Genomic DNA, 57,671 nt, shown 5'->3' on the forward strand with positions numbered 1-57,671 from the left:
GTCGGCAGTGTTGCCGTTGGTCTCAGCACAGCACTTCTCGTAAACAACCGTTTCAAAGGTCGTACCGCCGCCCGCCTCGGCATGGCACTGCCCTGGGCAGTACCGGAAATCATCGCTGTGGTGATCTTTGCCTGGATGTTTGATACCTCTTTTGGCCTGTTTGGCTGGCTGGCGATACAGCTCGGTTTCACCGACCAGATGATCCCGTGGGTCAGCAGTTCGACGGCGGCTTTCTGGGCGGTCGCCATTACCATGGTCTGGAAAGGGTTCCCTTTCGTATCGATCATGTGCCTTGCCGGCCTGCAGTCGATCCCGGCGGATTATTATGCCGCAGCCAAGGTCGATGGTGCCGGTGTCTGGCAGCGTTTCCGCTGGATCACCATGCCACTTCTGATGCCGGTTCTCGGCGTCACGCTGGTGCTGACACTGCTGTGGGTGTTCCGCGACTTCTCGATCATCAAGGTCCTGACCGGTGGCGGGCCACTGCGCTCCACCCAGACCCTGTCGATCATGACCTACGATCAGGCTTTCCAGTACCACAACTTCGGTCGTGCCGCCGCTGTCGGCGTACTGACACTGGTCATCTGCATTATTGCCAGCCTGCTGATGTTGGGCCGGCGTTCGAAATCAATCTACTGAGGAGGCTTTGATGAGACGTACATTCACACAGAGTCTCGCGCTTTACGCCACGGTCGCGTTTACCCTGATCATGATCCTGTTTCCGGTGTACTGGTTGCTGGTAACCGCGCTGTCGACGACCGATGAACTTTACCGCCTGCCGCCAACCTTCTGGCCTGACGATCCGCAATGGGACATCTTTGCCCGCGTCTGGGCCGCAAAACCCATTCTAATGTGGCTCTGGAACTCGATGCTTGCCGCCGTAGGCTCGGTGGCGCTGTCGATGCTTGTTTCTGTCAGCGCCGGTTACGCATTGTCACGCTATTCCATGCGGGGTGGCGCGACCATGGGGATGTTCGTCCTCACCGCCAAGATGTTGCCGGCCACACTGTTGGTCATTCCGCTGTTTTCGATCTTCTCCAGCTTTGGCCTGATCGGCAGTCTTTGGACGCTTGTGCTGGCGCATTCGACGATGATCATTCCCTTCGCCACATGGATGCTGAAGGGGTATTTCGACACCATTCCGAAGGAGCTGGAACAGGCTGCCATGGTTGATGGTTGTTCGCCCATTGGCGCCATGATCCGTGTGGTCCTGCCCATCGCGACGCCGGGCCTCGCCGCAACCGCTCTTTATGCCTTCGTGCTCAGCTGGGCGGACTATGCCTATGCACGGACCTTCCTCGTCAACTCACCCGACAATTGGACGGCCAATCTCGGCATCACCACGATGCAGGGTGAATATGTCACCTACTGGAACGACATTTCCGCCGCATCGGTGTTCATCGCGCTGCCAATCATCGCAATTTACCTCTTTCTTGAACGTTATTTGGTCGGCGGTCTTACCGCTGGCGCGGAGAAATAAGCATGGCCAATATTTCCATTCGCAATGTCAGCAAGTCCTATGGTGCGCTCAACGTCTTGCGGCCCTTCTCTCTGGAGATCGAAGACGGCGAGTTCGTGGTGCTGGTCGGACCATCCGGCTGCGGCAAATCAACGATGCTGAAAATCCTGGCTGGTCTCGAGCCTGCCTCCGAAGGCGAGATTTTCATCGGTGACCGCGAGGTAACGGATCTTGCGCCCGGCGATCGCGACATCGCCATGGTGTTTCAGAATTACGCGCTTTATCCGCATCTGACCGTACGCCAGAATATCGGTTTCGGCCTTAAGATGCGCGGCACTGACAAAACAGAAATCGATCGACGTGTTGATGATGCAGCGCGTATCCTTGAAGTGACGCCCTATCTCGACCGCAAACCAAAGGAACTCTCCGGCGGCCAGCGCCAGCGCGTCGCACTTGGCCGTGCAATCGTGCGTCAGCCACAGGCGTTTTTGATGGACGAGCCTTTGTCCAATCTTGATGCCAAGCTACGTGTCCATATGCGCGCCGAAATCGGTGCCCTGCACAAACGCATCGGTGTGACCACCGTTTACGTGACCCACGACCAGGTCGAGGCCATGACCATGGCTGACCGTGTTGTGATCATGCAGGGCGGTATCATCCAGCAGATCGCCGCACCCGACGAGCTGTTCAATAACCCCGCCAATCTTTTTGTGGCAGGCTTCATTGGTTCGCCGGGCATGAACTTTCTCAATGCGGAATTGCGCGATGGCACGGTGACGGTGTTTGGTCAGCAGGTGGCCTTGCCACGCGCCACCAGCCATCAGGGCGCGGTCGTGATTGGCCTGAGACCGGAGCACCTCGTGCTTGGTGATGCGCCGGTGACCTTCTCTGTCCGCCCAACATTGATTGAAAGCCTCGGTTCGGAAAAATACGTCTACTTCAACGTTGAAGGCGCTCGCATCGCAGACGGTGAAGAAGGAAAATCGAAGGGCCTGATTGCCCGCGTTTCCCATACCGGAAATCTGCCACGGGACGAAGACATCAGGCTCGGTTTTGACCCTGCCCAGCTTTATCTGTTCAATGCCAAGACCGGTGAACGTCTATGATTCTGGTCACCGGCTCCGCAGGGCGGGTTGGCCGCGCTGTCACTGCTGCATTGAGGGCAAAAGGCCGACCAGTCCGCGGTTTTGACGTCAAGCCTTCAGGGACGGATGGCGATGTCGTTGGTTCGCTTGAAGATGCTGGCAGTCTGGCGCGGGCAGTTGAAGGCGTAACGGATATCCTGCATCTCGGCGCTTTCATGTCCTGGGCAGCCGCTGACCGCGACCGCATGTTTGCAGCCAACGTCGAGGGCACACGGCGGTTGCTGGATGCGGCTGCGGCCGCAGGTGTGCGTCGTTTTGTCTTTGCGTCCTCAGGCGAAGTCTATCCTGAAAATCGGCCAGAGTTTCTGCCGGTTAGCGAGGAGCATCCGCTTCGTCCAAACTCTCCTTACGGTCTGACCAAGCTGCTTGGGGAAGAACTGGTACAGTTCCACCAGCGCACTGGCACAATGGAAACCGTGATCCTGCGATTTTCGCACACGCAGGACGCCAGCGAATTGCTGGATGAAGACAGCTTCTTTTCCGGCCCGCGTTTTTTCCTGAGACCACGTATCCGCCAGCAAGAGAACTTTGGAAACCTTGCTATCACCGATCTTCTGCGCTCCAGAGACATCGGCGAGCCCGCACATGTTCTGGCGCGCAATGAAAACGGCCGTGCATTCCGCATGCACATAACCGAAACCCGCGACATGGTGACGGGTATTCTCCTGGCTCTCGATCATCCCGACGCGGAAGGTCAGATATTCAACCTCGGATCGGACGAACCGGAAGATTTTGCCGAACTTATCCCCGAAATGGCAGCTTTGACCGGCCTACCAATCGTACCAGTCGATTTTCCCGGCGCAGGCGTTTATTACCACACGTCGAATGCGCGTATCAGGAACAGTCTGGGGTTTAGGGCGGAATGGACGATGAAGCGAATGCTGGAAGAGGCAATAGCCGCCAGGCGGCAACGTCTCGCCGGGGAGAACGAGCCTTGGGGGAAGAGGCAATGAAGCCTGAAACACCGGGTGGCACAGCCGCGCTCGCCAAAGGGCTGACCTTGCTTGACATGGTCGCAGATGCGCCAGAACCATTGCGTTTTGCCGAATTGCTGCGGGCCTCTGGCCTGCCCAAGCCAACCTTTGCCCGCATTCTGCGCACGCTCATTGCCTACGGGCTGGTTCGTCAGGACGAGGCGCGTGGCACTTACGTGCTGGGCCAGCGTTTTCTCGAAATGTCGCATAAAGTGTGGGAGAGTTTCGATCTCGTCTCGGCCGCAACGCCGGAACTGGAACGGCTGGCGGCCGAGCTTGGTGAGACGGTGGCACTGTGTCGTCTCGACGGTGTGATGGCGCAATATCTGGTTGAACGTTCACCCAACGGCCTTTCCGTGCGCGTTGAAGTGGGCCGCCGTGTTCCGCTCCATTGCACGGCACCCGGCAAGGCGCTTCTCGCCTTTCAGGACCCTGCAGTCGGACGGTCGCTGATCGAACGTCTGACGCTGGACGCGCAAACGCCACAAACCATTACCACACTCGATGCGCTGCAGGCCGACCTGACACTGACGCGGGCTCGCGGTTATTCTATTTCCTATGAAGAGCATTTGCGCAGCGTAAATTCGGTGGCTGCTCCTGTGATGGGGCGCGACAATACGCCGATCGGCGTACTGGTGGCGCTTGGCCCATCCTCACGTCTCGATGCATCCAACATCCATCCAGCTGGCCGTGAACTGATTGCAGCAGCCCGGCGCATTACCGGTGCCGCGGGTGCCGTCGCCATCAGTTCACGTCCGCGTCCTCGCACAGCTGTCGGGCGCCACATGGCGGACCTCAGTTGCGTTTTGCCTTGGGGCGCACAACTTGGTGAAAGCCCGGTCTGGCACGAAGACGAAAGGGCCCTCTACTGGGTGGATATTCTGCACCCAGCGGTCCATCGCTTTGACCCGGCAACCGGCCGCAACGACACTGCGGAAACCGGCAAGTTGGTCAGTGCTGTCATTCCAGTTTCGCAAGGCCGTCTGCTGGTTGCCTCGCAAGATGGCATTGAATGGCTGGATTTTGCCTCCGGTCGCTTGACACCTTTCGTCAGCCCGGAAGCGGGCATGGCCGATAACCGCCTCAACGATGCCAAATGTGGACCTGACGGTGCAGTCTGGGTTGGCTCGATGCGCATCGACGCCTCCAAACCAACAGGCGCGCTGTACCGCATCAATGCTTCTGGTACCTCCGAACGCAAGGAGGGCGGCATTATCGTATCCAATGGCCTTGGCTGGAGCCCGGATGCTCGAACCTTCTATTTTGTCGATACCGTGCCGGGGCTCATCCACGCATATCATTGCGATCCAGTGACCGGCACTCTGTCGGGACGACGCGAATTTGCGCGCATTCCGGTCGCCGACGGTCGACCGGACGGGCTCGCGGTCGATGCTGAAGGCGGTGTCTGGTGCGCAATCTGGGATGGCTGGTGCGTGCATCGCTATCTACCCAATGGCAAGCTGGACCAAGTGATCGATCTGCCGGTGCCAAGACCAACCAGTATCGCCTTTGGCGGTCCAGACCTCTCGACACTTTTCATCACCAGCGCCCGCACACGTTTGCCAGCTTCGGCGCTGGCAGATGCACCACTGTCAGGTGGCCTGTTCTCCTGCCGCCCCGGCGTTGCCGGTGCGCGCATACCGCTATTCGAAGGTTCTGTGTCCGAAGGATAAATGATGCGTCTTGAAACAGTTTTTGGCCTGAAGGGCCGCACAGCACTGGTGACGGGCTCCAGTCGCGGCATCGGTGCCGCCATTGCCGAAGGTTTGGCGGGGGCTGGCGCGCACATCATTCTGCACGGCACAAAAGCCGGAGGCGCAGCAGTTGTTCAGCAACGCATTACCGATGCAGGCGGCACAGCGCAGGAACTGGCAAGCGATCTCTCAAGCCCCAATGCTGGCCGAGACCTGATTAAACGGGCTGAAGCCATCGCACCGATCGATATTCTCATCATCAATGCCAGCGCCCAGATCAACGCGACCCTGTCTGATCTGAAACCCGCTGATCTTGCGTTCCAACTGGCGGTGAATCTCGGTTCGACGGTGGATATGCTGCAGACCGCGCTGCCGCTGATGGCCGCCCGCAAATGGGGCCGGGTGGTTTCGATCGGATCGATCAACCAGCTTCGCCCGAAAGGCGTCGTTACCGCCTATGCTGCCACCAAGGCGGCACAGCACAATCTTATCCAGAGCCAGGCACGGGATTTTGCCTGCGACAATGTCCTGCTCAATACGCTGGCACCTGGCCTGATCGATACCGACCGCAACGCACATAGGAAAGATGAGGATCCCGAGGGCTGGGCAGATTATGTCCGCACCCTGAACTGGATGGGCAGAGCAGGGCAACCGGAAGAGATGGTCGGAGCGGCGATTTTCCTGTCATCTCAGGCGTGCAGCTTCATGACCGGCGAAAGCATTTTCCTGACCGGTGGTTACTGAGCCGGACCTGTTCGCCACCTGCTGGTTAACCTGCGTAACCAATCGCTACTGTCTCCTTTGCTCGGCAGGCCTCCATCGAGGCGTGTTCAAGCGGACTGCGCCTGTTCCAAAAGCCATCTTTTAGAAAACTGAATTTCCGGCAGCTTTCCAGACATTGCCAACCTAAAGCAAGCTTCTGTCAAACCGGAAGCGGCAGCTTACCGGGGATATTGTGCGGGCATCATTAATTTATCCAGATTTGTTGTCGACAAAATGAATACACTAGATTATATCCAGGGTAATCGAATGTATAAAGTCCATTGATCCCGTGAGTGAAATGGCTCAACAGAAAGGAAGCCGCATGTCCGCCGCAGTATTTTCGGGCACTATGCCTGCATTGATGACCCCTTGCAAAGAAGACCGCACGCCGGACTTCGACGCACTGGTCAAGAAGGGCAAAGAGTTGATCGCGCTCGGCATGTCAGCGGTGGTTTATTGCGGTTCGATGGGTGACTGGCCACTCCTGACCGACGAACAGCGCATGGAAGGTGTCGAGCGTCTGGTCAAGGCAGGTGTGCCTGTTATCGTTGGAACCGGCGCTGTCAACACCGCTTCGGCCGTTGCCCACGCAGCGCATGCCCAGAAGGTTGGCGCGCAGGGCCTGATGGTTATTCCGCGCGTCCTGTCGCGTGGTTCGGTCGTGAGCGCCCAGAAGAGCCACTTCAAGGCTATCCTTGCTGCAGCACCTGATCTTCCGGCGGTGATCTACAACAGCCCATATTATGGCTTTGCAACCCGTGCCGATCTGTTCTTCGATCTGCGTTCGGAGCACAAGAACCTTGTCGGCTTCAAGGAATTCGGCGGCCCGGCTGACATGCGTTATGCCGCAGAGAACATCACCAGCCGCGATGACGAAGTCACGCTGATGATTGGTGTCGACACCGCCGTCGTCCATGGTTTTGTCAATTGCGGAGCAACCGGTGCAATCACCGGCATCGGCAATGTCCTGCCGAAGGAAGTCCTGCACCTGTGCAAGCTCTCCATGGCTGCGGCAACAGGTGATGCGGACGCTCGTCAGCGTGCATTGGAACTGGAAAACGCTCTTGCCGTGCTGTCATCCTTCGACGAAGGTCCGGATCTCGTTCTCTACTTCAAGCACATGATGGTGGTGAAGGGCGACAAGGAATACACGCTGAACTTCAATGAGAGCGATTTCCTCTCTGACAGCCAGCGTGGTTATGTCGAAGCACAGCTGAAGCTGTTCGAAAATTGGTATGCCCAGTGGAGCAAGCTGCCAGGCGCTGTCCAGACCTACAAGGCGTAACCACAAATAACAGCGGGGTCCGAGCACAAACTCGGACCCCGCTGTAAATTTCGTATTTTCACACTGCTCACTGGTGATTTTCACTGAGAGCCGGCTCTGGCAGCGTAAACGGCGCCGCACAGCTCCCAAAATGCATAATCAAGCGTGCCGGCGAAAAAGCGTCTCCGCGCAGATGGGGCGACCTGTCATCAAATCGATCCCCATTCACGCGCGGCAACGAGCCGTGATTTAATCAAGCAGGTACGACGTTTTCCGCTTTCGACTTGCCAGTCTTGCGGTCCTGACCGATTTCGTAGCTGACCTTCTGGCCGTCACGAAGTGGGCTCGAGCTCTGAACTGCAGAGATGTGAACGAATACGTCAACGCCGCCATTGTCTGGCGTGATAAAGCCGAAGCCTTTGTCCTGATTGAAAAACTTTACTGTCCCAGTGGCCATGTATATCCCCGTAAATAATGGCGGCCCTTATGCCGCCGACGCGGGAGATTAGGCATCTGCGCCGTCAACCGCAACCGATATTTGATAGTAAATACTGTAAATACAACGTTGCGAGGCCACTTTAATTGCCTAGACAGCCATTTTTGGGCCTTCACCCGCCAAACGTGGCCAAACAAAGGCCTGACAAAACTGCCTTTGGCAGGCAGTTTTGCATCTGGCCCTATCGACTAGATCAATTGAGGACTGGAAGAGACAGAGGTGCGAGTTCGCCAAGCGAACGGCCTTGAGGGTCCTTTTGAGCAATACGGCTGACCGCAAATTTCGAGGCCTCCTTCATCACCTGGACCGCAGCATCATAATCCAGCCCAAGCAACTTGCCGCCACGCGCAATACATTGTCCATCGACATAGACGGCCTCTACCGCGCGCTCTGCCGCGCATTGCAGCAGGTTGCGCAGTGGATCGTAGACCGGCTGCATGGCGGGATGGTTGAGATCAACAAGCGAGAAGTCCGGCTTTGCGCCAACCGCAATGCGACCAATATCCGAACGGCCAAGTGCCTTCGCACCACCAAGTGTTGCCATGTCCAGGATATCACCGGTCTTGATGTCGAAAACGCTCTTGCCGGCAATTCGCGCGCAGATTAGCGCGCGGCGCATCTCTTCCAGCATATTGTAAGGATAACTGTCCGTGCCAATGCCGACATTGATACCGGCGCGGCGATAACGCCCGATCGATTCCAGGACCATGCCGCTGCGCGAAAACGTCACCGGGCTGTGGGCAACGCTGGTACCGCGTTTGGCGAGCAGCTCCATATCGGTCTGCGTGCGTTCGCGTGTCCAGGAATGACTGTCGAGGAAAATGCAGTGACCGAGGATCAACCTTTCATCGAGAATGCCAAGGTCTTCGAGATATTTGACCGCCGTCTTGCCAGTTCGGCGCAACAATTCCTCATGTTCTGCCATGGTCTGCGCGGCATGAATTGTGATCGGCACGCCACGGCTTTTGGCGGCCGCCGTCGCTTCAATCAGCAATTCCGGCGAGCAGGTCTCAACCTGCGACGGGGCGATCACGCCACCAATGCGGCTGGAAGGGTGGGCCTCGGCTGCGTCAACACAGGCAAGCGCCTGTTGGTAAGCCTCGCGACCCCGCGCCTTATCCCAGCGATACTCCAACCGGTGACTGTTTTCGACGTGCCAGCTCGCTTCACGAAACCCGGGCGCCGCATAGGTACGGGCACCGCTTTTGACCAGGGTCGGCAGCCACGCGTCATGAGGTCCGGCAATATCGAGAAGTGTAGTAACACCGCTGCGAATAAGGTCGCCAAGCATGATCGTCAGTGACGCTTCACGCGCTTCCTGGCTTATTTCGATCAGGCCCGAATATTCATACATCGCCTGCCCCCAGAGGGCGGCCGTACCCATATCGTCAAAGATGCCCTTTGACAGCGGCTCCTCATCGGAATGACAGTGGATGTTGATGAGACCAGGCAACAGCATACGGCCCTGGCCGTGTTCTTCCACCGCAAATGGACCGGTATAGTGCCCACCAATGTGGAGGATAGACGTGTCATCGAAGGCAATATCGCCATTGCTGAGATAGGCATGGCTGCCGGTTTTTTCGTCATAGGCGACGATCGTTTCGACATTACGGATGACGGTGATCTGCTTAGTCATGGCTTGTCCTGAAATAACGTTCGAGGAAACGGCTATAGGCACCCATCAGTGCACTGAAGAGGAAATAGACGGCAGCGGCGAACACGTACCCTTCCAGTACGGCAATGCCCTGCCAGACCGGATCGCGCATCGCCGAGCGTACAGTATCGAGGAAGTCGAGCAGCCCAACGATGGTCACGAGCGTCGTGTCCTGAAAGAAGCCGATGAACAGCGACACCAGGGGCGGAATGACTTTCTTCATTGCCTGCGGCAGCACGATCTTGAACATGATCGGCCAGTAGCCCATGCCAAGTGCCTTGCCAGCCTCGATCTGGCCCTTCGGCACATCCTGCAGACCGCCGCGCACGATCTCGGCAATATAGGCGGCAGCGAAAATGATGATGGCGATCTGGGCACGCAGCAGCTTGTCCACCGTCACCCCATCCGGCATGAACAGAGGCAACATCACGGTTGCCATGAACAGAATACTGATCAACGGCACACCACGGATGATCTCGATGAAGCTGGTTGCCAGAACACGGATAACCGGCAGGTCAGAGGCGCGCGACAGAGCAAGCAGAATGCCAAGCGGCAGGGCACAGGCAAGCCCAACAAAAGACAGCATGAAGGACAGCGGCAAACCGCCCCATTGCGTTGTCGGCACGGGAGGCAGGCCAAACATGCCGCCAGCCATCAGAATGTAGAGGCCAGGAAGGATGAGGAAAATCCAAGACAGCAGCAGCTTGCGGCTCCACATCTGCGGCACCATGGAAACCGTGATGGAACCGAGAAAGACAATCAGAGAAACAAGCGGCCGCCACTGTTCTTCATAGGGGTAAAAGCCAAAGGCCATGTAGCGCAGCTTAGTGCTGAGAAATGGCCAACAGGCACCGCTTGCCGTCTTGCAGTCTTCCGGTGTGCCGGCGAAGGTGGCGTTTAGAAACAGCCACTGTATCGCGAACCAACCGAGGGCGAGAGCGACGGCACTGCTCAGAATGGTGATCAGCGCGTTGCCAGGCGTACCAAACCAGTCCTGCCGCCAGCGTTGCGGACGCCGGGGAGGGGACTGGATGCTGGCTGTGCCAAGGACGAGTTGAGCTTCCGTCACGATCAACGCTCCTTCAGCGCAACATGAGAGTTGTACCAGTTCATGAACAGCGAAATTATGATCGACAGGGTGAGATAAGCCCCCATGAAGATCGCAATCGTTTCCATGGCCTGCCCGGTCTGGTTCATCACGGTGTTTGAGACCATGACAAGATCGGGATAACCGATGGCAATCGCCAGTGAACTGTTTTTGAAGACGGTGAGGTATGTATTGGTCAACGGTGGGATCATCAAGCGAGATGCCTGTGGCAGAATAACAAGCCGCATGGTGCGGCGGCGCGGTAGGCCAAGCGCCATCGCCGCTTCCCACTGGCCCTTGTTTACAGCCTGAATGCCCGCGCGAACAATTTCCGCTACATTAGCCGATACGCTGAGAGACAAGCCGAACAGCAAGGCGACAAATTCTGGCTTGATCTGCACGCCGCCCGTGAGGCGAAAGCGGCCTTTCTCTGGCAAGTCGAAAGTCATGTCTATGCCGTGCAGCAGCAGGACCAGCGCAACAGGCAGGAAACCGAACATCACGGCAACCAAAGCGCCATTATTGGAAACGCCGGTTGCCAATCGCCTGCGGAGTGCAAAACGCCTGATGACCACTGCACCTATGATGCCAACAACAATGGCCGCAAAAACAAAGGCAAAACCGCTTTCTAAGGTGACGGAGGGAATGACGAGGCCGCTATTGGAAAGATAGACATGTGGTGCCAGCGCCAGGGCTTCTCGCACGGGTGGCAGCACATTGATGATCACCGCGTACCAGAACAGCAAATAGAGCAGCAGCGGCACGTTTCGAAGTGCCTCGACATAGCCCAGCATCAGCCGCTGCAAGATCGGATTGCGCGACATGCGACCAATCCCGACCAGAAGTCCGATGATAGTGCCGAAAATGGCGGCCAGCAGCGACACCTTGACGGTGTTGGCAAGACCAACCAGCAGCGCATGGGCCACTGTGTCGCTCGGCCCATAGGGAATTGCCGCTTCACTGATGACAAAACCAGCCTGCCGCGACAGGTAGCTGAACCCGGTCGCAATATCGTGTTTGGCAAGATTTTGGCTTGCAGTCGTAAACATCGACCAAGCAATCAAGGCGATGACACCGATTGCCAGCCATTGGTAAAAAAGCGCGCGAAAGCGCACATTGCTCAGCAGAGCCATCGGAACCCTCCGTCGAGACGGCCGCAAGAGGTATTCGCGCCCGCAGGAACGGGCGCGACGATCTCGTTTTAGCGGATTGGCGGAGCGTAAAGCAGGCCGCCCCGGTTCCATTGGGTGTTCGGGCCACGGGTCATGCCAAGTCGGGTCTTTTCACCAAGCGCACGGTCAAAAACTTCACCGTAATTGCCGACCGACTTGATGATGTTGTAGCCCCACTTGTTGTCGAGCTTCAGCATCTCGCCGAGATTGTCAGTGACGCCAAGCATACGCTGGATTTCCTGGTCGTCGCTTTTGACCTTTTCATCGACATTGGCCTGGGTGATGCCCTTTTCTTCTGCCGCCATCAGCATCCAGACCGACCAGGATACGATATCGCGCCAGTTGGAATCGTTCTGGCGAACGCCAACTGCCAATGGCTCTTTGGAGATGGTTTCCGGCAGAACGACATAGTCGTCGGGATTGTTGGCAACGGCGCGGATCGAAGCAAGGTCAGAACGGTCAGACGAGATTGCGTCGCAACGACCGCTGAAAAATGCTGCACGGTTTTCGTCCGGGCTTTCAAACACAACCAGTTCAAATTTGGCGCCAAGCTTGCCGAAGAAGTCGCTGAGGTTCTGCGCCGTCGTAGTGCCGGGCAGGGTGCAGATGGCTGCATCCTTCAGTTCCTCGGCGCTGGTTACGCCAAGCGACTTCTGCACCATCAGGCCCTGACCGTCATAAAACACGACAGGCCCGAAATCGATACCGAGAGAGGCGTCACGGGTAAATGTATGGGTTGTCTGACGCGACAGCACATCGATTTCGCCTGACTGAAGTGCCTGGAAACGGGTATTGATGTTGGTCGGGACATATTCGACCTTTTCACCATCCCCAAAAACGGCGGCGGCAATGGCGCGGCAGATATCCGCATCAAAACCTTCCATGCGACCCTTGTCATCAGGTGCAGCAAAACCGGGCGTGGAGAGAGAGACGCCGCAAACCAGCTTCCCGCGCTGCTTTACCGTGTCGAGTGTATCGGCGCTGGCAACGCCTGCTGTAACGACTGTCAGAATTCCGATGGCTGCACCGATGCAGCTCCCAACTGTCCATCTATTCATTTCAGTTCCCCTTTTGATTGGATGCACTTCCCTTGTCATTTTATTGTTTTTGGCTAAGATAATGCGTACAGTATTGTCTACAATATCTTTCCATGATTGACAACACCCGTCTCTATCGCTGCGCTGAATTTTCCGAAGCCGGCAGGCGCAGCCGATCGCCACCCCGAACGACAGACGCATTCGTGCGTGATGCCGAGCCAGCGGGATTTCACAGCCGATACCACAGCAAATATCAGGCGAGGGCGGCGCGCAGATCGTGGGAGAGATCGCGGATTTCGCTCAGGTCTAGCTCGGATTCGACATGCTCGAGATGATGCGCCATCAGATGCACCGCCTTTTCGGCGTCGTTGGCAGCAACCGCCTCAACGATCTCGGCATGTTCATCCGGCCCACAATTGAAGCGGTTGGTATTGCGGTAGACGGCTGTTATCAGCGATGAGCGGGCAATCAAGTCCCGCATTGTCGTGAACAGGAAGTCCGACCCCAGAGTTTCCGCCAAAAGCAGGTGAAAACCACCAGAAAGCTTGATGATTTCACTCGTAATATCCTGGGCATTGGCGACACGCTCTTTGGCAACATGATCACGCAATCGCTTTAGATCTGCTTTGGAAACTGACTTGCACAGACGTTCGATCACACAACGTTCAACCGTTCGGCGCACAAAAAAAACATCCCGCGCCTCTTCTACCGATGGCTTGGAAACAAAGGCACCGCGGTTTGGAATGATTGTGACAAGGCCATCGCGCTCCAGTGCGGTGAGGGCCTGACGAACCTTGGCGCGACTGACATTAAAGATCGTCGCCAGTTGCTCTTCCTTGAGCTGCACACCGGGACGAAGCCGGCGCTCAGCGATGGACAACCAGACTTTTTCGACAATGTGTTGTGTGGACGGTCCGGCCTGTGCGGTCATCAAATCTGTTCCCTGTTGGGATTACACAAGCGCAATCTGACCAGAAAAGTCAATCATATTGTCAGGATTTTCATTGCACTATTGTCGACAATATGAGACATCATTGTAAATTATGAAATTGAGATCTCACCATGGAATTCGACTTCACCGAACTTGAGCCACAAAGTCGCTACCGCCTGCTGACGAATTTCATCGGCCCGCGACCGATAGCGCTGGTGACGACCCGTTCGGCAGCAGGCCATAACAACGCGGCGCCCATGAGCTTCTTCAACGTGTTTTCACACGACCCGCCACTTGTTGTGCTTGGCATCCAGCCGCAATCTTCGGGTGAAGAAAAAGACACGATGGTCAATATTCGCCGCACCGGTGAGTTCGCCATCAACATGGTCGACATGACCTTGTCGCAGCAAATGCTGGTCTGCGGGCTAGGCTTTGATAATGAAGTCGATGAACTCTCCATGGCCGGACTGACAGCCAGGCCATGTGCCAAGATCGATGCTAGTTACGCCTCGCAATCGCCCTGCGTCTTTGAGTGCCGGGTAGAACGTCTGATAGATTATCCCCGCCGCACCCTGGTGATTGGCGAAGTCCTCCACATGCATGTTCACCGAGAGTGCCTTGATGCCGAGGGACGTTATGTCGATCCAGAACGGTATCAGCCGATCGCGCGTTTGCATGCCGACAATTACATCACTTCGGATCGCCAGTTTGAACTGAGCGCACCACCGATCGCAGATTTCATCAAACCGCAGGACAAATAGGCCCTGAGAGGTTCACGACGATGCATATTCGCCTGATCAACCCAAACTCCACGGCTTCGATGACCAGCCAGGCGCTGGCAAGTGCGTTGCGGGTAAAACAATCGGGCACCGAGGTTTCTGCCGTTAATCCGGCAAACACCCCCATCAGCATCGAGGGTGGCGCGGACGAGGCAATGGCTGTGCCAGGCATGCTGGAGGAAATTCGCAAGGGCGAACGTCTGGGCATTGAGGCCTATGTCATCGCCTGCTTCGATGATCCCGGCCTGCACGCGGCCAGAGAAGTTGCGCGCGGCCCCGTCATCGGCATCTGCCAGGCGGCGATACAGGTGGCGATGACCATCAGTCGCCGCTTTTCGATCATCACCACATTGCCCCGGTCCATCCCGATCATCGAAGATCTGGTGAGTGATTACGGCGCAGATCGTCACTGCCGTAAAGTCAGGGCAATCAATTTGCCTGTCCTTGGACTGGAGGAAAACCCAGCCATGGCAGAGCAGTTGCTGATCCGTGAAATTGAAACGGCCAAACAGCAAGACCGCGCCGAGGCCATCATTCTCGGTTGCGCTGGCATGTCGGCGCTCTGCGATCGTCTGCGCGAGGCGACCGGTGTTCCGGTGATTGATGGCGTGACGGCAGCAATCAAGATAGCCGAAGCCCTCGTCGGTGCTGGTTACGTCACATCAAAGGTCAATGCCTACGACTATCCGCGCGTCAAGGGGTGACGGGCAGATCTGCGGCTGACACCGGGCCGTCTTACGACTGAATTCATCTGGTCAACATACTTCCCATCATTTGCTCGCGAGAGACTTGTGGCGGCGGATCATTATCTTCCAGCCGAGAAAGCGACCGCCTGTCGTGCTTGGCACCAGATCATCACAGATACAGACAATAAAAAGGCAACATATTAGGTTGTCACTTCCCCCATGCTTTTCGAACGAACATCCGTACTCTACTCGGCATCAAGCCTGCCGTTTCAACTCGCCACGACAACGGCTAAGGTCTTGCGCGCACCTCTGATTAGGCCAAGGGATATTGAAAATTGAAGCGACTTTTTTTGGCAACAACTCTTATTCTGCACCCACAAGTCGTATTCAGCCTTGAGCAAAATCAGCGTGTTAAGCCCATACCAAGTAGGGCAATTCCAGACTATCAACTGGGCGGCAGTTATGAGCCTCCCGTTGGCGTTACTGTTGTGGCGCGCGACAGCACGGCGATGCCAGCCGAAGGCCTTTACAATATTTGTTACGTGAATGGTTTTCAGACCCAGCCGGACAGCCCGTGGCCAAAAGAGCTTTTGGTTATTGGCAAAAACGGTAAAGCATTTGCCGATCCCGGCTGGCCAGATGAGTATCTTCTGAACATCTCATCTGCAGCGATCAGCGAACAGATTGCAAAACGGCTCGCCACCAGCATAGCGCACTGCGCGGAGGCCGGCTTTGACGCCGTCGAATTCGATAATCTCGATTCCTTTAGCCGCTCAAAAGGGGCGTTGACGCAGGAAGATGCGGTGGCATTCGCGCGCCTGCTTGTCGAGATCGCACACAGCAATGGATTGGCCGCGGGTCAGAAGAACACACCGCAGCTTTCCCACGACGAGCGCCGCACAATCGGATTTGATTTCGCCGTTGCAGAAGAATGCCATCGTTTCGATGAGTGTTCCGAATACACACGCTTCTACGGAGATCAGGTCATCAACATTGAATATACCGATGACCTGCGCGGAAAATTCTCCGCTGTCTGCCGTGACAAGAACACGCCCAAAGCCACGATCCTGCGTGATCGTATGCTGAAAGCGCCGGGACAAGAAGGCTATCACTACGCCCATTGCCCGGCAGCATCTCGCTGACACCTCCGCTTGCCGCAGCAACTTCTGGCATCAACCGAACCACAAAGCGTTACGCAAAAAACCGGTTGGTGGGACGTGGCAACCCGAGATGGTCTCGCAACGTTGTTCCTTCGTAATCCTGGCGGAACAAACCTCGCCGTTGCAGTTCCGGAACCAGCCGAAGTACCACATCGTCCAGCCCTTGCGGAAGATATGGTAACACGACTGTAAAGCCGTCACTGGCATCCTCGGCCAACCATTTTTCCATCTCATCAGCGATGGTTTGTGGCGTGCCCACAAAGGCGAGGCCAGCATAACCACCATATCGCTGTGCCAACTGACGCACCGTCAGCGCGTCCTCTCTTGCAAGCCTTATCGCTTGCTCGCGACCGGTCTTGCTTGCATTCGTATCGGGTATGTCAGGCAGCGGGCCATCCGGATCAAAACCGGACGCATCATGGCCAAGAGCAATCGACAGTGACGCGATAGCGCTGTCATAGTGCACCAGACTGTCAAGCTTGGCGCGCTTGGCCTTGGCTTGTTCCACCGTGTCTGCAATCACGATGAGAGCAGCGGGCAGTATTTTCAGTTGCTCCGGACGGCGGCCGAAAGCTGGCATCCTGCCTTTGATATCGGCATAAAGGAGCTTTGCAGCGGCCAGATCGCGCGGCGAGCAAAACACCACCTCTGCGGTTTCAGCAGCCAGTTGACGACCGGGCTCTGATTGGCCCGCCTGCACGATGACGGGCCAGCCCTGGACAGGCCTGGCTATGTTCAAAGGCCCCTTGACCTGCAGGGCAGGGCCTTTGTGATCAAGCACGTGCATTTTATCGGGATCAAAGAAGATGCCGCTTTCCTGATCGCGAATAAATGCATCATCAGCAAAGCTGTCCCACAGGCCCGTGACGACATCAAAAAACTCACGCGCTCTCGCATATCGATCACCATGATCAACATGGTTATCCAGACCAAAGTTGAGCGCGGAGTCAGGGTTTGCCGTTGTAACAATATTCCATGCAGCGCGTCCGTCGCTGATATGATCGAGCGAGGCAAACCGGCGAGCAACGTGATACGGCTCGTCAAAAGTCGTCGACGCCGTTGCGGCAAGGCCAATCTTTTCGGTCACGGCAGCCAGCGCCGAAAGCAAAGTGAACGGCTCAAAGGATGTAACAGTGTGGCTGCGTCTCAGCGCCTCCACAGGCATGTTCAGAACCGCCAGATGATCCGCCATAAAAAACGCGTCAAATTTTGCAGCTTCTAGCTTTTGAATGAATGACTTCAAATGGGAAAAGTTGAAGTTCGCATCGGCATAGGAACCCGGATATCGCCACGCGCCGGTATGCAGACTGACGGGACGCATGAACGCTGTGAGATGCATCGACTTTGCCATGGAGCGGCTCTCCTTCGAGCATGTTGGAATATATTGGCGATAGACATAGGGCCAACCTCTCGAATATTTATTCCCTAATTCTAACCGAGATAAGATAAATAACTCTATATCCAATCACATCATTGAAAATTTAGATTTTTCTTCCGAAAATTTGAACTTTCGACATTACATCACGACCCAAATAGTATATATATTTTATAGATAATAACCGGGTGAGGATAAATCATGGTTCGCGTTTCAGTTGATCGTAAATATGACGCAGCCCGCAATATTACCGACATCACGCAAAACCGTTGTTGCCGTTTTCCATCACGAATGCACGCACCTGTGACATCGCAGAGGTGGATTAGTTCGAGGTCGAAAAACGCGCTGAAAAGAGACGGATATGCAGAGACACGTTATTGAACACGCCGGACTGCCGGTCGGAATAGCAATCGCTGAAGACAACAAGTTGCGGTTCATTGCCGTGAAGTTCCATGTGATTGATCTCGACAATCGCAGATATGCGAGCTTGCACGATCTGACGGCAGACATCCGCAGCCATCTGGCAACACCCAGCGCTTTTGCGGCGTGATCCTTAACGAACCATGATTTTTCACAGCCGAGCGGATATGCGGCGAAACTTACTGATGCGCGCAGAGAATATTTGTCCTTGCTTCGACGATATGCGCAGACATATGGTTTCCCGCAGCCAGACTGTTGCGGTCCTTGAGGCCATTAAGGTTTGATTTTTGGCGACGTCGTTTTTCATCCGCTCCGCGATTAGGGAGCACTTCGCCATCCGTCGCCAAAGATTTCCCGCGTGGTCAGCGTTATCAAGCCAATCTGCAATCTCCCAGGCATTAATCAGACCCGGGGAGTGTGACATTCCAACTTTGCAGAAACCAGGGGCATTATTGTCTTCGTTGCATTTGAAAATGGAATGTACCACGCTACAAACATTGTGGCGGGAGAGTTGAAATGTCCGCCGGTTTGCAAAGTAGAAATGTCCGATCAGCCCCGATCTGAGCGGCTGATCCCGATTGCAAGATCAGATCGGGGCTGGTGGTAAACACACCTCTTCGGCTTTAGCGTTGAGACGCCTCACTCAGCAGCCTGTTGCCGCGACAGCGCCTTCTTTCGCCGCGCAATCACAGCCGGTTCGTTGGTGAAGTCTTTGCGGCGACCGGGTCCACGAACGCGTTTGACATAACCATTCTTGTCGCTGTTGCTCTTCACCTCGGGTTTTGCCTGCGCGTCCTGGCGTTCTTTGATATAGGCCAAAACATCGCCGAGCCGCTTGTTCTCGGTGATCGCCGCATGCGTCACCCGCTGATCCTTGGCAAACACCGTGTAGGGCAGGCAATGCCCTTTCCAGCGCACATCCATTCGGCCATCGGCATAGGCGTAGGTCTCGACATATTTACCAACAAGGCCACGCGTGACGTCGCTTTCTTCCAGCATGATCCGCTGTCGCTCATAGGAAAATGTCAGCTGCGATCCGACATAACGCTGTTCTCGCTTGCAGAGGATCTCTTTCAATCGATCCGACGCCAGGTTCATCGGTCGATGCAAATCCTCGGATCGGGCAGGGCAAACCGCAAAACGGGCGTTGTAGTCCTCCATAAAGCCGGTCAAAAAAGCATTGCCAGCCTCCATGCCGTCGATGCTGGCCAGCCGCAATTCCTTGACCAGACGGTCCTGCAGCGTCCGGTTCATCCGCTCAACGCGACCTTTGGCCTGGCTCGAATTTGCACAGAGAATTTCTATATTTAGCTCGCAAAGCGCTCGCCCGAACTGCGTCACGCCCTGACCACCTCTGGCATCCTTCTTTGCCACCCGAAACACCGAATGTTTGTCGGAATAAAAGGCAATCGGCGCGCCGTGGCACTGGAGATAGAGCTCCAATGCCTCGAAGTAAGTGAAGGCACTTTCGGATCGCACAAAGCGCAACTGCATCAGCTTGCCAGTCGCGTCATCAACGAACACCAGCAGTGAGCAGGGTGGTCCGCGATCCTCAAACCAACGATGCTCCGACCCATCAATCTGCACCAGTTCGCCATACGCCTCGCGTCGCAGCCGTGGCCGATGAAACGTCCGGCGCTGCTTGCGCGACAGCCAAATGCCAGCATCGACCATCCAGTTGCGCACCGTCTCGCGCGACACAGACAAGCCATCGCGCTCAGCCAGTTTCTCCGTCGCCAATGTCGGCCCAAAATCCGCATAACGTTCCCGAACCAGCGCCATCGCATAATCACGAACCCCGTCACTGATCCGGTTGTTCGAGGGTCGGCCGATCGCCTTGTGCCGGATCGACGCAGCGCCGCCACTCCGTATTCGGTCCAGCAGCCGACGCACCTGGCGCTCACTCAGATCAAGAACATGCGCCGCAGACACCGTCGTCATCCGCCCAGAAACAACCTTCGACAAAACCTCGATCCGCTGCAGATCGCACTCGCTCATAGCTATCAATCCCATCTGCAATCTCCCAGATGCCAATCAGACCCGGGGAGTGTGACATTCCAACTTTGCAGAAACAGGACACTTCAACTTTGCGGCTACAAACATAAATCGCATAAGATTTGTTATGGAACTTTTATATCCATATCCTGGGGTCACTGCGTGTGTTGAGCTGTCGGGCATGCGCCTTATTGAAATGCGCATCCAAACACGTCACGAAAGCAAAATTACCGCAGCAAAGAAAGGCCAATTCCGTCATTTGTTGTTTTTAGCAAATTTTGTTGCAATGCGTTGGCGTCGCAAATCAGGAGACCGCGGTCGCCGATTTCGAACTTTTGCCAAGCCGACGTTAAGAAAAGAACGTTATTACAATGCGATAGATTTTATTTTGTCAAAAACCAGCCTTCCGGTTGACAACCACTGGCGAGAAATGTTGCCCTTAAATCAGCAGAAGTGAATAAATATCACATATGCTGATTGCCGGGAGGGCAATCGTCACGTTCACGATCATGGGAGGATCATATGAACAGTCGTCGTCATTTCATGGCTACCTTATCGGCAGCCGCTTCCACTGTCGCAATTCTCGCATTTGGCGGCCAGGCCGCCTACGCCAAAGATCTCAAAATCGGTTTTAGCCAGGTTACCCTGCAATCTCCATTTTATGTTCAGTTGAAGAATGGTGCAGAGGCAGCAGCAGCGGCATCAGGTGACACGTTGGTGTTTCTGGATGCCAACGGCGATGTGTCGAAGCAGAACAATGATATTCAGGATCTCATTACACAGGGCGTCAACGCCATCATTATCAATCCGGTCAACCCGGATGCCGTGGCACCGTCTCTGGATGCAGCAGCAGCGGCAGGTATTCCTGTCATAACGGTCGACCGACCTGTGCGTGGTGGCACCGTGGCGGCCCATGTCGGGCGCGACAACAAGGCTATGGGCAAACTGGTTGGAGAAGCCGTCGTTGCGAAACTGAAGGCAGATGGCATCAGCGATGCCAAAATCATCGAAATCCAGGGTGACGCAGGTGGCGCCGTGATGATGGACCGTCGAGACGGCTTCCACGATGCGATCAAGGATAGTGGCCACAAAATCGTCGAAGGGCCTTACGCTGAGTACATCCGCGCCAATGCGGTCACCGCAATGCAGGACCTTTTGCAAGCCCATCCTGATGTCAAGGTTATCTACGCCCATAATGATGACATGGCACTTGGTGCTATGCAGGTCTTGAAGGAAAACAACCGGGACGATGTTCTGGTTGCGGGGGTCGATGGACTGTCGGAAGCGCTGCAGACCATGAGCTCTGGTGGGAAATATGTGGCGACGGCTCTCAACGATCCGCAGTATCTGGGTGACGTCACCATTCAAGTCGCACTTGAAGCCGCCGCCAAGAAAACGGTTCCGACCTTTGTCGATGCCGGTACGGCACTGGTAACCCCGGAAAATGTCGGCAAGTTCCCGCATTCTGCACTGTTTGCGGAATACCGTCCGCAGGTTCTCAACCAATAACTCCCAAGCAGACAGGAGGGGCTTTGCCCCTCCTGATTGATCTTATCTGTCAATGAGCGTCGGCGCCCCAGCCCGACGATTGCCTCGGTGTATCTGAAGGATAGCAAAATCATGCGTGCAGCCGTACTCCACACGCCCGGAGATATCCGCCTCGAAGACGTTGCCAAACCCGTGCCGGGACAAGGAGAAGCCCTCCTACGCGTCGCGGCCGTCGGCGTTTGTGGTTCGGATTTGCCGCGAATGCTCACCAAAGGTGCCCACAAGATGCCGATTATCTGTGGTCATGAATTTTCTGGCGTTATCGAAGAACTCGGTCCGGGTGTTCCCAATTTCAAGATTGGTGAACTGGTCACGGTTCCTCCGATGCTTCCGTGCAATAGTTGTGACCAGTGCGCCACCGGCAACTTCTCTCGCTGCCGCAATTACGACTATTTCGGCTCTCGTCGGGATGGAGCCTACGCGGAATATGTTTGCGCTCCGGTCAGCAACCTTATGAAGGTTCCGGCAAACTGCGACCCGCGTGCGGCCGCAATGGTCGATCCGGCGTCGATCGCGCTACATGCCATTTGGAAGGCGGGCGGCGTGACGATGGGTGATCGCGGAGCGGTCATCGGCTGTGGTCCAATCGGGCTTTTTGCCATTCAGTGGATGCTGTTGATGGGAGCAACCGAGGTTGTTGCGATCGACATTTCCAAAGAAAAGCTTGAGTTGGCTCGTCAGGCCGGCGCGACACATACATTGCTATCGACTGACGGGATCCCGAAAGATCTTCTGTGCAATATCATCATCGAGGCGGCCGGGCATCCAAGTTCAATCGGGACAGCGGTCCAGCTTGCAGCACCAGGCGGTCACGTTGCCTTTATCGGCATTCCGGTTGGCGAAGTGCCTCTTTCCAATGCCACCTTCCAACACTTCCTTCGTCAGGAAGTCTCGCTGCATGGTTCGTGGAATTCGTTTGGTGCTCCCTACCCCGGCCCACAATGGACGGTTGCGCTTGACAAGCTTGCCTCCGGAGCCCTCAAATGGGAATTCATGATAACCCACGATCTTGCACTCGATGAATTACCCGCAATTTTCGAGCGGCTTCGCAACGACCGTGGCTTCTTTTTCTCGAAGATCATGTTTCGCCCGTGACGGACAAAACCCGGTTGGAGGCCGGGCCGTCATAACTGGCAATTTGGGGAGGACAATCGAACATGGCTCATATTTTGAGCTTCGATTTTGGCACCGGTGGCGTACGAGCAGGTGTTTACGACGTCGAACGCCGTCAGATGCTCGGTCAGGCCGACGCAGCCTATGCGACCCATTACCCGAGAGCCGGGTGGGCTGAACAATCTCCGACTGATTGGCGCAGAGCCCTTCGTCATGCTGGCCGTGCCGCCCTTGAAAAAGCAGGGCGAAAGACAGTTGATGCAGTCTGCTGCGCGACAACCTCCTCCACGGTCGCGGTGTGTCTGCGTGATGGTACCCCGCTTTCGCCAGCAATACTGTGGATGGACTGTCGCGCCGATGCTGAGGCACGACAGACGGCATCGCTTGACCATGAGGTCATGCGGTTTTGCGGTGGCTCGGACGCTGTCGAGTGGCTTGTGCCCAAATCAATGTGGTTGAAACACCATGCGCCGGAGCTCTGGTCGCAGGCCGAAGTGATTTGCGAAGCGCTCGACTACGTCAACTTCGACCTGACGGGTGAATGGGTCGGTTCGCGCATGAATGCAGCCTGCAAATGGAATTACGACAGCCAGAACCATCGTTTTGTCCCGGAGATTTATCAAGCCTTCGGAATTCCAGATCTTCTGGAGCGTTTGCCGCAGCGCATCGTTCCTGTCGGCGGAATTATCGGCACGATGCGCAGCGAAATGGCCGCTGAACTGGGTCTTGATAACCTGCCGGTCGTAGCGCAGGGCGGCATCGACGCTCATATCGGCATTCTCGGTGCAGACACGGTCGAACCCGGCGGCATGCTGTTCATCGGTGGCACGTCTATCGTCCAGCTGGTGCAACTTGCCCAGGAGGAAGACGTTTCCGGTTTCTGGGGCCCCTACCCGAATGCACTGACCGATGGCCGCTGGCTTGTGGAATGTGGTCAGGTTGCCGCCGGGTCAATGCTCAATTGGCTGACCGATGAAATTTTCGGCCTCGACAAAAATGGACATGCGGCGATGATTGCCGATGTTGCCGCTACGCCGCACCGCTCCGAAGGCCTGCTTGCTCTGGACTATATGATGGGTAATCGCACACCCTATCGTGACGCGTCCTTGCGCGGCGTGCTGATGGGGCTGACGCTAGGCCACACACGCGCCGACATTTACGCGGCGGCAATCGATTCAATTGCGCTTGGTTCCGCAAATGTCCTGTCGGTTCTTAAAGCACGAGGTGTGGCAGTTGAACGGGTGATGATGGCAGGCGGCATCGTCAAGAATGCCGCATGGCTGCAGGCCACAGTCGATGCGCTCGGACTGCCGGTCCACGTCGCCCGCGAAGACAATCTCTCTCTCGTTGGAACAGCGGTGGCTGCCGCCTCCGCGATTGGCGTATTTCCCGATCTGAAAACGGCCGCGAAAGCGTGTGTTGCACCTGCAAGCGAGCTACTGCCCAATCCAGATCGCGCTGAATGGTTCGAACGTACGCTTCCTCTGTATCAAGAGGCAACCGAGCAGTTGCGCCCGACATTACACCAGCTTGCCCGTCGGCAGATGGGAACGTGAACATGGCAGAACGTAACCCCTACTCTGCCCGCCTACCCGTCAATGAACAGCGCGACCATCTGATGGTGCAGGTGGCCAAACTCTACTATGATTTGGATCGCACCCAATCAGACATTGCCAATGAACTTGGTCTAACCCGCTGGCAGGTTGGCCGCCTATTGGTGGAGGCCAAGGAGAACGGTGTCGTCCGGATCGAAATCACGCCTCGCGCCGGTCGGCGAACATCAATGGAAGTCGAATTGCAGCGCCATTTTGGCGTTAGAGAAGCAATCGTTGTCCCGACGGTCGATATCGAAGAACCAAGCCTCATAATTGACAGCGTTGCGCAAGCCGCCGCGAACCATCTTGTCAGCCTCAATCCCAGACCATCTCTCATGGGGGTCAGCTGGGGGCGCACGATGGCAGCGGTTGCCCGCGCCTTGCCAAAAGACTGGTGCCCTGGCCTCAATGTCGTTCTTGTCAACGGCTCGACAGCTCTAACGACGACCACCAGCCGAAATTCAGCAGTTGCCGAGGAGTTTGCACAGTCAGCACCCGGGCGCGCCACGCTTTTGCCCGTGCCGGCGATAATGGGATCACGCTCGACGCGGGAGGCTCTTGAACATGACCCGATAATCGGGCGTGTCCTCAGACTTGCCGATGAGGCGCCCGTTGTCTGCTTCGGTCTTGGAGGCCTTACCCATCAGTCCGTTTTGCTTGGCTCGGGGTATCTCGATGACCACGATATTGCGCGCTTGAAAACGCTGAACTCCGTTGGCGATATCATGGGGCGTTTCGTTGACCGGAATGGCAAGATTGCAGATCGCCAGCTTGATGATCGAACTATCGGCCTGAGGTTGGAGGCGCTTGCACACAAGGAAAGAGTAATCGGTGTCGCGGCCGGTGAGGACAAGCACCTGATCACCGCCGCCTGCCTTCGGGCCGGCTACGTCACAGATCTGGTGACCGATGAAGGAACAGCCCGCAAAATTCTGGAGGAAGCTGCCTGATGGAAGACGTACTCCGGATAGAACAACTCTCCAAGAAATTCCCACCACATATCGTGGCCCTCGCCGAAGCAAATATTTCGGTCAGAAAAGGTGAAGTTCATTGTCTTTTGGGTGCGAACGGTGCCGGAAAGTCCACCTTTCTCAAATTGATCGCTGGCGCTCTTTCGCCTTCCGGCGGGGACATCTGGGTCGAAGGCAAAAAGGTGAATTTCAAGGCACCGGCTGAGGCCGCAGCGGCCGGAATTTCAATGATCTACCAGGAACTTGATCTTGTTCCGCAGCTCACCGTCGCTGAAAATCTGTTTCTTGGCCATCCACCCGCCAGTTTCGGGTTTCTGAACAAACGAGAACGGCGTGCCCGCGCCCTTGAAGCATTGGCCAGGATAAAGGCTTCCTTTTCTCCAGAAGACCGGGTTGGTAATTTGTCAATTGCCAACCAGCAACTGACGGCAATTGCGCGCTCGCTAACGCGGGATGCCAAGGTCATCATCATGGATGAACCGTCGGCCGCGTTGAACGAAACAGAACTGAAGGCAGTCTTCCGCGTCATCCGGGAACTGACGACGCGCGGCGTTGCGATTCTTTATGTCAGCCACCGCCTCGGTGAACTTCGCGAGATCGGAGACCGCGTCACGGTGCTGCGGGGTGGCCAGACGATCGAAACCTTCGATGTCGCAGGCACTCCGGACAGTGCGCTGGTCGAAGCGATCTTGGGTCGTAACCGCATGCTGATTGAGCGGCAGGAGCGCGCACCCGTGACCGGCGATGTCGTGCTGAGAGTTGACCGTCTTGTGGGAGCACACAAGCTGGAAATCCGCGATTTTGAATTGCGTCGTGGTGAAATTGCTGGATTAACCGGACTGAACGGTTCGGGCCGAACGTCATTTCTGAAGGCTCTATTTGGTGCAGACCCGGCTCAATCGCAAATGTCTCTTTACGGCAAATCGTTCAATCCCAAGTCGCCACGCGACGCGATCCGGGCGGGCCTGGGCCTGGTGCCCGAAAACCGCAAGACGGAAGGGCTCATTCTCGACGCACCGATCTATCGCAATGCCACTCTCCCGGCCATGCAAGGCAAATTTCTCGCTCGCCATGGAGAGCTGAAAGCGCAGACCGTTTCCGTTTTGAAACAGCTGACAACCAAATACGGCGCACCAGAACAGAAGGTTTTGCAATTGTCCGGCGGGAACCAGCAAAAGGTCGTTCTCGCCAAATGGATCATCAAGGGCGCAAAGCTGCTGCTGCTTGACGAGCCTTCGCGCGGCCTCGATATCGGTGCCAAGGCAGACCTATACAAGCTGGTTGACAAGCTTGCCTCTGAGGGCGCGGCCGTCATCGTCGCGTCCTCCGAATTGGATGAGCTTTACGCCGCCTGCGATACAATCTGGGTCTTCCACGAAGGGCGGAACATCGCACGGTTCAACCCGGCCAGCACAGATCACGATACGATCCTGCGTCACCAGATCCTGGGAGAACATCATCATGACTGATACCGTAACGGGAACAACGCCATTGCAACGCTCCTCCTCGCGCCGCCTCGTGGATCTGGCGATCGAATATAACTTCATCGTTATCTTCCTTGTCGTGGTCGCTATCGCGGCAATACTGTCGCCGAACTTCCTCACGCCGACCAATATCTCCAATCTGTTTCAGCAGGCAGCGGTCGTTGGCGTTGTCGCCATTGGCATGACATTTGTCATTCTCACTGGAAATATTGACCTTTCGGTCGGTTCGGTTACCGCGCTTTGCGGCATGCTTGTTGCCGTGCTGTTGGCAGGGGGCATGCCCATCGTCCCTGCCCTGGCAATTACCATCTTCACCGGTGCTGTTGCTGGCGCGTCGATCGGGGCGATCACCGCTTTTGCTGCCGTTCCCAGTTTTATCGTCTCGCTAGCAGGCCTCGTATCATTTCGCGGCATAACCTATCTGCTGACCAACGGCACGCCGGTTGCCGGTCTGCCGCCAGAGTTCGCAGCCATCTCGTCAACGATGGTGCCCCTGCTACCTGGAATCCAGGTCAGCACCATGGGGATAATTTTCGTAGCACTGTGTGTTGCCGCCGGTGCTCTTTTGCGACTGACCGTTTTTGGTGAATCTGTCTATGCAACGGGCGGAAATCCGGAGGCTGCCCGTCTGTCTGGATTGCCAACGACGCGTATTCTTATCCTTGTCTTTACGGCATCAGGCGTCATGAGCGCGCTTGCCGGAATTTTGCTGACATCACGCCTGCGTATTGGTCAACCGACTGCTGCACAGGGCCTTGAGCTCGATGCAATCGCGGCTGTTGTGCTCGGCGGCACCTCACTTTTCGGTGGTCGCGGCGGCGTGCTCGGCACCTTTTTTGCCGTTATGTTGCTGCAGGTGCTGCGCAATATCTTCAACCTGCTCGGTCTCGGCTCTTTCTATCAGATGACTGTCACCGGCCTGATTATTGTCGCCGCCATTCTGCTCAACCGCTTCATCGATATCCGCCGCGGCCGTGCATGAACCGTCTTGCAAAGATACGAAGACGTCACGGTAAATTTCTCCACCGTGACGTCCAAAGGCGCCAACAAGACCGAAAAAATCGTCGCCAAAATGAGAGAACTTCTTGGCGACGATCTCTCACGCAGGGGCGTTCAAATCGCGGATCACTCCGCCGCAATCGGTCTGCTTATCGATACGACACGTTGGTCACATAGCTTGAGATGTTGTCGAACCTTGTCTGAGAGAACGCGGACATTCGGATTGAGAACCATGGAATCGTGGTCACCCGGCACCTCGATAACGTCTAGGTTTGGGGCGAGAGGTGACCAGCCATTGTCGTGTCGAACAAAACCGCGATCGGCATTGAGCTGTCTGCCACCCGTGACCAGATAGCGCGGTTCAAGTTTTGGCCTTAACAGCAAAACCTGTCCATCATAAGGTTTGACCTCATAGCGATCCAAGGCACGCAAGAAGGCTGAGTGAACGCGTTCGTTGTGCAACTCGACCGTTTTTGCCGGTGCCTGCAATGCATCTGATCGCGTTCTTTGATAATTTGCCCAATTACGCTTATGCTCTATCCAGTTGCGGATAAAAGCACCTCTTTCTCGCTTGATGTCCTGCGCCTTGATCAGAACTTTGTCTGCCATCGACAAAACGGGATCGCCGGGAAGCGGCGTATCAAGCATGATGATGATCTCGACGGTTTCTCCGGCAGCTTCCAGTTGCTGTGCCATTTCATAGGCAACAAGCCCACCGCCTGAGAAACCTCCCAAAAGATAAGGGCCAGACGGCTGGACGCTGCGTATCTCGCGGAGGTAGTCGCGCGCCATCTCGGTGAATGTCTCGTGCGGCTCCTGATTTGCGTAGAGCCCGCGAGCCTGCAAGCAGTAGACAGGCCGATCATTACCGATCTGCAATGCAATATGGCGCAGGTTCAGCACATTGCCAAACATGCCAGCGCAAAGGAACAGCGGCGTAGCCGTAGCTTTGGCAGATGTCGTGGTCATCGACACCAAATGTATCCGCTGCGTATCTGCCTCTTCAGGCGCTTCAGCAGTATCCGCACTTTCGGCGGGCGCTGCATTCTTGCCAATGAGCTCTGCGCATTCGGAAATAGTGGGCGCCTGGAACAAAACCGAAATGGGCAGATCGATCCCATAGGTTTTGTGGATCATCCGGAACAGGCGCACAGCGATGAGTGAATGTCCACCGACATCGAAGAAGTTGTCGCTGACACCGATCTTCTCAACCCCCAGCAACTCACTCCAATAACCGGCAAGTGTTCGCTCGACATCGTTCCGTGGCGCAATATAGTCGTTCTCAAGGTCTGGCCGCTCGAAAAGCTGGGCAGACGGACTTGCCCGCGTATCAACTCGCCGAGCAGCCCTTTCGCGCAACTTGTCGAGCGGTAGACTGGAGACGATGGCCTGAGGTCGTCGTGTTGCAAGCACCCGAGACAGCAGGTTGAACCCTTCAGAGGGCATGATGCCTTGGCGAACCTGTGCGGCAAGTTCAAGTGCTGCGGCAGAAGGCGGTGCTCCGACTTCGCCATGACTTGCGGCTCCGGCAGAAGCCACGCTCAAGCTGAGATCATTAGCCAAACGTTTGATCGTAAAACGTTCGATCTCCAGAATGACTGAACCATCCAGCGCCGTAATGGTCACATCGAAAGCGGAATAATCTGGACCCGAATTCCCGCCCTTTGACAGCCTGACATGGCTCAGAACCTGTTGCGGCAGATTTTCATAGATCCGAATAGAGCCGTAAGACATCGGTGCCCACAGCACTCCGGACGACGCATACCCCTCAATAAGCTCCATTGCGTAGCCGGTCGCAATATCGAGAAGTGCCGGGTGGAAGCGTAATCCTGTCTCAATGTCGCCAGCATAGTCCTCGGAGAGCGACAGTTGCGCAAGCGCCTCACCTTTCCCGATCGAAAGGGCACGCAGAACCGACCAGCGTGAGCCGAAGCGGATATTGTCCTCTTGTGCGGAACGCAATGCCGCGCCGTCTGCGGCGCGACGTCTGGTTGTCCAGTGACTGTCGCCCAACGAAAGCTGCACTGGCGGCAAGACCGACGGAGGGGCAAGTCGCACCGACGCTTCCGCATGGAGGCGAATGGAATTGGAACCGCCATTTAGATCTGCCGCACAAATGAAAGCGCGATAGTCATTCCCATCCTGTTCAAACCGAACCCGGATTGACTTCGTTGCCTCATCTTCAATGCTGAGTGGCGAAACGAAGATCAGATCCTCGATTTCAAAACCTCCGGCGAAGCCATATTCATTGGCGGCCTGCGCCAGCAGTTCGATATAACCGGTTCCCGGTAGAATGGCCTCACCTGAAACAAGCCGATGTTCATTCCACATCCAGTGGGTAGCGGGGCTCGCCGAAAATTCGAGCCACTGGGTTTGATCCGCATCTTCAACCCAACGTTCGAACACGGGACCTTTTGCGACGATCAGCTCTTTGGATGTCGCCGAGGCTGATCCAGGATTAAGGGACGCACGAGCCGCGATGCCGACCTCGTTCCAGACGCCCCAATGCACGGCGACTGTCTGACGTTTTTGATCGCCACTACGGCTCTCCGCATAGGCATTGAGATAGGCATTGGCTGCGACGTAGTCCACCTGACCGACGGGCGCCGTATCGGTACTGGTCGAAGAAAACAGCACCAGAAAATCAATATGTTCCTTTTCCAGGACACGGGCGAGAACGGATGTGCCATAGACTTTCGGCGACAACACATCTTCAAGTTCATCGAATGATTTCAGCTGGATAAGATTGTCTCTGACAATACCGGCGGTATGCAACACACCGTTGAGACTACCAAATCGGTTCTTTGCGGCCTCAACTGCTGCGGTCATCTGCTCGACGTTGCGCACATCGGCGACGCGGTAGATGACCTCGGCTCCGAGCACTTCAAGCTCTTCTATTGCAGCAATCGCCCGGCTTACCTTGTTCGTGCCGGAATGCATACGCCGATAAGACGTCCATTGCGACCGTTCAGGCAACTCGGTTCGGCCCAGCAACACCAGACGCGCGGAAAACTGTGTTGCCAGTTCTCTCGCCACAACAAGCGAAAGATCTCCTAAACCACCTGTCAGCAAATATGTGCCCTTATGGCGGAATTGCTGTGTTGGATCGGACGGTTTGAGCGGCAGGCGTTCATGACTTGCAACCCAGCGGCGCCCTTTGCGATAGGCGACCGTTTCGGAGGCCGGAGAAACGCAGAGGTCCTCCCACAACTGGTCGAGGACATCTCCGGTCTGGCTGCTCGGAACATCGCCGACAAGTTTGAGCAGCTTTTGCAGGCCCGGCCTGTCGTTGAGTTTGGGCTTTGCGAAAAGCTCGATATCGACCATCCGTACGGTTGTGCGCTCAAGCTCCTTGGGTATCACCAGACCAGGGCCAAGCACGGTCGCCTTACCGGGATAGGCAAGCGTCTCATCGCCCACGCGCTGCATGCCGTTGGTCAGCACGGTCAGGTGACTGCCCGCCACGCCAGCATCGCCCATGGCCTGCGCCAGATGCAGGAGGCTATAGAAACCCTGCTCCTGTATTCTGTCGAAGAAGCTGGACGCACGTCGGTGATTTTCGTCACCGGTCACCAGCCACATGTGGACGATATTGGCGGGCACCTCACCATCTTCACTGAGGCTGGCGAACAGGGCGTCATAGCCCCCACGGCCCTCTTCAGGACACAGACTATAGGACGAAGCATCAATCCGGCTGAAACCATCGCCCGCCGTAACGGTCACAACGTGGTGGCCTGAAGACCGCAAGCGGCCAACCAATCGCTCTCCCAGCCCTGTGTCATCAAGGAAAATCAGCCATGAACGCGGCTCCATGCTCGCATCCATCGCGACATCGCAAGGTACCTGCTTCCAGATCGGTCGATAGCCCCAGTCAGACATGTCTTCCTGCCGCAACAAGGGAGCATCATCACTGGTAATAGGGACCGAGTTGTCCACAACCCGCTCAATGAAGTAGCGCTGATGCTGAAACGCATAGGTTGGCAACTGAACGCGGCGCGGATCACGTCCCTTCCAGGACCGCGAGATGTCCACCTCAATCCCGGTCGCCCAGGCGCGACCGATTGCCGAAAGGAAGTGTAGACGATCATCCGTATCGTCATCGGCATGCGGCAAGGTGTTGATCACCTGGTTCGCATCGATATTCGTCTGCATTTTTGCCAGCGATGACAAGGTTCGGCCAGGCCCTATTTCAATGTAGACCTGACCGGGCTGCAACGATAGCCGCGCCATACCATCGTTGAACAGGACGGTGGATCGCAGATGCCTGACCCAGTAGGTCGGGTCACAGGCATCGGCATTCGTCAGCCAATGTCCGGCAAGGTTGGACATGATCGGGATAGTCGGCGGATTGAGACGGATACTGCGCACAAACGCTTCGAACCTTGGCAATATGCCGTCCAGCATGCGCGAATGTGCCGCGATATCAATCGCAACACGGGACGCATCAATACCTTTTCCCGCCAACTCGGCTTGAAACAGGGCGAGGTCTTCATCCCGTCCGGACACGACGCAAAGTTCCGGGGCGTTGACCGACGCGATATCCAGCGACGCTGGCAGCAGGGACTTTAGTGTTTCAACCGAAACCGGTACGCTCAACATGCCACCGGGCTCGACAATATCGAACAATTCGCCGCGCAGACGCACGAGATTGACCGCGTCACGGTAGCTCATCACGCCCGAAATGCAGGCTGCTGCATATTCGCCCATGGAGTGACCGATCAGCGCCTTGGGGCTGACACCCCAGTCCTTCCAAAGCCGTGCAATGGCGACCTCGACGATCAATATGGCAGGCAGTTGCAGAGACGGACGTAGGAACGTTTTACCTTCAGCTGTTTTGTCACCGCCACTGGCCAACCATACTGCACGGATTTCATCGGCGATCGCCGGCTCAAGATAGGAAAAACCTTCTTCCACGAAACTGCGGAAGCGCGCATCTTCCTCGAAGAGACGACGTGCCATGCCAACATGCTGGGCACCTCCGCCGGGAAGCAGAAAAACAGCTCCCACGGGATTTTCAATCGCCGAATGTGTAAACATCCGTTTCGGATTGTCGCCAGACAGGACGGCGACAGCATCCGAGCAGTCACGAACCACCGCAACGCGCCGATGCTCGAACTGCGCCCGTCCCTGATGCAAGGTGAAGGCTGCGTCTACCGTCCTCAACCCCGAATTTGTTGCAAACGCCGCACCGAGACGTTTGGTAGCCCCGTCGAGAGCCTTGCGGTGTTTTGCGCTGAAAAGCAGGATGGCCGGTTCATCATTGGCGATGTCGTCAACAGGCACGACATAGGGAGCCTGCTCCAAAACGATATGGGCGTTTGTTCCGCCAACCCCAAGCGAGTTGACCGCAGCGCGACGCAGTCCGTCTGTATCAGGCCAGTTGGTCAACTGGCTTGCGACAACAAACGGACTATTGGCGAAATCGATTGACGGATTTGGTTTCTCGAAGCCGAGAGTGGGCGGTATTTCAGCGTTCTTGAGCGCAAGGGTCGTCTTGATCAGGCTGACAACACCAGCGGCAGTGTCGAGGTGACCAATATTGGATTTCACCGACCCGACGTGACAAAAACCTTTCTGGTTTGTTGTCTGACGGAACGCTTGGGTCAGAGCCTCGATCTCGATCGGATCTCCAAGTGCCGTGCCGGTGCCGTGGCATTCGACGTATTGGATCGTCTCTGCACTGATGCCTGCAAGCCCCTGCGCCTCGATAATCGCCTCTGCCTGCCCGGTGACGCTTGGCGCGAGATAACCGGCCTTGCTGGCACCATCATTATTGATTGCCGAGGCTTTTATGACTGCATGAATGATGTCGCCATCTGCCAAGGCATCGGACAGCCGTCGAAGCACAACCACCCCTGCCCCGCTGCCAAACACAGTGCCAGCGGCGCGATGGTCGAACGGCCTGCAGCGGCCATCGGGAGAGAGAATTTCGCCGTCGTGATAAATATAGCCGCGCCGATGCGGCAACTCAATTGTCACGCCGCCCGCAAGAGCCATGTCGCACTCGCCGCTCAAAAGGCTCTGGCAGGCATAGTGGACAGCGACAAGCGAGGTGGAACAGGCCGTCTGCACATTCACACTCGGCCCGCGCAGATCAAAGGAGAACGACGCCCGCGTAGACAGAAAGTCCTTGTCATTGCCGGTATGGCGAAGCAGGAACATGCCCGTCTGCTCTAGCAACTGCCTGTTGCTGCAGACATTGAAATAGAAATAGCTGCCCATGCCGCAGCCGGCAAATACACCGACTGGCCCAGGCATTGTGTTTGGAGTACGCCCCGCGTCCTCCATTGCTTCCCAGGTGCATTCCAGAAACTGCCTGTGCTGCGGATCCATGATCGCAGCCTCTTTCGGGCTCAGCCCGAAAAAATCAGCATCGAACATCTCCATGTCGGGCATATCAGATGTCCGCGCAACATATTTGGGATCGAGCATTCGAGCCTGGCTCTCGCCAGCGGCAATCAGCTCGTCTTCCGAAAGGTTGCGAATGGATTCAGTGCCTGATCGAAGGTTTTGCCAGAACTCATCTGTCGTTCTGGCGCCCGGCACTCTTAAAGCCATGCCGATGATTGCGATGTCGTTTGGTGAGGCGGTATCCTGATCTTGCATGCGACGCTCTTTACTCTCTCACACGCGGCCCCGATCGAAATTGCTGATAGCAAAATAGAAAACGTGCCTATATTTATTTCATAGCTGCTCTTGGTAAGTAACCGTATGAATTCTATTGAGTTTGTCTTATAAGCAATTTCGATAATTTATGAATATAAATAATATTTAACTGTTTGCAAGCACCTGAAGCCAGTGTATTCAATTTCGATTAGCCAAACAAATTGGGCACAGAGTATTGCTTATGACTCAGTCTCTTTTCTTCTGGTGTTTATCGCTTATCAATATTGCACTATTTTCCTTGGCGATTATCTATTCGTCGCAGTTATTGGCAGCACTGCCATCGCTACGACCGAAGATACAGCCATCGACTGCATCACGACCAAAAATCGCTATTCTTGTTCCAGCGCATAATGAAGAAGCAGGACTGGGCGCGTCCCTGACTGCCATTCGCGCAGCGATGGCAGTGAACGATCGCTTGCTTGTCGTTGCCGACAATTGTTCGGATAGGACGGCAATCATTGCACGCATGGCTGGTGCGGAAGTACTGGAGCGAAACGATACGACTCGAAGGGGCAAAGGATATGCGCTGGACGCCGGCGTAAAATATCTGTCGGCTGCCCCGCCGGATATCGTCGTGCTGATAGACGCGGACTGCTTTCCCTCTCCTGACGCAATCGGCTTCCTCGCCGAAGCGACCGTGCAGACAGAAAGACCCGTTCAGGCACTTTATCTGATGACAAACAAGGCAGGCGCCGGGCTCAGCCTGAAGATTGCCGAACTCGCATTCATGCTGAAAAACCGTCTTCGGCAGAGAGGGCTCAATCGCCTTGGCATTCCCTGCCATCTGACGGGAAGCGGAATGGCTTTCCGCTGGGAGGTTATCAGCGGCCTTGATCTCGCCCACGGACACCTCGTCGAAGACATGAAGATGGGTCTGGATCTCGCCATTGCCGGATCAGGACCGGTGTTCTGCGAAGACGCCGTGGTGCTGAGCCCGTTTCCGGACACCGTGCAAGGATTAAGCACACAGCGGCAAAGATGGATCGGTGGTCACTTCGAATTGATAAGCACGGCACTTGCCGGCGTTGCAAGGGCATTGCGCAGAGGCAGGATCGCTGCCGCATTGAGTGCATTGTCGACGGCCATACCGCCGCTTACGTTTTTTCTGCCGTTGCTTGCTATAACCTTGCTGATGACTGCAGGTTTTACCTGGGCGTTAAAGCTTGCCCCTCTCCCGCTCTTCATTGCAGCAGCCAATCTGGCCTTGGTCTGCGGCACGACGTTAATCGCGTGGGTTAAATATGGGCGCTCGATTTTGACGCCGTCGGACGCCCTTCGTGCCGTGTCGATCATTGGTCTGCAAATGATACGATCCCCGCAGATGTTGCTCAGCGCACATCGAAATGGATGGGTGCGGACTGATCGCGGACAGCCAGGCGAATAAGTTGCTTATTTGTATTCGATCAGCCTGTGGCGACGACTGGTCAAAACGTTGCTGTAGTAAGTCGCCACGCCTCTCATTTCCGCGAACTTCCCAACCACCGACAATGCTGCCTCCGCCCATCTGTTCTGATCTTTGGAGGCGGTTTTCCCTGCCAATCGCAATACCTGAAGTGGATAAAGCGCCAGAAGCGCAAGAAACGCGGGATGGACGACAGCGCCACCGATCAAGGACGCAGCAGGCAACACACCACCCCAAAAGAGGCTGCGCCTGACATTGCGAACCCAGATGCGTTTATCGGACGTTCTGTGACGCGCCGCGACCTGCGCATAGGCATGGCCGGCGCGAACCGAACGTCGCCACCACTGCGAGAAATTTTTGATATTGGCATCGTGAAGCGTCATGTCCGCGTCGATACGCCAGATTGTCCAACCGATCTCACGCATTCGCAGGCACATTTCCGGCTCTTCACCGGCAATCAGATCAGCAGAGTAACCATTGACCTCCCGAAACGCCTTAACGCGGATAAGGCAGTCTCCGCCGCAGGCTTCTGTCTCGCCAACCGGTGTATTCCACTCATCGTCACAAATGCGGTTGTAGATCGAGACGTCAGGAAAGATTTCCCTCCGGCGCCCGCATACGATCGCCACCCGCTGCTTATCGCGGAAAAAGTCGCGCGCCTTTCTTATCCACCCATCAACGATCCGGCAGTCACCGTCCACGAACTGGACAAATTCGACATCGGAAGCAATACGCAGCAACGCGGCAAAACCTTCGTTGCGTGCCCGTGCAGCGGTAAACGGAACGTCTGGCGCCAACTCCACGACAGTAAGCCCCATGCTGCGCGCCGCCTCGATACTGCCGTCGGTTGAACCGGAATCGACATAGACCGATCGGACAGCAAGGTCGCCGAGCGAAGCCATGCAATCGATGAGCCTCTGACCTTCATTACGACCGATAAGGACGACACCAACATCATGTGGCGAGGGTTGCGTGAGTGTTTCCATCTCACGAATGTCCAATTGCCATCGATACGGTGGCAAATGGAGTTCCGTAGCCGAGCTCTATGCGAATGAACAACAAAAGCGCGATCAATGCCAGGAAGATGGCGTTGATCAGCAAGTCCTGGCTCAGAAAAGAAATTCTCTCGCGTCGCTGACCAAAAGCGATTGGGAAATAGCGAAGCAGTTCACTTGCAATGACCGCAAGGATAACGCCAGCCAAACCTAGCCATGCCTGCCCGGCATAGGACAACACCACAAGGGACAGAAGTTTAAGCAGATTGCCCGCCACCCCGTAGGCCGGCTTGCCAACTCCCAGCATGGTATATTCGTTTACTGTGCTCAGTATGCCAAACCACGCGCCGACAAGCAGCATGGACAGCATCCATCCGGCATCATGGTAACGTGCATCATAGACAATTGAGATTGCAAAATCCGCAGTCGCAATACCGATCGCAATCGAGGTTGCGGCAAGCAGCAACAGCTTGAAGCGAAGCGGGCTGACCTGCTGAATAAGTGCGGGCCGTGCTTCACTGGCACTTGCAGAAATCAGCGGAAAAACAAGCTGGAAGCTGATGCGGCCGATCAGGGTCCCCGGCAGATCGGCAATGATACGCGCAATCGAATAGACACCAACCAAAGCCAGCGGAACGGCCTGCGCCAAAAACAGCTTGTCGAAATTTCCGCACAGGAATGCCAGCAGTGACGACAGGAAAATCCATTTGCCGAAGGACAGGACCTCACGAACATAGGCCGTGTTCCACTCGAACCAGTTGATGGCGTGAGGCAGCATGTAGCTGGCAGTCGCACGGATGATCGCAGAGATCAGGTTTGCCACCATAATCGCCCACACGCTTGGGTGAATAAGCGCGAGCGTGACTGTGACGATGATGGTCGTAACGTCGAGAACAACCTCAAAAAGGTTGGCCTGCTTCAGCATCATATGCCGCTGCATGTAATAGAACGAGGTGGACGCCGCGCCCAGGATCAGGATGTTCAATGCTGTCACTTGCAGCAGGCTTGGAGAAATGTCGTACAGTGCGCTGAGCGGATATGCGGCTATGGAAAATATGCAGCAGAGAATGAAACTGCGAACAAATTGCAGTGTCCAGACCGTATTTTTGAACGATCGGTTTTCAGCATTCGGATTGCGGACGACGGACTGGCCAATGCCGACATCCGTAACAAGTTCCATGCCGTTTTTCAGCGTGAAAACGATCATCAATACGCCGAACACTTCTGGCGCCACGATACGTGACAGAATGACATTCGACACGAACCGCAAGCACACCGACAGGCCATAGGCACCGACGGTCCACATCGCTCCGGTGACAACACGCTTTTGGGAGAAATTCACAGCTTCGCTCATTTCTCATCCTTTTGGGTGACGATGAACCCTATTGCATGTCTCTGTTTTCGGGCGATCGTCATGATTTACGCCCGAAAAGCCGGGAAAGATCAGATGCAAGCGACTTGATATCGTGCATGCGCTCAACGCGCACGCGGCCTTCCTGCCCCATTTCCGCCAGTCGCTCAGGCGAAGCGGATAAAACATTACGCAAGGCAGAGACGAGCGCGGCATCGTCACCCGGAGGAACAAGCCAGCCACATTTGTCATCCACCAATTCGGGAATGGCAGCGATGGTGGTCGTGATCACCGGCCGTTGAAGCGCCATACCTTCCATCAACACGATCGGCAGGCCTTCATGGTAGCTTGGCAACAACAATGCGCGACTGGTCGCAATGAAGGTCCTCACTTCTTCGTTGGAAGCCCAACCTTTAAGGATCACTTGCTCGCCAACACCGTGACGGGCGATTTCCGCTTCGATCTCCGCCCGGCTCTCGCCATCGCCGATCAGGGTTATACGAAGCGAAGGAAACTCATCGCGCAAGGCGGCGGCGGCGGCAGGAATGTGGACCTGACCCTTCTGGGGACAGAGGCGGCCGACGCAGACAATGTTGAAATTGTCGGCGGTGATTGGCGCAGAAGGCTTGAAATCCTCGAGATTCAGGCCGCAACGCGCAATCTCTATCTTTTTCCGGTCCTCATCGGTCTGGCTAAGATCACGCAGGACGGATCGGCAGTAATTGGAAATGGCGACGACGAAAGATGCATGCCTGATCTTGAGTGCATAGCTGTTTGCAGACGTGTCAAGGAACTCATCAGGACCATGGGCTGTGAAACTGTATTGGGGGCCGCCCATCAGCCGGGCGAGCATGACTACGGCTGCGGCGTTGGTACCATAATGGGCATGGGCGTGGTCGATGCCTGCACGAGAGGCTTTTTGGCGAAAACTTGCCGCCTGCATCAGATATGCAGCGTGGCGTGCAAACCCTCCTCCGGAGTTCGCGACCAATTTCCGCCAGGTCGGCAGCGCCTTGATAATTCCAACCGGATTGAGAAGTAGTTCTCGTATCGTCGCTATCGTCAGGTCTGGCAATTTGCCTTCAAGTATATAAACCGTCTTTTCGGCTTCAGCGATGTCCTTTTGATCGACCAGCTTGTCTGAAAATCGTCGTGCCGCGAAGCGCAATACTGTTTGCCCTTGAACTTCAAGGGCTTCGATCTCGCGACGAATGAAAGTGGCGCTCGGCACCGGGTAAGTATTCAGGAAATAACCTACTTTCATTACGCCACTCCAAACACACACAAAACTCAAGTTACAAATCGCGCTGCTCAAGCACTGTAAAAGCGGGAGAGATGATTTTTTGAAAATGCACAATAAATAGATACGTAGCGCCCAAACAACGCTCACGACAACAAATATATTTCACAAAATACTGAATATCTCTATTGAATTATCAGGGAAAATAATTCAACCTGATACAAATTATGCGGGCAACAAGCTTATTTTGCAACACGATTTCGTTTTGCGAAATCTATTTTTTATAATCTGCCCAGCGAAATATTACCTATATTCAGTGGCGTTTGTTGTTTCGGAGTATACGTCTAGATGTTCAGCTGTATTTTGATTGGCAATGAAGCTTTACTTGTGCAGTGCGGCATTTTGCTCCGAGATAAAGGCTTTGCGATAACTGCAGTTGTGTCAAGCAACGATGCGGCAAAAGACTGGGCAACACAACAGTCTATTCCAGTAATCGAATGGGGTGACGACCTCGAGAAAGCCGTTGGGCACCTCGATTACGACTGGCTGTTCAGCATCGCCAACCTGCGAATGATACCGCAGCCGGTCTGGCAGAAAGCGCGACGGGGCGCCATCAATTTCCATGATGGCCCACTTCCAAGACTGGCAGGTCTAAACGCACCGACATGGGCTATTCTAGAAGGTGAGACAACATTCGGCGTTACATGGCACGAAATCACTGAAGGCGCAGATGAAGGTAAAATCTACAGCCAGACACATTTCGACATCAACCCTGACGAAATCAGTCTCACGCTGAACACCAAATGTCTGGCGGCTGGCGTTGAGACTTTTGCCAAGCTGGTCGACGACATCAACAACAATACACTGACCGGGGTAGCACAAGACTTCTCACAGCGCAGCTATTTTGCAAAATCCAAACGACCTGACGCCGCCGGCACCCTGCCGTTTGAAAAATCAGCTGAGGATCTATCTCGCCTCCATCGCGCGCTGAATTTCGGCGCAGGTTACACCAACAGGATGGTGCATCCAAAAATCCGTCATGCCGATGGCATATTCCTGCTGACGACATTCACAGTGTTGGGACTACCTGATGACCCCAAGCCCGCGGGCTTCATTCGCTCTGTCGGCTCGGACGGCGTGGTTGTCGCGACAGCGACCGACGATGTCCTGATCAATGGTACGATGCAGAGGAATGGTCATGAAGTCCTGCTTTCCGACCACGTAAGGCAGGGTGACAGTCTCCCGCAATTTGCAACTGCCGATCTCGAGGATCTGAATACCGCAGTTGCCGATGTTGTTCGTTACGAAGATCGGGCGAAGGCCAGATTGCTGGCCGCCGAGGACGTCAAACTTTTTGACGTGTCGGAAAGTCCGTCTCACGCGGCTGGTGTTGCCAGCATTTCCATTAACCTGCCAGACGCGTTGACGACGAATTTACGGGTTGCAGTGATTGCAGCCTTCCTGGCACGTTTTTCCGGTCAGGACAGGCTCGATATTGCCTATTGCTCGCCTAAGGCTGCAGATTATAGCAGTCGGTTCCCGGGTTACTTTGCCCCCAATGTCCCTTTGCACGTTGAACTACCATCAGATTTTCTGGTGTCCGAGTTTGCTGAAGGCCTGGCATCACAACTGACTGTTCTGCGGCGGGAAGCCACCTATCTCAGCGATCTTCACTTCCGTGAACCGGGTCTGTCCAACAATCGTTTGACAACCTGCATCGTTGAGACAGACAATGGCTCTCCACGGTCCGGCAGCATTGACCATCCGCTGACTTTTGTCCTGGACACGGTAACGGCAAGCGCACGATTGGCGTATGACCAATCAAGGGTTCCGGACGCAATCGCGGCGCAATATTGTCGGCACATCGAACTGCTTGCATCGGCTTTCCTTCAGGATGGCCGCGTCGTTGATCTGCCTTTGATGTCCGCCGACGAAATCAAGAACGTTGTCTACGGCTGGAACGATACGGCCCGGGATTACGACAGGAATGCGTGCGTTCACACACTCATCGAACAGCAGGTGCAATCGACCCCCAACGCCATTGCAGTCGCCTGGCGCAATGAGGAACTGACATATAAGGAGCTAAATGATCGGGCGAACCTGATTGCGAATGTTCTTGTCGACCTCGGCGTGAAACCTGATTTCATGGTTGGTCTCAACCTTCCCCGCTGCAGCAATCTTGTGGTTGGTGCCTTGGCGATCCAGAAGGCTGGCGGCGCATATGTTCCGCTTGATCCTCATTTCCCGGCCGATCGGCTTGCCTATATGGTAGAAGACAGCGGCGCAGCCGTCATCTTGACAAGCCGCATGACCGAAACACCGCTCTTCGCGACCGGCGTCAAAACCGTCTTCATCGAAGATATACTCGAGCGATCCGTCACGACAGACAGACCGGTTACAGAGGTATCGCCGTCCAATCTCGCCTACGTCATCTATACGTCAGGCTCGACCGGTCGCCCAAAGGGCGTGATGGTTGAACATCGCAATGTGGTCAACTTCTTTGCCGGGATGGATGAACGCATTCAGTACGACAAGTCGAGCCAGCCAGTCTGGCTTGCGGTTACCAGCCTATCCTTCGACATTTCGGTCCTGGAGCTTTTCTGGACCCTGGCGAGAGGTTTCAAGGTCGTACTCCATTCTGCCCAGACCCAAAGCCACAAAGGCGGTGATGGTGCCGTCAAATCCACCCGCGCTGGCAAAGCGCCGATAGATTTCGGTCTGTTCTATTGGGGCAATGATGATGGCGCGGGACCGGCAAAATACCAGTTGTTGCTCGAAGGCGCGAAATTTGCAGATGCGAATGGCTTCCAAGCTATCTGGACGCCCGAACGGCATTTTCACGCATTCGGCGGCCCCTACCCGAACCCTGCCGTAACAGGTGCAGCCATCGCTGCCGTCACCAAGAACCTGGCAATTCGTGCCGGCAGCTGCGTCCTTCCGCTCCATCATCCTATCCGCGTCGTGGAAGAATGGGCGGTTCTCGACAATCTCAGTAATGGGCGGGTGGGCCTTGCCTTTGCCTCCGGCTGGATGCCGGAAGATTTTGTTCTCAGACCCGAAAACGCACCGCCGCACAACAAGACCGCCCTGCTACGCGATATCGAAACCGTGCGAAAGCTTTGGCGCGGCGAACGCATGGAATTCGATTATGGCGGCGGCAAAGCCAGTGTCGTCACACAGCCGAGACCAGTTCAGCCGGAAGTGCCGGTCTGGCTGACGACTGCAGGCAATCCCGAAACGTATAGAGAAGCAGCGAGGACCGGCGCACATGTGCTGACTCACCTGCTCGGCCAGTCCGTTGATGAGCTTGCTGAAAAGATCAGCATTTATCGGCAAACACTGATCGAATGTGGTCGCAATCCCGATGCCTACAAGGTGACGCTGATGCTGCACACGTTGCTCGGTGAGGACCGGGAAGAGGTGCGGGATGCCGCCCGAGGCCCAATGAAAGCCTATCTGCAAAGTGCCACGGCGCTTATCAAACAATATGCCTGGGCATTTCCCGCGTTCAAGAAACCACAAGGCTTGTCCAACGCTCTCGACATTGATCTGCAGTCTCTTGCGGCAGACGAGCTGGATGCCATCCTTGAATTTGCATTCCTGCGTTACTTCGAAGACAGCGGTCTGTTTGGCACCGTCGACGACGCCATGAAGCGTATTGATCAGGTTGCTGGCATCGGCGTGGACGAGATTGCCTGCCTGATAGACTTCGGCGTGCCATCTGAGCTTGTGCTGGAGAGACTGGAGCCGCTGGCCCGGGTGGTAGCACAGGCGCGTGCTGAAACGACTGTTACGGTTGAGGATGTTGCAAACGACAATAGCTTTGATCAGGACGTGCACCGGCACGGGGTAACACATCTTCAGTGCACCCCTTCAATGGCACGTATGTTCCTGATCAACGAAACAGATCGCGCTGCTTTCGCGCAAATCCGTCACCTGTTTATCGGTGGCGAGGCACTTCAAAACTCTCTGCTTGGCGACATCCAAAAACTGACCAATGCCAGTGTCGAGAACATGTACGGCCCGACAGAAACAACGATATGGTCATCCACAATGACCGCCGACATGTCGGAGATTGTTGTGCCGCTTGGGCAACCGATTGCCAATACACAACTCTACGTGCTGGACGCGTCTGGCGGCGTGGCGGCACCGGGACAGCCCGGTGAACTTTATATCGGTGGCGACGGGGTAACGCGCGGTTATCTGAACCGCGAGGAATTGACGCGGGAACGTTTCGTTCCAAACCCCTTTGCACCAGGTCTTATATACCGAACCGGAGATCTGGTTTGCCGCAAGGCGGATGGAACCTTGAGATTTCTCGGGCGCACGGATTATCAGGTCAAGGTCCGCGGCTATCGTATTGAACTGGGTGAGATCGAGGCATGGATCGCGTCCTTCCCCGGCGTGGCCGAAGCTGTCGTTGTTGCAAGAGAAGACAGGGCTTCCGACGTTCGCATCGTCGCTTATCTGAGGCTGACCGGTCAGCCATTGAACGAGGAGGCACTCAGACAACATCTTGGTGAAGCCCTGCCTGACTATATGATACCGGCACATTTCGTGACGCTCAAAGCGTTTCCACTGACGCCGAATGCGAAAGTCGACCGAAAAGCGCTGCCAAAACCGGATACGGGACCCATTATCGTCTCCGCTCAGGTCTTCGTGGCGCCGGAAAACAAACTGCAATCGGATCTGGCTGAAGCCTACAGCCGAACCCTTGGCATTGAACGCGTCGGTTTAAACGACAACTTCTTTGCTCTTGGCGGACACTCACTTCTCGCTGTGCAATTGCACCGTGACCTGAAAGTCGTCATCGCCCCTGACCTGACAATAACCGATGTTTTCCGTTTCCCGACCGTGCGAGCGCTTGCCGAGCATCTTGCCGACCGCGGAAAGGCAGAAGAACGTCTGAGCCAGGTGGCGGACAGAGCGGCCAATCGACGGGCCGCTCTTGGAGATCGGCGTGCGGCACTGACACGTTCGCGGCTCTGAATGGTGGTGGATGCGCTAAAGACCCTGTTTCCAGATGACGTGGCCATCGCGCACGGCGATCCACGCGCAGCTCGCAGTGGTTTTCTGGACGAAGAAGAGCGATATGTTGCGCATGCCATTCCGCGCCGCAAACGGGAATTCCATGCTGGCCGCGCCTGCGCGGGAACCGCCATGAGTGCCTTGGGCCTGAAACGCGTTCCCATACCCGCTGCAAACGATCGCTCTCCCGTTTGGCCGGACGGTGTTGTCGGAAGCATCAGCCACTGCGATACGCTGTGTGTAGCGGCCGTCGGCCTCGCGGCGCATGGGTACCTGTCGATGGGTCTCGACGTCGAGCCTGCTGAAGCACTACCTGCTGACTTGTTCGATGCAATATGTACACGTCAAGAGCAAGACTGGCTCGAGGATCGCCCATCAAGCGAGCGTGCTCTTCTGGTGCGGACGATCTTCAGCGCAAAGGAAGCAACCTACAAGTGCCAGTACCCTTTAACTGGCATGATGATGGATTTTCAGGATCTGGAAATCTCGCTTGGCACCGATTCATTTGATGCCACCTTCTGCAAAGACATCAAAGACTTCACCAAGGGAACCGTTCTTCCGGGCAGCCTTGCAGTTCAAGACGGCTACATTTTCGCCGCCATGGTGATGACCACGCAAAGCAGATGGAACTCAAGGTGACAAAATGCTCCAGAAAGCAACGCTGACAGTCCACGAGCCAATCTCTGACCAAGCCACAGGCAGTGTGCTGTTTGTCACTGCGGTTCGTCTGCGGCGGGGACCTCGCGGTTTGCAGCTTGATGACCAGACCAGTGCCGGTCTGGTTCGCCACGCCGAAAACTTCCGGCAGGTAAAATTCGCGGGCATCGTTCTGGAAGGTGATCGCGAAGAGAATACGTCGACGACATGGATCGATGTCGTGGACCTGCCTTGTTATGACCAACTCAAGTTCATCGAACTGCCCTTTGCTTACAAGGCAAAGGATTTTGCGCGGACCTATCGCAAGACCAGAGCATTACTGAAAGAAGAAATCCGTAGTGCCGATCATCTCTGCTTTACCGTCGGTTACCTCATCGGTGACTGGGGCGCCATTGCTGCACTGGAAGCCAATGCGCAGGGGCGCAAATTCGCCATCTGGTTTGACCGCGTCGAGCATGATGTCATTCTGCGCACATTATCAGCACATCGGTTACGCAGACGCATCAAAGAACGCGCAACCCTGCCATTGATGAAATGGTACCATCGTTATCTGATCGGGCGAAGCACACTCGGGCTTTTCCAGGGACGTGATACCTACGACACCTATTCTGGGGCGTCTTCCAATCCCCATTGCATGTACGACGTTCATACCCAGGAAACGGACCAGATCAACGAGCACACGCTGGACCAAAAAATCGAGAGAATTCTATCTCTTGCACCGATACGTGTTTCCTATGTCGGTCGCGCAGCTCCGATGAAAGGCCCGGAAGACTGGGTATCGGCACTGGCAATTGCCGCTCAGGGCAACCCGTCGATAGAAGCCTGCTGGACCGGTGACGGACCATTGCTCGATGTGATGGAAGGCATGATCCAGAAAAATCATTTGCAGGACAAGGTGAAGCTTGCCGGTTACGTCGGTGATCGGGAGGCTTTGTTGCACGCTCTGCGCGACAGCGATATTTTTGTGTTCTGCCACAAGACTGCCGAGTCACCGCGCTGCCTTATCGAAGCACTGGTTTGCGGCAGCGCCCTTGTCGGATATCACTCCCCCTATGCGGAGGATCTGGTCTCTGAACATGGCGGCGGCGCCCTTGTCCCTCGTGATGACATCGAGGCTCTGGGCCGTCAAATAACCGAGTTGAACAATGATCGCGCCAAACTCGCGCAACTCGTGAGCGCGGCTGCCATTTCCGGAAAACGCTTCGATGAAAGGTCAATCTATCAGCGTCGGGCAACCCTGCTGAAGAGCTATGCATGAGGCGGCTTGCGCTCTTGTCGACTGCCGTCGTTGTGGTGTGCGTCACAGGTCTGATGGTCATGACATCTGCAATTTCGACATCTTCCAGCAGCGAGGAGCCGACGGTGTATCCATTACTGCCAGCGCCCGGCGAAATGGACGCGAAACGTCATATCTTCGTTTCCGGGCATAGTTTGACCCCTCGCCCGATGCTGGAGTTCATGAGCCAGATCTCTGCGGCAGTGGAAATGCCAATCGTCTGGAACGGTCAAAATCTCAACGGTTCCTCCATCAAGGACAGGTCTTTCGGACGTGACGAAAGTCATGCTTGGAGTGGATTTGATACAGGGACAGATGCAAATGGCGAAACGATAGACACCCTTGCAGAGATGCAATCTCCGTCAAAGGCAGATGTCGGCAAGTACAATATTCTGCTGATCACCGAGCAACATCGGCTGCTGGATTCACTCCTCTGGCAACAGACCGGGACCTATCTGCGCGCCTATCAGGAACGGTTCATACAATCGAACCCTGAGGGAGAGGTCTTTTTCTTTACCCCCTGGATCAGCCTTTCCGACAAGAACGACGCACGCGATTGGATTGAATACGAACGCGCTGCCATGCCTGTGTGGCAGTGTGTGGTTGCTAAGGTCAACAACCAGCCGTTAAATCAAGGACCCGCCCATCCTATTCGGATCGTGCCAGCGTCGCTTGCTCTGGCAGATCTCGTCGATCATCTCATAGCAAATCCATCGACATCAGGCTTCACAAATGAGAGCCCCCGCAAGATTGTCGACACCTTTTTCGAAGACGATGTGCACCTCACTGCAGCAGGCAACTATTTCATCGCCGCGCTGACCTTTCAGGCAATCTACGGCGAATTGAAAGCTGACGACATCCCGTCTAGCCTGGCAGACGACAAGGCACGCACTCTCCGTAAACTTGCAGCAGATTTTCTGGCGCGATACCGCACTGACAACCCGACTTTCGACAGCAAGGCCTGCGGTGACGGACCCAGCATGTCGTTTATCTTCAAATACACAGGTTACATCGAACGGACCTATGTCCGACCCGAAAAGGGATATGTAGCGGCGAACGTGCAGAGATTTCGCGACATGTTGCGCTTCATGCGGCAACTCTAGACCAGATCACACTTGATAACATGTGAGCCTGCACCCGGCAGGCTCACATCAAAGCTGTTCTAGCGCCTCTTGGCACCAACCAGCAGAGACTGCTTGCCAAGTAAAGCTGCGAAGGGTGAAAAGACCTTCTTCATCCGCGAGCGGTCGGCTCTGTTCAAGACAACGCCTGCGATCTTCTCATGAACCGTCGGATTCATAACCATTGCCGTCTGAAGCATCACACCTGTCAGTTTGCCCCAATCGACGATGAGGATAAATTTATCGACGACCTGCGCGGCATTTTGAAGATCGCCAAGTGCTACAAGTGGCGGCAGATCGAAGATCACCAGATCGTAGTCTTTGAAAACTGCCGAGAGTTTCGGCATTGTCTCAGACCAGAAAAGCTGTGTCGTCACATCCATATCACTCTGATCGCCAAGACGCAGAAATGCGAAGCCCGCCGTCTGATCTTTCTCAATGAGAGACGCAACGTCGGCGTCTGCACCGTTGGCCAGCACCGGTTTTTCCGTATTGTCTACAGAAGAAACGAGAAGATGGGAGAGCGACTTGCGGTAGGGATCAGCATCAATGAGAAGAACTTTTTTCCCGGCTCTTGCTTTCATGACAGCGAAATTACCGGCGATGGTCGTCTTGCCCTCTTCGGAAATGGTCGAGGTAAACCCGACAATATTCGGGCCTTTTGCTTCCACGCTCGTAACAACGGTGTCGAGGTGGCGTAAAGTGTGCCAAAGCCCACTCGAAGGCTGGTTGGCAACCGAGTACAACAGATCAACCTTGTTCTTGCGACGTTTTCTCGGCAGCGTCGGCACGAGACCCATGCAGGGCTTGCCCACGATTTCCATAATCTGTTCAGGGGTACGGATCCGCTTGTCGAAAAACGCCAGTAGAAGAGAAATAACCGCTCCGAGCGAAACCCCGATAATAGCAGCCAGGACGATGATGAAGATGCCACGAATGTCGCTTTTGTGGATTGGCGGCAATGCCTCGGAAACGACCTGTGCCTTTGGCCCGACTTCCTGCAAACGCTCACGCAACCAGCTACTTGCCGTTTCTGCCGCCTCAAGCCGGTCCTGCTCCAGCTTTGCCAGATAGGTTTCCGTGACGGTGTTTGCGACTGTCGCGGCACGCTCTGCTGTTTCGGCCGTATATTTGATGCTGACCAGGTTGCTCATGCCCAGCCGTTGAACGTCCAAGGCCCTTCTGAAATCGTCGAGTGCCTCCGCCTCGTGGATAAGCTTGGCAGTCCGCTCTGCCGATGGCGGATTTTCTGCGGCGGCGGGTGAGCTGTCGATGATCTGCAATTTTGAGAGAACGTTCATCAGCACGGAGTCCGACGAGATTATCCGCATCTGCGTTTCGAGGAATGTCGGATCAAACTGCAGCTCTGCAAAAAACGCGTCATCGCGGCTCATCGTCAATCGCAGATTGGTAATGTTCAGCGTCGATGATGCCGTGTAAGCCGCGGGTCGATATTGGACGAATGCGACAGCGGCTGCAGACAATAATGCGGCAATCAAGATGATAAAAAAGATACGATTGCGTATCGCTTTCACCATCCAGCGCCAGTCATATGTATTGTCCGTCGATATCGGAAGTGACGGGATGGAATGGGTCTGCATGTTACGCGATAACATCATGTTTGCACCTGTCTGAAGACATCAAGACTGCAGCTGCCATCCCCGCCACATCGCCTGAACACGCACGAATTGATCGTATTATATCAGGTCTTGTCGGCGAAACCGGCACGCTTCCCCTACATCGATTTATTACCTGAAAGCTCCACCTTGATTATGTCTCCAGGCAGGATTGGAGTAACCTCGGTCGCCGAGATTTGCTGCATCTGCGTATCCCGGCCCCTTATGATTGTGAATTGCAAGCGTGGCAGCTCTTCTCGCTGTCTTGCTGTCTTGAATTGCTCCGTCTGCAGCGCAGCACCGGTTACCAATTGGCTTAATGATGTAAGCTGTTCATCAATCTCACGCATCATCGATCTTGCCCGCTGAAGACCTTCCTGAGCCGCCGTTTTACGGGTGCTGCCCAGCGTCTCAATGCGAAGCAATGCTTCCTGCACAGCGCGCTCGGCTCTGACTTTTTCGAACTCAAGCAGGCGCTGTTCTCGTTGAATATCGAACAGATCTCGCTGCAACGGCAAGCGACGGTTGGTAGCCAGGCCGGAATTCTCCAGTCTGGTCGCTTTTTCGACTTCGACCTGATACTCGGCAAGCTTGCTCGAGACAGTTTCAAGCTGCATCGCAATCGATGCTATTTCCGTTTTATGCAACTCGACCATTGCGCCTAGGGTTTTGGCCTGGTTTTCGTAGCTGTTGTTGTTGGCTGTGAATAACTCTCGTTGTTCATCCAAGGCGCGCGCATAGGATGGCGCAGCATCAGGGGGAGTTGGAGGAAAACCACGTTCGCCGACTTCAGCTTCATATCGAACCTGTTCGGCCAGCAGCGTTGCTTTTCTCAATTCAGCAACATTCAATTCCCCAACCCCGTTGATTGACGTGCGTGCGAGATCCCACTCTGAATAACCAACGGCGCGATAAGCTCCACCTGCGATGCTCATGGCATTCAATACCAGCATTTCGGGCCTGAATGCATATTCGCCGGGTGATGTGACCGATCCCAGAATATAAAATGGTCTGTAGCCGACAACATCAATGGAAACGTCAGGAAGCTGTCGCTGATTTGCTTTCAGCTTCAGTTTTTCCGCAACGGCAGCTGCTAGCTGTGATGGCTCCAAGCCACGCGCCTGGACTTCGCCGATCAGTGGCAGCGCTACACTCCCGTTTGCGCCGACCGACAGTTCAACATTGAGTATAGGCCATTCCGCCACATAAACACGCAACTTGTCCTGAACATCGAGCCTGTATTCCGCTGCCAGAGACGGTGCTGACGACAGAAAATATACCAACAGCCAAGATAATATAAATTTTAATGTATTCGCGGGTGTTCGAAAAAATAAGATTGCATGTTCGAATTTTACACAACTACACATTCGAACTCCTGTTAGCACATATTTTTATGTAATCTCGTACGCGGAATTTCGGTAGAATTTTCAGACCATGAGAATTAATACATGAGGTATTATCTATCTATGTTGAGTAAATAGAAAACGAATCAGAAAATCAACGAAAGTATTGATAATTCGACGTGTCAATATTGAAATATTCGCTTTGGCGAGCGCGTTGACGTGTTGCCACACCAATCACCAAGCCAAATGTCATTGCCAGCAAATATTGGATTTCCTTTGTGAATATAATCCATTCGAATCCAGAGTGGACGTAGGCGACGAACATCGCGATCGCGCACCCCAGCAGAATTTGGCCTTCGGTTTTGTCGTGATTTCGAAAGCCGGCTACAAATGCAAGCAGCATCGGCGTGAACACCATCAGACAAAAAGCAACCATACCGAGGTAGCCGGTCTCGGCACCGGCCAACATGTAGGCGTTGTGGACGATGGCGCGCCGGTTTCCTTCAGACGGGTCCACGCCGGCCCGGTCGGAGTAGCCCATGGATTGGGCTGCATAGACATAATGATTTGCGCCAACCCCCATCGGAAAATCGTGAAGCATGAAAAGAGCCGCTTGATTAAAGGCCGCACGCTCGTCATAGGCATCTTCATGGAGCGGACTTGCTTCAAAGCGTTTTTCGAATGTCGACACAGCGACCGGCAGAAGCATGACTGCCACCAGAACCGCACCACCGACGACGGCGATCTTGCGTCTGGTCAATCCGATAAGCGCCATCAGCGCGAACGTCAGGGCAATCCCAAAACCGGCCATTCCCAACGAGGCGCGCGACGCGGTGAAGATCAAGATCATCAACATGACGAGCACCGATCCAACCAGATAGAGCAGATTTTTGCGACCCGACAACAGCATGACAAGGTGCGGGAAAAGCACGAAGTGCACGGACATGCCCAAAGTGTTCTGATGGACAAAAAGCCCGGTATTCTGTGGAAGGCCCAACCCGAAACGCTGCCAGACAACTGCGATGAACTGGCCGACAATTCCGATCATCATGCCTTTGTAAATCAGGGACGGAACTTCCTCGTAGGCGCAGGCCCTGGCAACAACAACGACGATCAGGAACATCCTGAGATATTGCCAGACGCCGAAAAATGCAGCCATTGGCTCAGGCGCCTGCGTGACCGAAAGCATCAGAACAAATATATAGATAAGCATCGGCACATAATAAGCTTTGGGCGAATGCTGCGTTGGCAAGATAAGCAAAGCTATGAGGGCCATGAAATCGAGAATGGAAACTTCCATTCCCATCACAAAACCGCTCCACTCCTCCCAGGATACTATGCCAATATCCAGAAGAGGCACCGCAGTCAGGTAAAACGGAAAACTTCCGAATGATATCCAGAATATCCTTGACACAAAAGCGTATCGTCTCACCAATAAACTTATTGGAAAAATGCTGAGCAACAGAAGAGCGGCAAATGCAAACTTCAAAACTGTATCTCTGACGATTAACAATGTTGCTACTGGTCAATACAATTAACACATAGCTTGCGACATGAAAGGTCTTTGGTGCCGTGAGATTATTTTATTTGATAATTTTCTTAACGTTCATTTTAACAGCACCTTTTTCTGCTTCATCTAAAGCATTGGCGAGCGCTGGAATTCGTATTCACGAAATTACCATGGCTGCCCCGGATATCATCGCAGTCGAAATTCGCGACATGGATTTTCGTGTTGGACGTATCGTCGAGCTTGACGCGCCTGCATCTGCATCTGTCGGCTCCTGGATTTCTCACAAAGACGAATGGGGCATGGTTATCGGGTCAGATCGTCGACATCTGCGCATCTCCGATATCCCGCCCGATCAGTTTCTTGATCGGGCAAAGTTTCTGAAGCAAAACAATTATCAGCTGGACGGCGCAGCACGCGTTGTGGCCGTCTACCGAAAATCCGTGCCGTACAGCTCTGGTTTTTATCGCGGCGACAGCGGCGCAACCGAAACAGGCGCCTCGTTCAAACACACATTTTATCTCAAACTGGATCAGCCGCTTAGCGAAGGAAAACATAAGATAACGTGGCCCGAGGGTGTATTTCCACCAACGGATTTTGTCTTCGACACGCACCAGACACGTGCAATAGCTTTGCGTTCCACCTTTGTGGGACACAGGCCGGAAGACCCTTCCAAAATTGCCTATCTGGCTTTGTGGCTGCCGGGAGGACCAGAGCACGGCGCGGTCGACTTCCGCAAATACGGCATCGATAGATTCTCGCTCATTGATGAGACCGGCCTAGAGGTTTTCACAGCCCCGGCGCGTCTTCGCAGCCAGCCCGACGATCCCGAGCCGTCAAGCGGGCTTCCTCAGCCACTCGTCGATTACGCAGAAGGAGCACCCTTACCGGTTACGGCCATTCGTCCGGGAGCTGAACCCTACATCATGGCGCCGGGCCACGAGCTGCAGGCCGGGCAACGTGTCGCGCTTCAGCGACTTCGTGGTGAACAGGATGCGAAAGCCGTGTTTGCAACAATTGCAAGCACTGACGCCGACGGCTTCACTTTAAGGGATGTCAGCGAACCGCTGCCTGATGAACTCGAACCCGGAGCAAATGTCTCACTGACATATAAATCGAACCGCTCTGGGACGTTCGTGTTTGAGCTGGATTATTCCGCATGGAAAAATCCGGGCAAATACCGCCTGCGCCTGCCTGGCATTGGTGTGAGTGACGCATTCGAGATTGCTGACGATCGCTGGATGACCGTGGCCCGCAATGGCATCGGTGGGCTTTACAATCATCGCAGCGGCATCCCGCTCGATAACCGTTTTGGGTTTGAACGTCCGGAGGCTTTCCGCCCCGGCCCAAACCTGCAGATACTCGAAAGTAACCTGCCACTTGTCTGGACGCCGAACTGGCACAACGGTTTTGTGCCGTTTGAGGAAGGTTCAAATGCCTCCTGGGTTACGACCAATTTTGCGCCCGATGACTATTGGGGCGGTTACATGGATGCAGGAGACTGGGACAGGCGTATTCAGCATCTGTCGGTTTCAGATGCATTCCTTGAACTTGACGAGTTTCTTCCCTCGGACAAACGCGCAAAACCGCTCGGAATTCCAAAATCAAGTGAACTTTTGCCGGGTTATGAGAGCCTCGACGGCGCACCAGACCTTCTACACGAAGCGGTTTGGAACATTGATTTTTACCGACGCCTTCAACTGCCGGACGGAAGTGTACGCGGCGGCATTGAAAGTACCGGGCATCCATTGGCCGGTTCGACGAGCTTTCTGGAGCACCTGAAGATATTCACCTATGCGCCGGACCATGTCTCCACTTACAGATATGCGGCATCTGCTGCGCGACTTGCCCGCTTGCTGCGAGATGCCGGTCAGCAAGACCTGTCGGAAACCTATCGCCAGAGCGCGCTGAAAGCCTGGGATGCGGCAGAACGAGGCTTCGAGAACCCGGACGAATTTTACGCCAAATCGATCGAGGCAGGAAACAAGGCCGGTGCGTTTTCTGCCGTATCGTGGGAAGAACGCAAGGCCGCGTTGCAGAAAGATGCAGAAGGACCGCGCATTGCGGCAGCGGCTTCGCTGTTCAGGCTCGACAACAATCCATCCTTCGCCACCTTGGTCGAAACCGCGTGGAAAAAAGAGGGAGACGTTTACTTCCAGAAAGGCGATGGCGCCTGGGACTATCACCAAAGCGGTCATGCCGACCCAATATTGCGTGACCAGATTGAAAAAGCCTTTGTCCGCGAGGCCGGCACGCTTCTTTCTGTGCAATCGTCACTGGCCTATCCAAGCATGAAACATCCTTATGCGCCAGCAGGCTGGGGACAAGGCGGCCCGCCCGATTTTGGTCAAACCCTGCTCCTGTTCCGCGCCTATCAGATCAGCGGTGATGTCCAGATCATCCGTCTGTTGCAGCAAACCATGCATGGCCTGCACGGCGCAAACCAGCTTGGCATTAGCTTTACGACCGGGATCGGCCCCAGACAGATCGAGCATCCTTTGCACGAAGATCATCGCGCCATGGGCGTAGCGCCGCCACCTGGGATAACCATCTATGGCTGGGCGCCACAAAACGCCTCTGCATATGGCTGGGTTTTCGGGCCCTCATGGTCACCTCTGGCAGAAGTGGGACGCCCCGACGTGGTCGCGCAGCGTAAGGTGGAGCCAGATCGCTTTGCCCTGCCCTTCTTCGAATACCTGATCGAACATCCGGCAATCGTTATTCAGCAGGAATACACTGTCGATCAGACCATCGGTCCGGTGACGTTCATAGCGCTGTTTCTGGATGCAATTTAGTTCGGTCACCCACTGGAATTCAACAGAGCTTGGGATTGTAGAATAAACGGATGACACACTGCGTAAAAACCAAGCTTCAAGATTCTGCCGCCTCCATGAAGTTAAAGGCTCTAATAAAGACAGCGATCCTTGAAGCCTCCTCGTTATGGACAGCCAGTGGCCTGTACAAAAATTCGGCTATGCACGGGGTCATTTTTACTTTGCACCATGTCCGGCCAAGCCAGCCCGGCAGCAATCCACCGCAGAAAAATCTTGAAATCACGCCTGATTTTCTTGACTTGGCAATCAGCACTCTACGCGATTTGGGATATCGATTTATACGGCTTGAGGAGCTTGAAGCGGAAGCGAAGGATCACTCTGTCCAACCATTCGCCGTGTTCACATTGGACGATGGATATCGCGACAACGTGACATACGCGCTTCCAGTGTTCGCCCGCCATCAGGTTCCATTTACAATATTTGCGTGCTCAGGCTTCATTCGACGGACCCACAGCATGTGGTGGGAAACGGCCTTCGAACTCGTGCAGCAACAACAGTCTCTGCATTTCGATTTCGGCGAAGGTCGCGAACATTTGGCTTTTGCATCGCCGGGCGCTAGAGACGCTGCATATCAACGCCTGTCGCGCTTCATTATGAACTCTGATGAAGCGAAAGCCATCGACAAGCTCAATCAGGCGGCATCAGATTGCGGTATTGATCCTATGAAGCCCGTTGACGAGACGATCCTCGATGAGACCGAACTCATAGCACTTTCTCGCCACCCACTGGCCACGATCGGCGCGCACTCCGTCAGTCACCGGGCAATGGCCAGGTTGACCCAAGATGAACTGACAGAGGAACTAACATCATCGCGCCATTACCTGGAAACTTTATTGTCTCAGGAAATCTGTACTTTCGCATTTCCCTACGGTCATCGTGCTGAAGCGGGACCAAGAGAGTTTGCGGCTGCAGGTGCGTCAGGCTTTAAACTGGCGGTTACCACAGTGCAGGCGCCAGTTTGCAATGAGGACGGGACGTCGGCATTGCAACTTCCGAGAGTCAACATCGATGGCCGCTGGCAACGCCGCAGATATGTGGCCGCACTCGCATCCGGATTGCCGTTCCGGGTATTGGGAACCTTCGCCAACAGTCGATGACTGGATCCTGTTGGCAACAGTATGTGTAATTATGAACACCTTAAATATTTCAGCGAGATAATACTGCTTGCGGCTCGGAATTATTTTACATACTGAATAACATATCACCATTAGGCGCTTGGGTTGAGGCCGAAGTTTATGAGCATGATTTCACCGGTGCTTTGGCTTTTCTCTATATGTACTGCAATACCCACGGCTCTATATGGAATGGAAGTTTCCATGTCGTTCCTGAGACGGCAAGTTGCACCATCTCCTGCCGAACGCCTCCCAGCCGCCATCATTATTCCCGCCCACAATGAAGAAGACGGAATTGCGCGAACGGTGCTCAGCTTAGCTTCGCAAATGCGCCCATTCGACCGGCTTTTGGTTGTAGCCGACAATTGCACAGATGCCACGGCTGAAATAGCAAGAGCCGCTGGCGCCGAGGTGCTGGAGCGAACTGATCTTAAGCTCCGCGGCAAGGGTTATGCACTGGATGCGGGATTGCAGGCCATTGCGCAAGATCCACTGCCCTTCGTGGTTTTTATTGATGCAGACTGCATAATCGAGGCAGGTGGGCTCGACGCGCTAGTCAGAGCATCAAATGCCCAGAGTGGAGCAGTCCAGGCCGTCAATCTGATGCTTGCGCCGACCGGTGCAAGCATCGGGACCAAAGTTGCCGAGTTTGCTTTTCTGATCAAAAACAAAGTTCGGCCAAAGGGGCTGGCGCGCATGGGCGTCGGATGCCAACTCACCGGAACCGCCATGGCGTTCCCGTGGGCCCTTATTCGGGACGTGAACATCGCGAGCGGAAACCTCGTTGAAGATATGAAGCTGGGACTTGATCTCACGCTGGTCGGAAAGCCGCCGACACTCTGCGAGACATCATATATCTATAGCTTTTTTCCGCAATCCAAGACTGGAGCGGCAACCCAACGGCAACGTTGGGAAAGTGGGCATATTGCGACAATCTCAGAAGCGTTCCGCGCTCTGCCCAAGGCTCAAATCCTCAAAGAGCCAAAACTGGCGCTTTGGATGCTGGATCTGCTTATCCCACCTTTGAGCCTGCTTCTTTTGAGCTTGGTTATTGTCGGCATGACTGAAATCGGCCTGATCATTTCATTTGATATGCCCGCTGGCCCGTTCACAGTGACAATGCTTGCACTTATGTGGCTGCTCGGAACAACAAGTTTGGCGTGGCTAAAGTACGGAATGACAGCTTTACCGCCAAAAGACCTTATCCAGGTCCTGCCCTACGTCGTTAGTAAAATACCTCTCTATCTTACCATAATTGCTGGTCGGCAAAACAAAAGCTGGATCAGAACAGACCGCTCCAACGGCAGTGAACCTTTTTAATATAGTCGCACGTACTAACTACATGCGCGGTTCGACGACAAATGTAATTATTATTAGTAATACTAAGTACATCAAAAGACGACGATAAATTGATTATTTTGCAGCCTACTATCTCTCCGAGTAGCGATGAGGTAGCGCCATGCATCTCAAATAAGAAATTCCAGACGACAAACAATTTCTTTCACGAGGAAATTGTATTGACTCGCTTCACAACAATACTGCATTATTAATAATTGCTTAACTAAATATAAAATTACAAAACGCATAGTTTTTTTCGGGGGGAACGACGATGGAAAATGTGTCGATCAATGCCGACGCGTGGGAAGTCAAACAACGGTTTTTGGATGTTCCGTACAACACTTTACGGTTTCATGAGGTTATTGCCGCAATTGAGGGCGTCAAA

At 54.9% G+C, this 57,671-nt stretch carries 42 protein-coding genes (2 of these 42 only partly in view); 27 read left to right on the forward strand and 15 right to left on the reverse strand.

What is annotated here, in order from left to right; all coding sequences use genetic code 11:
• From M2418_RS18705 to M2418_RS18735, 7 genes are all read left to right on the forward strand, one after another.
• Positions 1-639, forward strand: the 3' portion of a protein-coding gene (locus M2418_RS18705) for a carbohydrate ABC transporter permease (protein ID WP_250983985.1). 288 nt of this gene lie to the left of the window's left edge; the window shows 639 of its 927 coding nt (coding positions 289-927); the start codon falls outside the window, past its left edge; its stop codon occupies positions 637-639.
• A gap of 10 nt (positions 640-649) precedes the next feature.
• Positions 650-1,480: a carbohydrate ABC transporter permease gene (locus M2418_RS18710; protein WP_259148489.1), complete on the forward strand. Its 831-nt coding sequence runs from the start codon at positions 650-652 to the stop codon at positions 1,478-1,480.
• Positions 1,481-1,482: 2 nt separating this feature from the next.
• Entirely contained in the window at positions 1,483-2,565 is a 1,083-nt protein-coding gene (locus M2418_RS18715; protein WP_259148491.1) for an ABC transporter ATP-binding protein, read from the forward strand.
• Positions 2,562-3,557: an NAD(P)-dependent oxidoreductase gene (locus M2418_RS18720; protein WP_259148493.1), complete on the forward strand. Its 996-nt coding sequence runs from the start codon at positions 2,562-2,564 to the stop codon at positions 3,555-3,557. The genes M2418_RS18715 and M2418_RS18720 overlap by 4 nt, the downstream gene beginning before the upstream one ends.
• Positions 3,554-5,251 carry an SMP-30/gluconolactonase/LRE family protein gene (locus tag M2418_RS18725; protein ID WP_259148495.1) on the forward strand — a complete coding sequence of 566 codons (1,698 nt, stop codon included), beginning with the start codon at positions 3,554-3,556 and terminating at the stop codon, positions 5,249-5,251. The genes M2418_RS18720 and M2418_RS18725 overlap by 4 nt, the downstream gene beginning before the upstream one ends.
• A 3-nt stretch (positions 5,252-5,254) precedes the next feature.
• Positions 5,255-6,016, forward strand: coding sequence for an SDR family NAD(P)-dependent oxidoreductase (locus tag M2418_RS18730; RefSeq protein ID WP_259148649.1), 762 nt, complete (start codon positions 5,255-5,257; stop codon positions 6,014-6,016).
• Between the two features lie 340 nt (positions 6,017-6,356).
• A complete protein-coding gene (locus M2418_RS18735) occupies positions 6,357-7,319 on the forward strand; it encodes a dihydrodipicolinate synthase family protein (RefSeq protein ID WP_259148496.1) in 963 nt (320 codons plus the stop codon).
• Positions 7,320-7,551: 232 nt separating this feature from the next.
• On the opposite strand, the gene M2418_RS18740 is transcribed toward M2418_RS18735, so the two are convergent.
• The 6 genes from M2418_RS18740 to M2418_RS18765 form a co-directional block, all read right to left on the reverse strand.
• Positions 7,552-7,755 carry a cold-shock protein gene (locus M2418_RS18740; protein ID WP_192490822.1) on the reverse strand — a complete coding sequence of 68 codons (204 nt, stop codon included), beginning with the start codon at positions 7,753-7,755 and terminating at the stop codon, positions 7,552-7,554.
• A gap of 232 nt (positions 7,756-7,987) precedes the next feature.
• Positions 7,988-9,430 carry an amidohydrolase family protein gene (locus tag M2418_RS18745; RefSeq protein WP_259148499.1) on the reverse strand — a complete coding sequence of 481 codons (1,443 nt, stop codon included), beginning with the start codon at positions 9,428-9,430 and terminating at the stop codon, positions 7,988-7,990.
• Positions 9,423-10,517: an amino acid ABC transporter permease gene (locus tag M2418_RS18750; protein ID WP_259148501.1), complete on the reverse strand. Its 1,095-nt coding sequence runs from the start codon at positions 10,515-10,517 to the stop codon at positions 9,423-9,425. Before M2418_RS18750 ends, M2418_RS18745 begins: the two co-directional genes overlap by 8 nt.
• Positions 10,518-10,519: 2 nt before the next feature.
• Positions 10,520-11,668, reverse strand: coding sequence for an amino acid ABC transporter permease (locus tag M2418_RS18755; protein WP_259148503.1), 1,149 nt, complete (start codon positions 11,666-11,668; stop codon positions 10,520-10,522).
• Positions 11,669-11,736: 68 nt separating this feature from the next.
• Complete coding sequence (locus tag M2418_RS18760; RefSeq protein ID WP_259148505.1) at positions 11,737-12,765, reverse strand: amino acid ABC transporter substrate-binding protein; 1,029 nt, start codon at positions 12,763-12,765, stop codon at positions 11,737-11,739.
• 232 nt (positions 12,766-12,997) lie between these two features.
• The gene (locus tag M2418_RS18765) at positions 12,998-13,675 is read right to left on the reverse strand and encodes a GntR family transcriptional regulator (protein ID WP_259148507.1); all 678 of its coding nucleotides are present in this window, start codon (positions 13,673-13,675) and stop codon (positions 12,998-13,000) included.
• Positions 13,676-13,806: 131 nt separating this feature from the next.
• Between M2418_RS18765 and M2418_RS18770 the strand changes: the two genes are divergently transcribed.
• The 3 genes from M2418_RS18770 to M2418_RS18780 all read left to right on the forward strand — a co-directional run bounded on the left by M2418_RS18770 (position 13,807) and on the right by M2418_RS18780 (position 16,282).
• Positions 13,807-14,436 carry a flavin reductase family protein gene (locus M2418_RS18770; RefSeq protein WP_259148509.1) on the forward strand — a complete coding sequence of 210 codons (630 nt, stop codon included), beginning with the start codon at positions 13,807-13,809 and terminating at the stop codon, positions 14,434-14,436.
• Between the two features lie 20 nt (positions 14,437-14,456).
• Entirely contained in the window at positions 14,457-15,158 is a 702-nt protein-coding gene (locus tag M2418_RS18775) for an aspartate/glutamate racemase family protein (protein ID WP_259148510.1), read from the forward strand.
• 317 nt (positions 15,159-15,475) lie between these two features.
• Positions 15,476-16,282: an endo alpha-1,4 polygalactosaminidase gene (locus M2418_RS18780; protein WP_259148512.1), complete on the forward strand. Its 807-nt coding sequence runs from the start codon at positions 15,476-15,478 to the stop codon at positions 16,280-16,282.
• Positions 16,283-16,331: 49 nt separating this feature from the next.
• On the opposite strand, the gene M2418_RS18785 is transcribed toward M2418_RS18780, so the two are convergent.
• Positions 16,332-17,651: an LLM class flavin-dependent oxidoreductase gene (locus tag M2418_RS18785; protein WP_259148514.1), complete on the reverse strand. Its 1,320-nt coding sequence runs from the start codon at positions 17,649-17,651 to the stop codon at positions 16,332-16,334.
• A 385-nt stretch (positions 17,652-18,036) separates the two neighbouring features.
• Here M2418_RS18785 and M2418_RS18790 point away from each other — a divergent pair, with 385 nt between their 5' ends.
• Complete coding sequence (locus tag M2418_RS18790) at positions 18,037-18,225, forward strand: hypothetical protein (protein ID WP_259148516.1); 189 nt, start codon at positions 18,037-18,039, stop codon at positions 18,223-18,225.
• 509 nt (positions 18,226-18,734) lie between these two features.
• On the opposite strand, the gene M2418_RS18795 is transcribed toward M2418_RS18790, so the two are convergent.
• On the reverse strand, positions 18,735-20,108 hold the full coding sequence (locus M2418_RS18795; RefSeq protein WP_259148518.1) for an ISNCY family transposase: 1,374 nt from the start codon (positions 20,106-20,108) through the stop codon (positions 18,735-18,737).
• 109 nt (positions 20,109-20,217) lie between these two features.
• Between M2418_RS18795 and M2418_RS18800 the strand changes: the two genes are divergently transcribed.
• The 7 genes from M2418_RS18800 to M2418_RS18830 all read left to right on the forward strand — a co-directional run bounded on the left by M2418_RS18800 (position 20,218) and on the right by M2418_RS18830 (position 27,783).
• A complete protein-coding gene (locus M2418_RS18800; protein ID WP_259148520.1) occupies positions 20,218-20,547 on the forward strand; it encodes a hypothetical protein in 330 nt (109 codons plus the stop codon).
• A gap of 65 nt (positions 20,548-20,612) precedes the next feature.
• The gene (locus M2418_RS18805) at positions 20,613-21,599 is read left to right on the forward strand and encodes a substrate-binding domain-containing protein (protein WP_259148522.1); all 987 of its coding nucleotides are present in this window, start codon (positions 20,613-20,615) and stop codon (positions 21,597-21,599) included.
• A gap of 111 nt (positions 21,600-21,710) precedes the next feature.
• On the forward strand, positions 21,711-22,733 hold the full coding sequence (locus M2418_RS18810; RefSeq protein ID WP_259148529.1) for a galactitol-1-phosphate 5-dehydrogenase: 1,023 nt from the start codon (positions 21,711-21,713) through the stop codon (positions 22,731-22,733).
• Between the two features lie 62 nt (positions 22,734-22,795).
• A complete protein-coding gene (locus M2418_RS18815) occupies positions 22,796-24,307 on the forward strand; it encodes a ribulokinase (protein ID WP_259148530.1) in 1,512 nt (503 codons plus the stop codon).
• A gap of 2 nt (positions 24,308-24,309) precedes the next feature.
• Positions 24,310-25,296: a sugar-binding transcriptional regulator gene (locus M2418_RS18820; RefSeq protein WP_192490835.1), complete on the forward strand. Its 987-nt coding sequence runs from the start codon at positions 24,310-24,312 to the stop codon at positions 25,294-25,296.
• Positions 25,296-26,786, forward strand: coding sequence for a sugar ABC transporter ATP-binding protein (locus M2418_RS18825; RefSeq protein ID WP_259148531.1), 1,491 nt, complete (start codon positions 25,296-25,298; stop codon positions 26,784-26,786). Before M2418_RS18820 ends, M2418_RS18825 begins: the two co-directional genes overlap by 1 nt.
• Positions 26,779-27,783 (forward strand): ABC transporter permease, encoded by a 1,005-nt coding sequence (locus tag M2418_RS18830; protein ID WP_259148533.1) that lies wholly within the window; start codon positions 26,779-26,781, stop codon positions 27,781-27,783. Before M2418_RS18825 ends, M2418_RS18830 begins: the two co-directional genes overlap by 8 nt.
• 143 nt (positions 27,784-27,926) lie before the next feature.
• Here the strand turns inward: M2418_RS18830 and M2418_RS18835 are convergent, their stop codons facing one another.
• Entirely contained in the window at positions 27,927-34,406 is a 6,480-nt protein-coding gene (locus tag M2418_RS18835) for a type I polyketide synthase (RefSeq protein WP_259148535.1), read from the reverse strand.
• A gap of 241 nt (positions 34,407-34,647) precedes the next feature.
• Between M2418_RS18835 and M2418_RS18840 the strand changes: the two genes are divergently transcribed.
• Positions 34,648-35,850 (forward strand): glycosyltransferase family 2 protein, encoded by a 1,203-nt coding sequence (locus M2418_RS18840; RefSeq protein ID WP_259148537.1) that lies wholly within the window; start codon positions 34,648-34,650, stop codon positions 35,848-35,850.
• Between the two features lie 5 nt (positions 35,851-35,855).
• Here M2418_RS18840 and M2418_RS18845 read toward each other — a convergent pair whose 3' ends face one another.
• Genes M2418_RS18845 through M2418_RS18855 form a run of 3 tightly spaced genes read right to left on the reverse strand, consistent with a single transcriptional unit; the run spans position 35,856 to position 39,604 of the window.
• Positions 35,856-36,854 (reverse strand): glycosyltransferase family 2 protein, encoded by a 999-nt coding sequence (locus M2418_RS18845; protein WP_259148539.1) that lies wholly within the window; start codon positions 36,852-36,854, stop codon positions 35,856-35,858.
• Between the two features lies 1 nt (position 36,855).
• Complete coding sequence (locus tag M2418_RS18850; protein ID WP_259148541.1) at positions 36,856-38,217, reverse strand: oligosaccharide flippase family protein; 1,362 nt, start codon at positions 38,215-38,217, stop codon at positions 36,856-36,858.
• Positions 38,218-38,275: 58 nt separating this feature from the next.
• Positions 38,276-39,604 carry a glycosyltransferase family 4 protein gene (locus M2418_RS18855; protein WP_259148543.1) on the reverse strand — a complete coding sequence of 443 codons (1,329 nt, stop codon included), beginning with the start codon at positions 39,602-39,604 and terminating at the stop codon, positions 38,276-38,278.
• A gap of 288 nt (positions 39,605-39,892) precedes the next feature.
• Here M2418_RS18855 and M2418_RS18860 point away from each other — a divergent pair, with 288 nt between their 5' ends.
• The 4 genes from M2418_RS18860 to M2418_RS18875 are packed head-to-tail and all read left to right on the forward strand — an operon-like array spanning position 39,893 to position 47,518.
• The gene (locus tag M2418_RS18860; protein WP_259148544.1) at positions 39,893-44,443 is read left to right on the forward strand and encodes a MupA/Atu3671 family FMN-dependent luciferase-like monooxygenase; all 4,551 of its coding nucleotides are present in this window, start codon (positions 39,893-39,895) and stop codon (positions 44,441-44,443) included.
• Positions 44,444-45,121, forward strand: a complete 678-nt coding sequence (locus M2418_RS18865; protein ID WP_259148546.1) for a 4'-phosphopantetheinyl transferase — start codon at positions 44,444-44,446, stop codon at positions 45,119-45,121.
• 4 nt (positions 45,122-45,125) lie between these two features.
• On the forward strand, positions 45,126-46,397 hold the full coding sequence (locus tag M2418_RS18870) for a glycosyltransferase (protein WP_259148547.1): 1,272 nt from the start codon (positions 45,126-45,128) through the stop codon (positions 46,395-46,397).
• Complete coding sequence (locus M2418_RS18875) at positions 46,394-47,518, forward strand: hypothetical protein (RefSeq protein ID WP_259148549.1); 1,125 nt, start codon at positions 46,394-46,396, stop codon at positions 47,516-47,518. Before M2418_RS18870 ends, M2418_RS18875 begins: the two co-directional genes overlap by 4 nt.
• A gap of 59 nt (positions 47,519-47,577) precedes the next feature.
• Here M2418_RS18875 and M2418_RS18880 read toward each other — a convergent pair whose 3' ends face one another.
• The 3 genes from M2418_RS18880 to M2418_RS18890 all read right to left on the reverse strand — a co-directional run bounded on the left by M2418_RS18880 (position 47,578) and on the right by M2418_RS18890 (position 51,909).
• Complete coding sequence (locus M2418_RS18880; protein WP_192490845.1) at positions 47,578-49,155, reverse strand: AAA family ATPase; 1,578 nt, start codon at positions 49,153-49,155, stop codon at positions 47,578-47,580.
• Between the two features lie 116 nt (positions 49,156-49,271).
• On the reverse strand, positions 49,272-50,519 hold the full coding sequence (locus M2418_RS18885; RefSeq protein ID WP_259148551.1) for a polysaccharide biosynthesis/export family protein: 1,248 nt from the start codon (positions 50,517-50,519) through the stop codon (positions 49,272-49,274).
• 130 nt (positions 50,520-50,649) lie between these two features.
• Complete coding sequence (locus tag M2418_RS18890) at positions 50,650-51,909, reverse strand: O-antigen ligase (RefSeq protein WP_259148553.1); 1,260 nt, start codon at positions 51,907-51,909, stop codon at positions 50,650-50,652.
• A gap of 266 nt (positions 51,910-52,175) precedes the next feature.
• Between M2418_RS18890 and M2418_RS18895 the strand changes: the two genes are divergently transcribed.
• From M2418_RS18895 to M2418_RS18910, 4 genes are all read left to right on the forward strand, one after another.
• On the forward strand, positions 52,176-54,797 hold the full coding sequence (locus M2418_RS18895) for a glycoside hydrolase family 9 protein (protein ID WP_259148555.1): 2,622 nt from the start codon (positions 52,176-52,178) through the stop codon (positions 54,795-54,797).
• 50 nt (positions 54,798-54,847) lie between these two features.
• Positions 54,848-55,933 carry a polysaccharide deacetylase family protein gene (locus tag M2418_RS18900; RefSeq protein ID WP_259148557.1) on the forward strand — a complete coding sequence of 362 codons (1,086 nt, stop codon included), beginning with the start codon at positions 54,848-54,850 and terminating at the stop codon, positions 55,931-55,933.
• Between the two features lie 219 nt (positions 55,934-56,152).
• Positions 56,153-57,268 carry a glycosyltransferase family 2 protein gene (locus M2418_RS18905; protein WP_259148559.1) on the forward strand — a complete coding sequence of 372 codons (1,116 nt, stop codon included), beginning with the start codon at positions 56,153-56,155 and terminating at the stop codon, positions 57,266-57,268.
• A 289-nt stretch (positions 57,269-57,557) separates the two neighbouring features.
• Positions 57,558-57,671: the 5' portion of a WecB/TagA/CpsF family glycosyltransferase gene (locus M2418_RS18910; RefSeq protein ID WP_256435724.1), read on the forward strand. 723 nt of this gene lie beyond the right edge of the window; 114 of the gene's 837 nt are visible here — the first part of the coding sequence; the start codon lies at positions 57,558-57,560; the stop codon falls past the right edge of the window.

This window comes from Rhizobium sp. BIGb0125 (assembly GCF_024810055.1).
In the GTDB taxonomy this organism is placed as follows: domain Bacteria; phylum Pseudomonadota; class Alphaproteobacteria; order Rhizobiales; family Rhizobiaceae; genus Agrobacterium.

Bases quoted from the DNA above. Each gene is read 5' to 3' on its own strand.
- M2418_RS18710 (WP_259148489.1), top strand. From the start codon at position 650: ATGAGACGTACATTCACACAGAGTCTCGCGCTTTACGCCACGGTCGCG.
- M2418_RS18715 (WP_259148491.1), top strand. From the start codon at position 1,483: ATGGCCAATATTTCCATTCGCAATGTCAGCAAGTCCTATGGTGCGCTC.
- M2418_RS18720 (WP_259148493.1), top strand. From the start codon at position 2,562: ATGATTCTGGTCACCGGCTCCGCAGGGCGGGTTGGCCGCGCTGTCACT.
- M2418_RS18725 (WP_259148495.1), top strand. From the start codon at position 3,554: ATGAAGCCTGAAACACCGGGTGGCACAGCCGCGCTCGCCAAAGGGCTG.
- M2418_RS18730 (WP_259148649.1), top strand. From the start codon at position 5,255: ATGCGTCTTGAAACAGTTTTTGGCCTGAAGGGCCGCACAGCACTGGTG.
- M2418_RS18735 (WP_259148496.1), top strand. From the start codon at position 6,357: ATGTCCGCCGCAGTATTTTCGGGCACTATGCCTGCATTGATGACCCCT.
- M2418_RS18740 (WP_192490822.1), bottom strand. From the start codon at position 7,755: ATGGCCACTGGGACAGTAAAGTTTTTCAATCAGGACAAAGGCTTCGGC.
- M2418_RS18745 (WP_259148499.1), bottom strand. From the start codon at position 9,430: ATGACTAAGCAGATCACCGTCATCCGTAATGTCGAAACGATCGTCGCC.
- M2418_RS18755 (WP_259148503.1), bottom strand. From the start codon at position 11,668: ATGGCTCTGCTGAGCAATGTGCGCTTTCGCGCGCTTTTTTACCAATGG.
- M2418_RS18760 (WP_259148505.1), bottom strand. From the start codon at position 12,765: ATGAATAGATGGACAGTTGGGAGCTGCATCGGTGCAGCCATCGGAATT.
- M2418_RS18765 (WP_259148507.1), bottom strand. From the start codon at position 13,675: ATGACCGCACAGGCCGGACCGTCCACACAACACATTGTCGAAAAAGTC.
- M2418_RS18770 (WP_259148509.1), top strand. From the start codon at position 13,807: ATGGAATTCGACTTCACCGAACTTGAGCCACAAAGTCGCTACCGCCTG.
- M2418_RS18775 (WP_259148510.1), top strand. From the start codon at position 14,457: ATGCATATTCGCCTGATCAACCCAAACTCCACGGCTTCGATGACCAGC.
- M2418_RS18785 (WP_259148514.1), bottom strand. From the start codon at position 17,651: ATGGCAAAGTCGATGCATCTCACAGCGTTCATGCGTCCCGTCAGTCTG.
- M2418_RS18790 (WP_259148516.1), top strand. From the start codon at position 18,037: ATGCAGAGACACGTTATTGAACACGCCGGACTGCCGGTCGGAATAGCA.
- M2418_RS18795 (WP_259148518.1), bottom strand. From the start codon at position 20,108: ATGGGATTGATAGCTATGAGCGAGTGCGATCTGCAGCGGATCGAGGTT.
- M2418_RS18800 (WP_259148520.1), top strand. From the start codon at position 20,218: ATGGAACTTTTATATCCATATCCTGGGGTCACTGCGTGTGTTGAGCTG.
- M2418_RS18805 (WP_259148522.1), top strand. From the start codon at position 20,613: ATGAACAGTCGTCGTCATTTCATGGCTACCTTATCGGCAGCCGCTTCC.
- M2418_RS18810 (WP_259148529.1), top strand. From the start codon at position 21,711: ATGCGTGCAGCCGTACTCCACACGCCCGGAGATATCCGCCTCGAAGAC.
- M2418_RS18815 (WP_259148530.1), top strand. From the start codon at position 22,796: ATGGCTCATATTTTGAGCTTCGATTTTGGCACCGGTGGCGTACGAGCA.
- M2418_RS18820 (WP_192490835.1), top strand. From the start codon at position 24,310: ATGGCAGAACGTAACCCCTACTCTGCCCGCCTACCCGTCAATGAACAG.
- M2418_RS18825 (WP_259148531.1), top strand. From the start codon at position 25,296: ATGGAAGACGTACTCCGGATAGAACAACTCTCCAAGAAATTCCCACCA.
- M2418_RS18830 (WP_259148533.1), top strand. From the start codon at position 26,779: ATGACTGATACCGTAACGGGAACAACGCCATTGCAACGCTCCTCCTCG.
- M2418_RS18835 (WP_259148535.1), bottom strand. From the start codon at position 34,406: ATGCAAGATCAGGATACCGCCTCACCAAACGACATCGCAATCATCGGC.
- M2418_RS18840 (WP_259148537.1), top strand. From the start codon at position 34,648: ATGACTCAGTCTCTTTTCTTCTGGTGTTTATCGCTTATCAATATTGCA.
- M2418_RS18845 (WP_259148539.1), bottom strand. From the start codon at position 36,854: ATGGAAACACTCACGCAACCCTCGCCACATGATGTTGGTGTCGTCCTT.
- M2418_RS18850 (WP_259148541.1), bottom strand. From the start codon at position 38,217: ATGAGCGAAGCTGTGAATTTCTCCCAAAAGCGTGTTGTCACCGGAGCG.
- M2418_RS18865 (WP_259148546.1), top strand. From the start codon at position 44,444: ATGGTGGTGGATGCGCTAAAGACCCTGTTTCCAGATGACGTGGCCATC.
- M2418_RS18870 (WP_259148547.1), top strand. From the start codon at position 45,126: ATGCTCCAGAAAGCAACGCTGACAGTCCACGAGCCAATCTCTGACCAA.
- M2418_RS18875 (WP_259148549.1), top strand. From the start codon at position 46,394: ATGAGGCGGCTTGCGCTCTTGTCGACTGCCGTCGTTGTGGTGTGCGTC.
- M2418_RS18880 (WP_192490845.1), bottom strand. From the start codon at position 49,155: ATGATGTTATCGCGTAACATGCAGACCCATTCCATCCCGTCACTTCCG.
- M2418_RS18885 (WP_259148551.1), bottom strand. From the start codon at position 50,519: ATGTGTAGTTGTGTAAAATTCGAACATGCAATCTTATTTTTTCGAACA.
- M2418_RS18895 (WP_259148555.1), top strand. From the start codon at position 52,176: ATGGCTGCCCCGGATATCATCGCAGTCGAAATTCGCGACATGGATTTT.
- M2418_RS18900 (WP_259148557.1), top strand. From the start codon at position 54,848: ATGACACACTGCGTAAAAACCAAGCTTCAAGATTCTGCCGCCTCCATG.
- M2418_RS18905 (WP_259148559.1), top strand. From the start codon at position 56,153: ATGTCGTTCCTGAGACGGCAAGTTGCACCATCTCCTGCCGAACGCCTC.